General features: G+C 44.6%; 55 protein-coding genes, 1 tRNA gene, 1 rRNA gene and 1 riboswitch. Of the genes, 40 read left to right on the forward strand and 17 right to left on the reverse strand.

Annotated elements, in window-relative coordinates; all coding sequences use genetic code 11:
• Positions 1-179: 179 nt before the first annotated feature.
• Positions 180-295: ribosomal RNA gene (gene rrf, locus L4C44_RS21695) — 5S ribosomal RNA — on the forward strand.
• A gap of 43 nt (positions 296-338) precedes the next feature.
• A tRNA-Asp gene (locus L4C44_RS21700) sits at positions 339-415 on the forward strand.
• A 763-nt stretch (positions 416-1,178) separates the two neighbouring features.
• On the opposite strand, the gene L4C44_RS21705 is transcribed toward L4C44_RS21700, so the two are convergent.
• Genes L4C44_RS21705 through hemC form a run of 4 tightly spaced genes read right to left on the reverse strand, consistent with a single transcriptional unit; the run spans position 1,179 to position 5,275 of the window.
• Positions 1,179-2,360 (reverse strand): heme biosynthesis protein HemY, encoded by a 1,182-nt coding sequence (locus L4C44_RS21705; RefSeq protein WP_428805693.1) that lies wholly within the window; start codon positions 2,358-2,360, stop codon positions 1,179-1,181.
• Positions 2,360-3,586 carry a uroporphyrinogen-III C-methyltransferase gene (locus L4C44_RS21710; RefSeq protein WP_428805694.1) on the reverse strand — a complete coding sequence of 409 codons (1,227 nt, stop codon included), beginning with the start codon at positions 3,584-3,586 and terminating at the stop codon, positions 2,360-2,362. Before L4C44_RS21710 ends, L4C44_RS21705 begins: the two co-directional genes overlap by 1 nt.
• 19 nt (positions 3,587-3,605) lie before the next feature.
• Positions 3,606-4,334 (reverse strand): uroporphyrinogen-III synthase, encoded by a 729-nt coding sequence (locus L4C44_RS21715; protein WP_132982608.1) that lies wholly within the window; start codon positions 4,332-4,334, stop codon positions 3,606-3,608.
• A 2-nt stretch (positions 4,335-4,336) separates the two neighbouring features.
• Positions 4,337-5,275, reverse strand: coding sequence for a hydroxymethylbilane synthase (hemC, locus tag L4C44_RS21720; RefSeq protein ID WP_019825210.1), 939 nt, complete (start codon positions 5,273-5,275; stop codon positions 4,337-4,339).
• A gap of 344 nt (positions 5,276-5,619) precedes the next feature.
• Between hemC and L4C44_RS21725 the strand changes: the two genes are divergently transcribed.
• Positions 5,620-8,148 (forward strand): class I adenylate cyclase, encoded by a 2,529-nt coding sequence (locus L4C44_RS21725; RefSeq protein WP_210447737.1) that lies wholly within the window; start codon positions 5,620-5,622, stop codon positions 8,146-8,148.
• Positions 8,149-8,217: 69 nt separating this feature from the next.
• Here L4C44_RS21725 and cyaY read toward each other — a convergent pair whose 3' ends face one another.
• Positions 8,218-8,532: an iron donor protein CyaY gene (gene cyaY, locus L4C44_RS21730; protein ID WP_132982606.1), complete on the reverse strand. Its 315-nt coding sequence runs from the start codon at positions 8,530-8,532 to the stop codon at positions 8,218-8,220.
• Positions 8,533-8,607: 75 nt separating this feature from the next.
• Between cyaY and lptM the strand changes: the two genes are divergently transcribed.
• The 8 genes from lptM to L4C44_RS21770 all read left to right on the forward strand — a co-directional run bounded on the left by lptM (position 8,608) and on the right by L4C44_RS21770 (position 18,579).
• Positions 8,608-8,724 carry an LPS translocon maturation chaperone LptM gene (gene lptM / locus L4C44_RS21735; protein ID WP_407829960.1) on the forward strand — a complete coding sequence of 39 codons (117 nt, stop codon included), beginning with the start codon at positions 8,608-8,610 and terminating at the stop codon, positions 8,722-8,724.
• Positions 8,725-8,765: 41 nt separating this feature from the next.
• The gene (gene lysA, locus L4C44_RS21740; protein WP_061019782.1) at positions 8,766-10,019 is read left to right on the forward strand and encodes a diaminopimelate decarboxylase; all 1,254 of its coding nucleotides are present in this window, start codon (positions 8,766-8,768) and stop codon (positions 10,017-10,019) included.
• 11 nt (positions 10,020-10,030) lie between these two features.
• Complete coding sequence (dapF, locus tag L4C44_RS21745; RefSeq protein ID WP_060983632.1) at positions 10,031-10,861, forward strand: diaminopimelate epimerase; 831 nt, start codon at positions 10,031-10,033, stop codon at positions 10,859-10,861.
• A gap of 45 nt (positions 10,862-10,906) precedes the next feature.
• Positions 10,907-11,605 carry a DUF484 family protein gene (locus L4C44_RS21750; RefSeq protein WP_132982604.1) on the forward strand — a complete coding sequence of 233 codons (699 nt, stop codon included), beginning with the start codon at positions 10,907-10,909 and terminating at the stop codon, positions 11,603-11,605.
• Entirely contained in the window at positions 11,574-12,506 is a 933-nt protein-coding gene (gene xerC, locus L4C44_RS21755; RefSeq protein ID WP_017061015.1) for a tyrosine recombinase XerC, read from the forward strand. Before L4C44_RS21750 ends, xerC begins: the two co-directional genes overlap by 32 nt.
• Before the next feature lie 15 nt (positions 12,507-12,521).
• Positions 12,522-13,238, forward strand: a complete 717-nt coding sequence (gene yigB, locus L4C44_RS21760) for a 5-amino-6-(5-phospho-D-ribitylamino)uracil phosphatase YigB (protein ID WP_017071800.1) — start codon at positions 12,522-12,524, stop codon at positions 13,236-13,238.
• 169 nt (positions 13,239-13,407) lie between these two features.
• Complete coding sequence (locus L4C44_RS21765) at positions 13,408-15,906, forward strand: bifunctional diguanylate cyclase/phosphodiesterase (RefSeq protein WP_428805695.1); 2,499 nt, start codon at positions 13,408-13,410, stop codon at positions 15,904-15,906.
• A gap of 192 nt (positions 15,907-16,098) precedes the next feature.
• Complete coding sequence (locus L4C44_RS21770; protein ID WP_146489795.1) at positions 16,099-18,579, forward strand: bifunctional diguanylate cyclase/phosphodiesterase; 2,481 nt, start codon at positions 16,099-16,101, stop codon at positions 18,577-18,579.
• A gap of 180 nt (positions 18,580-18,759) precedes the next feature.
• Here L4C44_RS21770 and L4C44_RS21775 read toward each other — a convergent pair whose 3' ends face one another.
• Positions 18,760-19,356 (reverse strand): tRNA-uridine aminocarboxypropyltransferase, encoded by a 597-nt coding sequence (locus L4C44_RS21775; protein ID WP_146489794.1) that lies wholly within the window; start codon positions 19,354-19,356, stop codon positions 18,760-18,762.
• Between the two features lie 2 nt (positions 19,357-19,358).
• On the reverse strand, positions 19,359-20,903 hold the full coding sequence (locus L4C44_RS21780; RefSeq protein ID WP_428805696.1) for a COG3650 family protein: 1,545 nt from the start codon (positions 20,901-20,903) through the stop codon (positions 19,359-19,361).
• Positions 20,904-20,942: 39 nt separating this feature from the next.
• On the opposite strand from L4C44_RS21780, the gene L4C44_RS21785 reads away from it, so the two are divergent.
• Complete coding sequence (locus L4C44_RS21785) at positions 20,943-21,410, forward strand: EVE domain-containing protein (protein ID WP_076651395.1); 468 nt, start codon at positions 20,943-20,945, stop codon at positions 21,408-21,410.
• Positions 21,411-21,484: 74 nt separating this feature from the next.
• Here the strand turns inward: L4C44_RS21785 and L4C44_RS21790 are convergent, their stop codons facing one another.
• The gene (locus L4C44_RS21790; protein WP_146489792.1) at positions 21,485-22,312 is read right to left on the reverse strand and encodes a Cof-type HAD-IIB family hydrolase; all 828 of its coding nucleotides are present in this window, start codon (positions 22,310-22,312) and stop codon (positions 21,485-21,487) included.
• 176 nt (positions 22,313-22,488) lie between these two features.
• Positions 22,489-23,475, reverse strand: coding sequence for an alpha/beta fold hydrolase (locus L4C44_RS21795; protein WP_146489791.1), 987 nt, complete (start codon positions 23,473-23,475; stop codon positions 22,489-22,491).
• An 81-nt stretch (positions 23,476-23,556) separates the two neighbouring features.
• Between L4C44_RS21795 and rhtB the strand changes: the two genes are divergently transcribed.
• The 7 genes from rhtB (at position 23,557) to L4C44_RS21830 (ending at position 30,093) form a co-directional block, all read left to right on the forward strand.
• Positions 23,557-24,174 (forward strand): homoserine/homoserine lactone efflux protein, encoded by a 618-nt coding sequence (gene rhtB / locus L4C44_RS21800; protein ID WP_210447744.1) that lies wholly within the window; start codon positions 23,557-23,559, stop codon positions 24,172-24,174.
• A 45-nt stretch (positions 24,175-24,219) separates the two neighbouring features.
• Positions 24,220-25,440 (forward strand): EAL and HDOD domain-containing protein, encoded by a 1,221-nt coding sequence (locus L4C44_RS21805; RefSeq protein ID WP_285954868.1) that lies wholly within the window; start codon positions 24,220-24,222, stop codon positions 25,438-25,440.
• A gap of 99 nt (positions 25,441-25,539) precedes the next feature.
• Complete coding sequence (locus L4C44_RS21810) at positions 25,540-25,881, forward strand: ArsR/SmtB family transcription factor (RefSeq protein ID WP_146489789.1); 342 nt, start codon at positions 25,540-25,542, stop codon at positions 25,879-25,881.
• Positions 25,882-25,922: 41 nt separating this feature from the next.
• Complete coding sequence (locus L4C44_RS21815) at positions 25,923-26,924, forward strand: ArsJ-associated glyceraldehyde-3-phosphate dehydrogenase (protein ID WP_428805697.1); 1,002 nt, start codon at positions 25,923-25,925, stop codon at positions 26,922-26,924.
• Positions 26,925-27,110: 186 nt separating this feature from the next.
• Entirely contained in the window at positions 27,111-27,602 is a 492-nt protein-coding gene (locus tag L4C44_RS21820; RefSeq protein WP_210447747.1) for a cyclin-dependent kinase inhibitor 3 family protein, read from the forward strand.
• Between the two features lie 96 nt (positions 27,603-27,698).
• Positions 27,699-28,919 carry an organoarsenical effux MFS transporter ArsJ gene (gene arsJ, locus L4C44_RS21825; RefSeq protein WP_428805698.1) on the forward strand — a complete coding sequence of 407 codons (1,221 nt, stop codon included), beginning with the start codon at positions 27,699-27,701 and terminating at the stop codon, positions 28,917-28,919.
• A 160-nt stretch (positions 28,920-29,079) separates the two neighbouring features.
• Complete coding sequence (locus L4C44_RS21830) at positions 29,080-30,093, forward strand: acyltransferase (RefSeq protein WP_428805699.1); 1,014 nt, start codon at positions 29,080-29,082, stop codon at positions 30,091-30,093.
• Positions 30,094-30,153: 60 nt separating this feature from the next.
• Here the strand turns inward: L4C44_RS21830 and L4C44_RS21835 are convergent, their stop codons facing one another.
• On the reverse strand, positions 30,154-30,483 hold the full coding sequence (locus L4C44_RS21835) for a DUF2500 domain-containing protein (RefSeq protein WP_017061032.1): 330 nt from the start codon (positions 30,481-30,483) through the stop codon (positions 30,154-30,156).
• 244 nt (positions 30,484-30,727) lie between these two features.
• Here L4C44_RS21835 and L4C44_RS21840 point away from each other — a divergent pair, with 244 nt between their 5' ends.
• The 4 genes from L4C44_RS21840 (at position 30,728) to L4C44_RS21855 (ending at position 33,771) form a co-directional block, all read left to right on the forward strand.
• Positions 30,728-31,102: a hypothetical protein gene (locus L4C44_RS21840; protein ID WP_004736595.1), complete on the forward strand. Its 375-nt coding sequence runs from the start codon at positions 30,728-30,730 to the stop codon at positions 31,100-31,102.
• A gap of 926 nt (positions 31,103-32,028) precedes the next feature.
• Positions 32,029-32,649 carry a lysoplasmalogenase gene (locus L4C44_RS21845; protein ID WP_146489784.1) on the forward strand — a complete coding sequence of 207 codons (621 nt, stop codon included), beginning with the start codon at positions 32,029-32,031 and terminating at the stop codon, positions 32,647-32,649.
• Between the two features lie 90 nt (positions 32,650-32,739).
• Positions 32,740-32,976, forward strand: a complete 237-nt coding sequence (locus L4C44_RS21850) for a YecH family metal-binding protein (protein WP_017061034.1) — start codon at positions 32,740-32,742, stop codon at positions 32,974-32,976.
• A 210-nt stretch (positions 32,977-33,186) separates the two neighbouring features.
• On the forward strand, positions 33,187-33,771 hold the full coding sequence (locus tag L4C44_RS21855; RefSeq protein WP_146489783.1) for a YhgN family NAAT transporter: 585 nt from the start codon (positions 33,187-33,189) through the stop codon (positions 33,769-33,771).
• A gap of 115 nt (positions 33,772-33,886) precedes the next feature.
• Here the strand turns inward: L4C44_RS21855 and L4C44_RS21860 are convergent, their stop codons facing one another.
• Together L4C44_RS21860 and rsmD are read right to left on the reverse strand one after the other, a co-directional pair.
• Entirely contained in the window at positions 33,887-34,153 is a 267-nt protein-coding gene (locus tag L4C44_RS21860; RefSeq protein WP_016784000.1) for a DUF1145 domain-containing protein, read from the reverse strand.
• A 10-nt stretch (positions 34,154-34,163) separates the two neighbouring features.
• A complete protein-coding gene (rsmD, locus tag L4C44_RS21865; protein ID WP_017061036.1) occupies positions 34,164-34,766 on the reverse strand; it encodes a 16S rRNA (guanine(966)-N(2))-methyltransferase RsmD in 603 nt (200 codons plus the stop codon).
• A gap of 230 nt (positions 34,767-34,996) precedes the next feature.
• Between rsmD and ftsY the strand changes: the two genes are divergently transcribed.
• The 6 genes from ftsY to glpG all read left to right on the forward strand — a co-directional run bounded on the left by ftsY (position 34,997) and on the right by glpG (position 40,655).
• A complete protein-coding gene (gene ftsY, locus L4C44_RS21870; RefSeq protein WP_428805700.1) occupies positions 34,997-36,253 on the forward strand; it encodes a signal recognition particle-docking protein FtsY in 1,257 nt (418 codons plus the stop codon).
• 78 nt (positions 36,254-36,331) lie between these two features.
• On the forward strand, positions 36,332-37,009 hold the full coding sequence (ftsE, locus tag L4C44_RS21875; protein ID WP_004736585.1) for a cell division ATP-binding protein FtsE: 678 nt from the start codon (positions 36,332-36,334) through the stop codon (positions 37,007-37,009).
• Entirely contained in the window at positions 36,996-37,964 is a 969-nt protein-coding gene (ftsX, locus tag L4C44_RS21880; protein WP_017061038.1) for a permease-like cell division protein FtsX, read from the forward strand. The genes ftsE and ftsX overlap by 14 nt, the downstream gene beginning before the upstream one ends.
• A 177-nt stretch (positions 37,965-38,141) precedes the next feature.
• Positions 38,142-38,999, forward strand: a complete 858-nt coding sequence (gene rpoH / locus L4C44_RS21885; protein WP_017055518.1) for an RNA polymerase sigma factor RpoH — start codon at positions 38,142-38,144, stop codon at positions 38,997-38,999.
• 443 nt (positions 39,000-39,442) lie between these two features.
• The gene (glpE, locus tag L4C44_RS21890; protein WP_048658877.1) at positions 39,443-39,763 is read left to right on the forward strand and encodes a thiosulfate sulfurtransferase GlpE; all 321 of its coding nucleotides are present in this window, start codon (positions 39,443-39,445) and stop codon (positions 39,761-39,763) included.
• 49 nt (positions 39,764-39,812) lie between these two features.
• Positions 39,813-40,655, forward strand: a complete 843-nt coding sequence (gene glpG / locus L4C44_RS21895; protein WP_428805701.1) for a rhomboid family intramembrane serine protease GlpG — start codon at positions 39,813-39,815, stop codon at positions 40,653-40,655.
• Between the two features lie 86 nt (positions 40,656-40,741).
• Here glpG and L4C44_RS21900 read toward each other — a convergent pair whose 3' ends face one another.
• The gene (locus tag L4C44_RS21900) at positions 40,742-41,149 is read right to left on the reverse strand and encodes a flagellar basal body-associated protein FliL (RefSeq protein WP_048610748.1); all 408 of its coding nucleotides are present in this window, start codon (positions 41,147-41,149) and stop codon (positions 40,742-40,744) included.
• A gap of 162 nt (positions 41,150-41,311) precedes the next feature.
• Between L4C44_RS21900 and L4C44_RS21905 the strand changes: the two genes are divergently transcribed.
• On the forward strand, positions 41,312-41,854 hold the full coding sequence (locus L4C44_RS21905) for a chorismate lyase (RefSeq protein ID WP_186727999.1): 543 nt from the start codon (positions 41,312-41,314) through the stop codon (positions 41,852-41,854).
• Positions 41,855-42,709 (forward strand): 4-hydroxybenzoate octaprenyltransferase, encoded by an 855-nt coding sequence (gene ubiA / locus L4C44_RS21910; protein ID WP_146489778.1) that lies wholly within the window; start codon positions 41,855-41,857, stop codon positions 42,707-42,709. It begins immediately after the preceding gene.
• Between the two features lie 103 nt (positions 42,710-42,812).
• Here the strand turns inward: ubiA and plsB are convergent, their stop codons facing one another.
• Positions 42,813-45,236: a glycerol-3-phosphate 1-O-acyltransferase PlsB gene (gene plsB, locus L4C44_RS21915; RefSeq protein ID WP_210447751.1), complete on the reverse strand. Its 2,424-nt coding sequence runs from the start codon at positions 45,234-45,236 to the stop codon at positions 42,813-42,815.
• Positions 45,237-45,456: 220 nt separating this feature from the next.
• On the opposite strand from plsB, the gene L4C44_RS21920 reads away from it, so the two are divergent.
• The 4 genes from L4C44_RS21920 (at position 45,457) to dinF (ending at position 48,965) form a co-directional block, all read left to right on the forward strand.
• Positions 45,457-45,819 (forward strand): diacylglycerol kinase, encoded by a 363-nt coding sequence (locus tag L4C44_RS21920; protein WP_210447752.1) that lies wholly within the window; start codon positions 45,457-45,459, stop codon positions 45,817-45,819.
• A 94-nt stretch (positions 45,820-45,913) separates the two neighbouring features.
• The gene (gene lexA / locus L4C44_RS21925; protein WP_019820514.1) at positions 45,914-46,534 is read left to right on the forward strand and encodes a transcriptional repressor LexA; all 621 of its coding nucleotides are present in this window, start codon (positions 45,914-45,916) and stop codon (positions 46,532-46,534) included.
• A gap of 97 nt (positions 46,535-46,631) precedes the next feature.
• Complete coding sequence (locus L4C44_RS21930) at positions 46,632-47,492, forward strand: class I SAM-dependent methyltransferase (RefSeq protein WP_428805702.1); 861 nt, start codon at positions 46,632-46,634, stop codon at positions 47,490-47,492.
• A gap of 117 nt (positions 47,493-47,609) precedes the next feature.
• Positions 47,610-48,965, forward strand: coding sequence for an MATE family efflux transporter DinF (gene dinF, locus L4C44_RS21935; RefSeq protein WP_327785149.1), 1,356 nt, complete (start codon positions 47,610-47,612; stop codon positions 48,963-48,965).
• A 184-nt stretch (positions 48,966-49,149) separates the two neighbouring features.
• Here dinF and sthA read toward each other — a convergent pair whose 3' ends face one another.
• Positions 49,150-50,550 (reverse strand): Si-specific NAD(P)(+) transhydrogenase, encoded by a 1,401-nt coding sequence (sthA, locus tag L4C44_RS21940; RefSeq protein WP_061019802.1) that lies wholly within the window; start codon positions 50,548-50,550, stop codon positions 49,150-49,152.
• Positions 50,551-50,877: 327 nt separating this feature from the next.
• On the opposite strand from sthA, the gene fabR reads away from it, so the two are divergent.
• Both fabR and L4C44_RS21950 read left to right on the forward strand, forming a co-directional pair.
• Positions 50,878-51,519: an HTH-type transcriptional repressor FabR gene (fabR, locus tag L4C44_RS21945; protein ID WP_010438693.1), complete on the forward strand. Its 642-nt coding sequence runs from the start codon at positions 50,878-50,880 to the stop codon at positions 51,517-51,519.
• Entirely contained in the window at positions 51,519-51,890 is a 372-nt protein-coding gene (locus L4C44_RS21950; RefSeq protein ID WP_004736696.1) for a YijD family membrane protein, read from the forward strand. Before fabR ends, L4C44_RS21950 begins: the two co-directional genes overlap by 1 nt.
• 81 nt (positions 51,891-51,971) lie before the next feature.
• Here L4C44_RS21950 and trmA read toward each other — a convergent pair whose 3' ends face one another.
• Positions 51,972-53,081, reverse strand: coding sequence for a tRNA (uridine(54)-C5)-methyltransferase TrmA (trmA, locus tag L4C44_RS21955; RefSeq protein WP_019820518.1), 1,110 nt, complete (start codon positions 53,079-53,081; stop codon positions 51,972-51,974).
• A 154-nt stretch (positions 53,082-53,235) separates the two neighbouring features.
• Positions 53,236-53,440, forward strand: a riboswitch (cobalamin riboswitch).
• 40 nt (positions 53,441-53,480) lie between these two features.
• Here trmA and btuB point away from each other — a divergent pair.
• From btuB to murI, 3 genes are all read left to right on the forward strand, one after another.
• Positions 53,481-55,316 (forward strand): TonB-dependent vitamin B12 receptor, encoded by a 1,836-nt coding sequence (gene btuB / locus L4C44_RS21960; protein ID WP_428805703.1) that lies wholly within the window; start codon positions 53,481-53,483, stop codon positions 55,314-55,316.
• Between the two features lie 48 nt (positions 55,317-55,364).
• A complete protein-coding gene (locus L4C44_RS21965) occupies positions 55,365-56,030 on the forward strand; it encodes a Dph6-related ATP pyrophosphatase (RefSeq protein WP_210447755.1) in 666 nt (221 codons plus the stop codon).
• 66 nt (positions 56,031-56,096) lie between these two features.
• On the forward strand, positions 56,097-56,897 hold the full coding sequence (gene murI / locus L4C44_RS21970) for a glutamate racemase (RefSeq protein WP_146492135.1): 801 nt from the start codon (positions 56,097-56,099) through the stop codon (positions 56,895-56,897).
• Here the strand turns inward: murI and L4C44_RS21975 are convergent.
• Entirely contained in the window at positions 56,860-57,312 is a 453-nt protein-coding gene (locus tag L4C44_RS21975) for an RNA recognition motif domain-containing protein (protein ID WP_017061054.1), read from the reverse strand. The genes murI and L4C44_RS21975 overlap by 38 nt on opposite strands.
• Between the last annotated feature and the right edge of the window lie 359 nt (positions 57,313-57,671).

Genomic DNA, 57,671 nt, shown 5'->3' on the forward strand with positions numbered 1-57,671 from the left:
TAGGCAGGGTGTGTAAGTGCTGCGAGGCATTGAGCTAACCTGTACTAATTGCCCGTGAGGCTTAACCATACAACACCCAAGGGGTTTTGTGGACTCAAAGACAGACCTTGAATGAGTTTGAAGAGAAACTTTTATAGCTCTATTAAATAGAGAAGCAGCTTTCCGAATTTTAAAATTTGCTTGGCGACCATAGCATTGTGGACCCACCTGATTCCATGCCGAACTCAGAAGTGAAACACAATAGCGCCGATGGTAGTGTGGGGCTTCCCCATGTGAGAGTAGGACATCGCCAGGCTTTATATTTGAACACTTGTCAGCGACGACAAGTCTTCCACTGCGGAGTGGTAGTTCAGTTGGTTAGAATACCGGCCTGTCACGCCGGGGGTCGCGGGTTCGAGTCCCGTCCACTCCGCCACTTATTAGAAAAGCCCTGCTAGCAATAGCAGGGCTTTTTTACATTTGAAGAAAAGTGTTTTTCTCTAGCAGAATCAGTCCCACAAAGGTTTAGTCCTCAATTGGCGACCCTGCGTTTAGCGTTCTCGCTACTCCCTTCATTACGTATTAGAAACCCTAGTTTGACGACTAGGCTTTCGTCGTTTCCGATATCTGAGTTTTATTATCTGTCTCCGAGATCTTTACTTCCTATTAATTTGAACTGGCTGATAAAGATGCTTCGTTTTTAATAACAAGGTTTTGTTGGTCTGTAACTCTTGTTTTATCCCTTTTACTTCATGAATGAATCTACAGGGTTGTTACGTGAAGCCTCGGTTATAACGGTTTATAGTTGGACTATTGATGGCTATTTTGTTAATTCACCGTGACTTTAAGTGGGCATCTGTCTGCGGGTAAATATCTTTAAACGCCTTTTCTCAAGGTGATCTCCATTTACTCTTGGGCTTAAAGGTGTCACTTTTCTCTATGATTCCTCTTGAATCTCTTCTAAGAGCTTGTTTATAAAAATCGTAAACTACATACAGACACAATTAAAGTAGTTCTATGTGTGTTTGGGAGGCCCTAACGCACAATTTCATAGTTACTTTAATACACTTGGTTTGGTGGGGAAGGCGAGTAAGGGCTCGATAGATTATGGTTTATAAGTATCGTTGAGGTTATCTGGGGATAAACAACAGATATAAAAAAGCCGATGCTGGGCATCGGCTTCGTTGAGTTGCTTCGAGTTAAGCGGGTTGAACTAGAGCGAGCGCTTTACGAGAAACCTCGTGAGCTGCTTTCGTTAAGTTTTGCTTCTCTAGTGCGTCAGATAGATATCCGTAATCTGAAACATTTGAACGAAGTGCTAGCGCTTTCTCAAAGTGGCTTTGTGCTTCTGCCCACTTCTGCTCTCTTAGGTAGAACTGAGCCAACGCGCTGTGTGCTTCAGCATTATCACTGTCTTTACTGATTGCACGTTCTAGCATAACCACGACTGGGTGGTGATCGGCTAGGTTCAGCTCTGGAAGCAACATGTAGAGCTCATTTGAACCACTCTTTGCAATGTTCTCTTTAATCACTGTGAACGCTTCTGTGTCAGCTTTACGAGCAATCAGTTGTTTCACAAAGCATGATACAAGGTGCGAACTTTGTTTCTGCTTTCTTGAAAGCTTGTTCCAATGGCTAATTAAACCTTCGCTACCTTGCTGTTGCGCGACATCATGAAGTAAACCACATTGTGCTTTCTGCTCCAACTCAACTTGCTCATCAGCTGTTAGAAGTTTGTTCTTTACTAACTTCGGCGTTAATTCTAGCAATGGCTGCCATAACTTAAGTTGCATATAGGTGGCTTTTAACAGGCTAAGTACAGCAGTGTTATTAGGGTATGTGCCTTTTAGGGTAGAAAGTGTATCGAATGCGGCTTCGTAGTTTGACTCACTGATCTGTTGTTTTGCTTTAGTTAGCTCTACCGCCAGTAGTGAGTCGTCCTGTTGGCTAGCAAGCTTGATGTACTTATCACGCTCACGTGTATTACCTTGTTCGTGCGCCGCTTGAGAAGCGACTAAATAACAAAGTAGAGGCATGTCGTGATGGTTAGCCCAACGAGTTACCTTCTTCTCAGCGTTTTTCCAGTCACCTTCAAGCAGCTTGATGATGCCTTCGTTGGTATAACGACGAGAACGTTTCAGTTTACGAACACTGAACCAGTTCCAAGTTGTCGAGCTTGCGTACATAAGCTTTTTAAACAAGTACTCTAAGCCGAACAGAGCAGCTAGAAGAGCAATAACAAAGATAACCAGTGTTGTCACGCTCATCTCAATGGTCTTATTCGCAATTGAGATCAGAACGTAGCCTTGTTGACCAGAGAACTGAGTACCAACAATTAACCCAGCACCGAGAACGAGAAAAAGAAAAATCCAACGAATCATTATTTTTCCTCCGTGGTCATAACGGTGACTTCACGTCGTAGGCGCTCACGTATCACATCTGATAACTCATTCTGAGACTCAAGCTTTACAGGGTATTTCACAGAGATGTTCTGTTCACTTAACTGTTTAATCGCTTTCTCAAATTCAATCACTGAGTTGTTATCTTGGTTTAGGTACGCTTTCGACCACTCGCTAGCGGTATTAAGAGCTACACTATAGAGTTCACCTTGCTCTTTGTAGACGGCGCGAATCGCGGTCTCTAATTTACCTTTGATGTTTTCACGCAGGTAGAAGTGTTGCTCAGGAGATAGTAGAGGGATAACTTCGCCATCACGACTGCGGAATGTGATGAAGTTTTCTGAGAAGTCTTTCATCGACGTCATCAGGTTATTTTGCCAATCATTAATATCTTGCGATACTGCTTTTTTCTCAACAACTGCGGCTTCTGGAAGAATAGCATTGGCAAGCGGCAGCGAATCGACTTGCTGCTGAAGACTTGTGATGCGTAGAACTAAGCCATCACGGTCGATCAGAGGAATAGTGCGAAGCTTGGTAATGTCATTGGTCATTGATTGACGCAGTGACACTAAGCTAGGGTCGTTCAGTGCTGCGATACGTTGATCGGCACTTTCCATTAACTTAGTTGCGCTAACGGCATCATGCTCTAGAAACAGTTTACGTCCTGCTAGTTTCACAAGGTAATCGGCTTCGGCAAGTAACCAGTCATTCGGGCGGCGACCTTTAACGTCAGCCACTGCTAACTGTAGGCTTTGAATGCTCTTTTGCTGTTGAGACTGTACTACCTGAGTTTTCTCCACCGCGTGCGACGCTTCTTGGATAGTCTCTTGCTTGATGGTTTGCAGGTCTTTATTTACTGCAGATTGGGTATTCTGAAGTTGCGCTTGAAGAGTGGCGATTTGAGCTGAGTACTCAGCACTCTTTTGCTGCATTTGAAATGCGATACCGCCACTGAAAATAATAGAAATAGCGATCGCAATAGCACCTAGCTTGACACCGCGCTTACCTTGCTTTTCTGCTTTCTCTATTTGCTCTTTATGCTCAGCTTGAGGCTGTTCATTATTAGCGGTATTTGAGATAGAGGCATCGAGCTTCTGTTCAGATTGTTTTGTCTCTGTAGAGTCAGCTTTTTCGTTTTCAACAACTACTGGCTGAGTGTCTTGTTTCTTTTCAGGTTCAATATGCTCATTATTTTTTTTGCTTGTCATGCTTATTTCCTGTTTCTAGCTAGGGCCGGAGAGCAGCCAGTAATATTTGGTTCGTAGCACTGTGAGTATTGGTCACGTTCGAGAAACCGAGTTGTTGTGCTCGTTCTACAATGCGCTGGCTTGGGACAAATAGATGTCTTGTTGACAGCCAAGCCAAATACTCATCAGGGGTAATTGAGCAGAGATACTCCAATTGTTCCTGACTAGTGATGACAACTTTGGACGCTTTTTTGTTTATCCATGTTTGATAGGTATTGTGGTCGCTAATGGGAATATATTCTCTACGGTAGGTCTCACAATAAGAGACTTGTGCACCTCGATTGAGTAGGGAATCTCTAATGAGCTCACGCCCACCATTACCACGTAGTATCAAAACGGACTTATTTTCTACGCCATTAAGTTCAGTAAGTTTAAGAAGATGTTCACTATCACTAACTTGAGGGTAGTTTACTTTTTGTTTACAGACTTTGCTTAAAACGTGCGCAGTTTTTTGACCAACGCCAAGATAAAGCGGCGAAGTGGGCCAAATGGATGAGGTTTTCGAAAGGATGTTTTGAGCAGCGGTCACGGCGTGGTGACTGACTGCAATAATGATATCGCTGTTATTAAGCTGGGTGCTTAAATCCGAAGAGTTTGGATTATCAACGATACGAATCAGCGGATGATGGATTGCTTGAATTCCTTCATCCGCTAGTTGTTGGCAAAGCGATTGCCCCTCTGAACCGGGGCGAGTCACCAACACAGTCATGGTTATTCTTGGTCAGCGTAGAGTTTGGTTAGGATTTCTCTTGCACCATCATCCAGCAATTGATTTGCTAGAGTCACGCCAAGCGCTTCTGCGTCTTTACGAGGACCAGAGATCTCACCACGAACCATCTTCGAACCGTCCGGTTCACCAACTAATGCACGTAGCCAGATGTTGTTGCCATCTAATAGTGAATAGCTACCGATAGGCACCTGGCAACCACCTTCTAGAGTAAGGTTCATTGCTCGCTCGCAAAGTACACGATCAGCCGTGTCTTTATGATTCAGCGGCTCAAGAAGCTTGATTAGACGTTCATCATCTAGACGGCACTCAATACCAACAGCGCCTTGGCCTACAGCTGGTAGAGACTGTTCTGGTTCGATGAAGCTGCGAATACGCTCTTCTAGCTCTAAACGCTTAAGGCCAGCAGCAGCCAGTACGATCGCATCGTATTGACCATCATCGAGTTTACCTAGACGAGTACCAACGTTGCCGCGCAGCTCTTTGATGATTAAGTCAGGGCGAGACTCAAGTAATTGACACTGACGACGCAGGCTGCATGTACCCACGACGGCACCTTGTGGTAGCTCGTCGATATTGTTGTAGGTATTTGAAACGAAAGCATCACGAGGATCTTCACGTTCACAAATCGTCACCAGACCTAGACCTTCTGGGAAGTCTACTGGGACATCTTTCATTGAGTGAACTGCTAGGTCAGCACGACCTTCTAGCATTGCTACTTCAAGTTCTTTAACGAACAGGCCCTTACCGCCAACTTTAGCAAGCGGAGTATCGAGGATGATGTCACCTTTGGTCACCATAGTTACCAACTCAACCTCTAAACCAGGGTGAGCAGCTTGCAGTGCATCCCTTACAAAGTATGCCTGCCAAAGGGCAAGAGGGCTTTTTCTGGTCGCGATACGGATTGGTGCTGAATTTGTCATGGTGGTTCCGATATAGGTTCTGTAATAGCCTAATCCTACCATTATGAGGCGAGAATTCTTACTGTTTGATCATTCGATACTTTGATAGCTGAGAGATTTTCATTAGTTCACCAAAATAGTGTGATTGGTATCTCATTTGAAACATGGGCTATTATTAGAAATAGTCAATAAAGAGGACACTACGGCGCCGTGAGTTTAACTTTCTGTCATCAAGGAATTGACCAGTATGACGGATTCCTTTGCTTTACCACTAAGGGTAAAAGTGTTAAATTGATCACGTTTTGTTGCTGCTTTCGTTCAGTAACTAAACAGAACTGCACTTAACCTCAAACCAAGGACTTACCTTGCAGGCTTACACTCAAACTTTGATTCAACGATTAGACAATCTAAATCAGCAGCGCATTGATCGTGCGTTGGCGTTGATGAATGTGCAAGGCCAGCGAGTTTTCAACCTTATTCCCGCACTGCTTCACTTCAATCACCCGATGATGCCGGGTTATTATGACCAACAAGTTCCTTTTGGAATTCGTAGCTTCACGCTTAATGAATTCCAAAAGCAATTTGTCTCTGATACCGAATTAACGCTGGGTGGCAAACTTACCGAGGCTGCTGAACCTGCAATCCTTGGCTTGTACACCATGGGTAGTACTTCTTCTATTGGGCAAAGTACCTCAAGTGATCTTGATATCTGGGTGTGTGTGTCTCCAGATATGGATGGCGCATCTCGTGATAGCCTTACCAACAAATGTTTGCTAATTACCGATTGGGCTGAGACCTTAGGTGTGGAAGCTAACTTCTTCTTGATGGATGAAGAGCGTTTCCGTTCGAATCATTCGGAAGAGATGACCGGTGATAACTGTGGTTCTTCACAGCACTTGTTACTGCTTGATGAGTTCTATCGCTCAGCGGTTCGTTTAGCCGGTCAACGTTTGTTGTGGCAAATCATTCCGCCTGAAATGGAAGAGTGCTACGACGAGTATGTTCAAGGTTTATGTCAGGACGGCTATCTTGATTGCTCGCAGTGGATCGATTTCGGTAAGCTAAATCGTATTCCCGCTGAAGAGTACTTTGGTTCAAATCTATGGCAGCTCTATAAGAGTATCGACTCTCCGTATAAATCGGTGTTAAAGGCGATCCTGTTAGAAGCCTATTCATGGGAATACCCAAACACTCAACTGCTGAGTATTGATACCAAGCGTCGCTTCTTCGCGGATGAACCGGATCTGTATGGCATGGATAGCTACTATCTGATGCTTGAGAAGGTAACGCGCTATCTAGAACGCATTAACGACCACACTCGATTGGACTTGGTGAGACGTTGTTTCTACCTTAAGACCCACGAGAAGTTGTCACGAGATGCGGGCATTGGTTCTGTTGCGTGGCGTCGTGAAGCCTTAACTGAGATGACTAAGTCTTGGAATTGGGGACATGAAACCATTGCTGAGCTCGATAACCGCCGTAACTGGAAGGTTGAGCAGGTTAAAGTGGTACACCATGCACTGCTTGATGCCTTGATGCTGAGCTATCGTAATCTGATTCAATTTGCGCGTCGCAACGACATCACTTCTGCAATTAGCCCACAAGATATTAGTATTTTGGCGCGTAAGCTTTACGCTGCGTTTGAGGTATTGCCAGGTAAAGTGACGTTACTGAATCCGCAAATCTCTCCTGATCTGCATGAACCAGACTTGAGCTTTATCGAAGTTCGTCAGGGTCAGTCGAATAAAGCCGGCTGGTACCTGTATAAGCAGCCATTGGTAGCGCATCGTATTCTTGGTCAGCCTTCACTTGAGCACCATGAGTACTTGAGTAAACTGGTTGCTTGGTCATTCTTTAATGGCTTGATTACGGAGTCGACGCGTTTGCACTCTGTGGTGCGTGATGCTCACATTGATATCGATAAGTTCTATCAAATGGTGAGCGATCTGCGTAATACGTTTTCTTTGCGTAAGCGTCGCCCGAGTATGCAAGCACTGGCGAGTCCGTGTGAGATAAGCCAGCTCGCGATGTTCATCAACTTTGAAAATGACCCAACTTCTGAGTTAAGTGGTCGTGCATTAAAAGTGGACCTCAAGAATGCTGATATCTTCAGCTTTGGTGAAGAAGGTAAGAGCTTAGTCGGCAGTGTCGATCTGGTTTATCGTAACTCTTGGCATGAAGTACGTACGCTTCATTTCCAAGGTGATACAGCAATGCTGGATGCACTTAAAACGGTTCTTGGCAAAATGCACCAAGATGCGTTGCCGCCAGAGTCGGTGGATGTGTTCTGTTACAGCAAAAACCTGCGTGGTGTGATGCGTAATATGGTGTATCAACTGCTTGCTGAGTGTATCGACTTACGATTGAAACCGATTGAACCAGAGAAGCGTCGCCGCTTTAAGGCTATTCGTTTAGCTAATAAGATGTTTGGTCTGTTCTTCGAGCGTCGTGGTGTATCGGTACAGATGTTGGAAAATTCGGTTGATTTCTACCGTAGTATCTCAACCAATAAGTTGAAGGGTTCACCTTTGCTGATGCTCGATAAAGAGCAGGAGTATCAACTGCCAGAGGTGGTGGATGGTTTTGCGAGTGAGGGTTTAATTCAGTTCTTCTTTGAAGATACCGATAAAGGTTTTAATATCTATGTATTGGACGAGTCGAATCAAGTAGAGGTGTATCACCAGTACAATGGTGAAAAAGATGAGATGATCGCGAACGTGAATTCTTTCTACACATCGGTAAAAGATGAGTCGAAGATGTCGTCTAAGTTGATTAACTTTAATCTACCTCAGTACTACCAAATCGTTCACCCAGAAGAGGGCAACTCCTACGTTGTGCCTTATCGTAACGATGCAACTTTAGCTTCTCGGAGCTCAAAGATAGTCAACATTTAGGTTATTTAGACTGATTGATACTAAAAAGGAGTGATTGATTCACTCCTTTTTAGTTTTGCTTACAAATGATTAGACCCAATCAATCTCTTCACCTGCGTGCTTCACGCATTCTTCTTTAACCATCTCAAACAGCTCCATGCCCGTCTTAGAACATGTCCATTTGTTATTGATCAGCTTGAAGTGAAAGCCACCAGATTTAGACGCTAACCAGATTTCTTTCATTGGTTCTTGGCGGTTGATAATGATTTGGCTGCGGTTCTCAAACTCGAGCGTCATTACGTTACCAGTCACTTCGTAATCAATATCTGCCTCTGATTCATCGATAGCTTCTTCGATGTTTTGCATCTGTATATCGACCAGCTGATGAAATTCAGTCTCGTTCATCCTTTCTATCCTATTGCTTTTCTTGAGTGTGGTGCGATTATAGGGGGCATTGAGTTAATAATCACGATATGCAAAATGAAAAAATTAATTACCGCTCTGTTTATGGTGTCCGTTATTGGACTTTCTGGTTGTGGTCAAACGGGTCCGTTATACGATCCTGATGAAGTTCAGCAGACTGAACAATCACAATAAGTGAAACACGCAGAAATCGTTATTTATAAGGGATAAGAACTTTGGATTACTTCAACTATCAGGAAGATGGCCAGCTTTGGGCTGAGGACGTCGCACTTTCACAACTCGCAGAGCAATATGGTACGCCGCTGTATGTATACTCTCGTGCAACATTAGAGCGTCATTGGAACGCGTTTGACTCATCGGTTGGTGAGCATCCGCACTTGGTGTGTTATGCCGTTAAAGCTAACTCGAACCTTGGAGTGTTGAATACTTTGGCTCGTTTGGGTTCAGGTTTTGACATTGTTTCTGGCGGTGAGTTAGAGCGTGTAGTAGCTGCTGGTGGCGATCCGGCAAAAGTTGTGTTCTCTGGTGTCGGTAAAACAGCTGCTGAAATGAAGCGCGCACTTGAGTTGAACATTAAGTGTTTCAACGTAGAGTCTGAGCCAGAACTTGAGCGACTGAATAAAGTTGCTGGTGAGCTTGGTGTTAAAGCGCCAATTTCATTACGTATCAACCCAGATGTTGATGCCAACACTCACCCTTATATTTCTACTGGTCTGCGTGATAACAAGTTTGGTATTGCTTTCGACCGTGCTCCAGCCGTTTATGCGTTTGCACAAACACTCGATAACTTGTCTATTCATGGTATTGATTGCCACATTGGTTCTCAGCTAACGGATATCGAACCTTTCATTGATGCTACCGATCGCCTGCTTGCACTGATCGACCAACTACGAGCTGATGGTATCAACATCAAACACCTTGATGTCGGTGGCGGATTGGGTGTGGTTTACCGTGATGAATTACCACCACAGCCTTCAGATTACGCGAAAGCCTTATTGGCTCGCCTAGAGAATCATTCTGATCTAGAGCTGATTTTCGAGCCTGGAAGAGCGATTGCTGCTAACGCTGGTGTATTATTAACAAAAGTCGAGTTCCTCAAGCCAACCGAACACAAGAACTTTGCCATCATCGATGCAGCAATGAACGACCTGATGCGTCCAGCGCTTTACCAAGCTTGGCAAGATATTGTTCCAGTTAGCCCGAGACAGGGTGAAGCCGTGACTTACGATTTGGTTGGCCCAATTTGTGAGACGGGTGATTTCCTAGGTAAAGATCGTGACCTTGTTCTTGAAGAAGGTGATCTGCTAGCAGTTCGTTCTGCGGGCGCTTATGGCTTCGCGATGTCATCTAACTACAACACTCGTTCGCGTGCGGCTGAAGTGATGGTTGATGGCGATAAAACTCATTTGGTTCGTCAGCGTGAAGAGCTTGCGAGTCTATGGGAACTTGAAAACATTCTTCCGGAGTAATTTTAAGCGTTATGCACTTCCACTTTTCTAAAATGCATGGTTTGGGCAATGATTTCATGGTCGTGGACTGCATTACTCAAAATATTTTCTTTTCTCCAGATTTGATCCGCCGTTTGGCGGATCGTCACACTGGTGTGGGTTTCGATCAGCTACTTGTGGTTGAGGCTCCTTATGATCCTGAAACTGATTTCCATTACCGCATATTCAATGCGGATGGCAGTGAAGTGGAGCAGTGTGGTAATGGGGCTCGTTGTTTTGCACGATTCGTTCGCATGAAAGGCTTAACGAATAAGTACAGTATCAACGTCAGCACCAAGAAAGGTAAAATGGTTCTCAAAATTGAAGAGAATGACCTGATCACTGTGAACATGGGTATTCCTGAGTTCGAACCAGGTAAGATTCCATTCAAGGCAAAACAGCCAGAGAAGACGTATATCCTGAGAACGGATGTACATACTTTGTTCTGTGGTGCGGTAAGCATGGGTAACCCACATGTGGTTACCGTCGTTGATGATGTCGATACTGCTGATGTGGACACCCTAGGTCCGCTTCTCGAATCACACGAACGTTTCCCTGAGCGTGTTAATGCTGGTTTTATGCAAGTGGTTAGCCGTGAAGAAGTTCGTTTGCGTGTTTACGAACGTGGCGCGGGTGAAACTCAGGCATGTGGCAGCGGAGCGTGTGGCGCAGTTGCCGTTGGTATCACTCAAGGCTTACTGGCTGAGAATGTGAAGGTTCGTCTACCAGGCGGTGACTTACACATTAGCTGGCAAGGCCCGGGTAAACCTCTGTTTATGACCGGCCCGGCAACGCATGTGTTTGATGGTCAACTTTCTTGCTAATAACGATTTATAACCAATAGATTCATAAAACATAAAGGATAGGTTTTGTCTTACGTTGAAGCCGACGCACTCACCGCAGAAGTGGTCGCGGAATATTTACGTGATAACCCAGATTTTTTCCAAGACAGAAAAGATTTGGTTGATCGCCTTGCTATCAATAACGTTGAGCAGGGCGCTGTTTCTCTGGTTGAGATTCAGCTTAAACGCCAGCGTCATCGAATCGAAGAGCTTGAAGAAGAGATCACTGGCTTGATGTCGTTGGCGGCAAATAACGATAAAACCTTCTATGAGTTTATGGATCTGCAAGCGCAAGTGCTGAAATGCAGTGACTTCATGCAGGTGATAAAGGCCGTTGAACAAAAAGCGTTAGACCTTGGGCTTAAGGCTCATGTTCGAATTCTTTCACAATCGGGTTTTTATCATTTAAGTGCTGAGGGCTACTCTAAGTTTTCGCTGAACCATTTCAATGGCAAAGATGCTTATCTTGGGCGCTTGAGAAAAGCCGACAGACACGATTTGTTTGGTGATTATCCAGTTCCAGAGCTAGGCTCTTATGTAGTACTACCGCTTGCTAAGCAGTCTCCATTGGGGTTGCTCGCCTTTTCTAGTGAAGAAGGCGGACATTTCCAACCCCATATGGATACGCTCTTTTTACGTCATTTAGCACTTGTTGTCGCTCATTTGGCGGACACCTTACCTTGGCAGATAAATAATGAGCCTAGAGCCCAAAATACCTCTTCCTAACAGCCTTCAAAAGCCACTTTCTCGCTTCTATGAGTATCTCAGAAGCGAGAAGGGACTCAGCCTACACACTCAACGTAATTACAAACAACAACTTGAAACTATGGCCGGTCATTTAGTCACGCTAGGGCTAAAGGATTGGGGCCAGGTCGATGCAGCGTGGGTAAGACAACTTGCCAGTAAAGGCATGCGTGAGGGAATGAAAGCAAGCAGCATTGCAACACGCTTATCTTCACTGCGCAGTTTCTTTGATTTTCTTGTGTTGCGTGGAGAAATGACGGCCAATCCAGCCAAAGGTGTTTCTGCTCCACGTAAACAGCGTCCTCTGCCTAAAAACCTCGATGTTGATGAGGTTGGACAGTTGCTTGATGTTAACGAGGACGACCCACTGTCGATTCGTGACCGCGCGATGATGGAAGTGATGTATGGCGCTGGGTTACGACTGGCAGAACTGGTCGGTATTAACCTCAAAGATGTGTTGGGTCGCCAGGGTGAAATCCGAGTCATCGGTAAAGGCGATAAAGAACGCAAAGCGCCTTTTTCTGGTTTAGCTAAAGAGTGGGTCGATAAATGGCTTAAAGTTCGTGGTGAGTTGGCTTCACCGGGTGAAACCGCACTGTTTGTCTCGAAGTTAGGGACTCGTATTTCTCATCGAAGCGTGCAAAAACGTATGGAAGAGTGGGGAAAGAAGCAATCTGTCGCGAGCCACATCAGCCCGCATAAACTGCGTCACTCCTTTGCAACGCATGTGCTAGAGTCGAGCCAAAACCTTCGTGCTGTTCAAGAATTGCTTGGCCATGAAAACATCTCGACGACCCAAGTGTATACCCACTTAGATTTCCAACACTTAGCACAAGCTTATGATCAGGCTCACCCGAGAGCGCGTAAGAAGAACAAAGATTAGATTTAAGGGTTTACTATGCGAATTTATCGAGGGTTAAAGCCCATCAAAGCCATGACCTTTGACTTAGATGACACCCTGTATGACAACTGGCCTGTGATCATGAAGGTTGAGAAGGAGATGGCACAGTGGCTTTATCAAAAGCACCCAGTGTCGGCTTCTTTATCGCTCGAAGAGTGGCAGGGCATTAAGCAGCAAATCGCCTCTGAAAACCCAGCTTTGAAACATGATGTCACAGTATGGCGTGAAACTCAGATTAAAAGTGGTTTGCTGCAATTGGGTTATTCTCAGCAGCAAGCAGAACAAGCGGCTCGAGAAGGTATTGAGCATGCATTATGGCTACGTAATCAAGTCAATGTTCCTGACGAAACGCATCGTGTGATGACTGAGCTTAGTCAAGGCATTCCTCTAGTTGCGATTACTAATGGTAATGTCGACCCACACAAAATTGGCTTAGGGCAGTACTTTCAATTAATCCTTAAAGCTGGCCCTGATGGAAGAGCTAAACCCTGCCCAGATATGTTTGAAAAAGCTCAGCAACACCTAGATTGTGACGCTGAGAATATTCTTCATGTTGGTGATCACCTCAAAACGGATGTCTATGGAGCCAAGCAAAATGGCTTCCAAGCGTGCTGGTTTAATGACACTGGTTCCAATTTATACCTCTCTTCGAAGGCGAGCGTGCTCCCTGATGTTGAAATAGACCAACTTAGCGATCTTATGCGACTAATTTAATGGCTTGGTAAGCTTATTGTGTCGCATTTATGATAGTGAATTGTTACATTAGTCGCCTATAAAAGCCTGATTAGGCTAGGATAATTGGCGGCTACTTTTTATCGATTCATTTCAGTCATAGCAGTGGTTGCGGGTTCTCTACTCCATTAGAATTTGAACAAGGGTTGGCATGCAAACATTTACATTTCTCGCAAATACTGAGGCGTTGTTTAGAGCTCAACTTGATCAGCGAGAATGGTGTGACAGCAAACAGTACCTTATCCAAATTTTCTCAGCTCAATCTTCAGATCTAGCTCGTCAAATCGCGAGTGTCGCTCTCAATCGTTTAAACAATGCGACGCTAATTGGTCAGAGTGCTCGTCATGTTATCTGTGATAATTGCCTTGAAAGTGCATGCACCTTAGTCATCATCAGTGAGTTCAACGAAACCCATCTAACCTCGGCAGTCCAGCCTTTTACGGGTAATCCAAATCAAGATAGCCAAGACTTAGCTTTGCAACTGCACCTTACCGAAGGCACCAAAACGGTCATCAGTTTGTGCGATCAGGTCGAAGGGCGTGATTACCCTATCTATAGCGCTTTTGAAAACCTGCCTTACGCATTGCCGATTGCTGGTGGACTGTGCCATGAGAATGAATTTGGCCGTTGGGTTATGTATAACGAGCAAACCTACCAGCATGCCTGTGTTGCTGTGGCTCTGACTAACCCAAGATTGAAGGTTTGGTCGGATGCGTACTCTGAGTGGAACCCGATTGGGATGAAACTGCGAGTCACACATGCGGTCGGAAATCGCTTATACGCGTTGAATGACAAGCCGGCGATTGAAGTATTCAAACATTACCTTGCGGATGGCAAAGACCTTCCTTTTAGCCAACTGATGAGCTTTCCACTTTATCGAGAACTTGGCAGAAAGAAGGGTATTTCAACACCTCTACGCATTAATGATGATGGCAGTATCGAGTTTGATAGCCCTTGGCATGTCGGTGAAGAGGCGCAGTTTTGTTATAACCACCCCTCTTTGACCGCGGAAAAGGTGCGTCACGGTGCCGAGATGCTAGCCATGCATCAGCCTGAGTCGGTGATCATCTATAACTGTGTATCTCGACTTGAGTTTATCGACAGTAAACTTGAGCTTAAGCCATTTGAAGGGATAGTGAATACATGTGGTGCCTACTGCATGGGTGAGCTATACCGCAATGAAGACCGCCAAGAGATACTGCACCACAGCCTGACTTATATCGCTATGCGCGAGTCTGACGAGGTTAAAGAGTTTCGTTGTGAAGATTTTCAGTGTGGCTCAACAGTGTCGCCATTGCTTAACTTGGTCAGAAATGCAGTCGCTGATCTCGACAGTATGAATACCCAGATGGAGAAAAAACTCCATCAACAAGCGCGTCGCTTAACCGAGAGCTATCGCATTGACTCACGCACTGGCTTACCGAACCGTATTGTACTGAAGGAGCGCCTCAATACGATTCTATTTAGTGAACACTTACTCACGTTAAAGCTCACGAATTTCCATCAAGTTAACGAAAAATACGGCTATCAGGTGGGTGACCAGTTACTGCTTGACCTGTCTAATCACTTTATTGAGCGATTGCAGCTTCGTGTCGTGAAGGAGCCTCGCGTGAAGGTTGAGCTGTTCAGTATTGGGGTCGGAGAGTGGGCGATTATCTTTAACGCCAGTGTTGGTAGTACAAAAATAAAAGAAGGTTTCGTTGAGTTCGCCGATGAAATCGAACACATAAATTTTGAGCCATATGGTTTGGCTGATATTGATTACCTGTCTGTTTCTCTGTGTGGCGGCTTTGCTAGTCGTTGTGATTTCTTAACCGACAGCGGTGACGAGATCTTATTGAAAGCGATCGAAGCTCGACGTTATGGGGTGCGGAACAATACCCACATCACCAATGCCAAAGACATTCAGGTGAGCGAAGAGGACCGCAAAGAGCAGCTCGGTTGGTTGAGCTGTGTGAGCCGTGCGATTTTAGATCAGAACATCATTACCTACTCTCAGCCGATTGTGGAATCGGGCACTCACGAAATGATTGGCCAAGAGTGTTTAGTCAGAATCATGGAGTCGGACGGTACTATTGTGGCACCAGGAAAGTTCTTACCTATCATTGCCGACACGCACCTCTACACACGCCTTAGTCGACATATGATTAAGAGCACTATCGGTTATATGGCGGATAAACAGAGTTCGTTCTCTATCAATCTATCCCCACAAGATTTGTTGAGTGACAAGACGCTTGAGGTACTCGAGGCTGCGATCAGTGGTATGAACGATCCCACTCGACTTGGCTTAGAGGTTTTGGAATCTGAGCAAATCAAGGATTATGGCCGCATGATAGAGGTGTGTGATCACTTCCGTGCACTCGGGGCGAGAATCATTGTTGATGATTTTGGCTCTGGTTACTCCAATATTGATGAGATCATTAAGCTTGAGCCACAGATTATTAAGCTCGACGGTAGCTTGATTCGTAATATCGACAAAGACCAAAAACAAAGAAATATCGCTTCTCAGTTGGTTCGCTTATGCCAAGTGTTCAATGCTAAGACGGTTGCTGAATTTGTCCATAACCAACAGGTTTGTGAGATAGCAGAACAAATGGGTGTCGATTATCTGCAGGGTTATTACTTTGGTGAGCCTAAGCGATTGTTTTAGTTGTTAAAACTAATGGGTTCTCATGCCGGCTGGCTTCGAAAATGCTCAATCACCATTGATGTCTGCTTTGTGGTGGAATAAGTGATGTCTAACTAACGTCACATTATTTATAAGACGATTGTAAGTATTCCGTGCAAGCCTTATCTATAATAAGCACAATAACAAATCATTAACCTAGCGATTAATGTGAATATGCAGTCGACTTCTCTCCTGATACAAGACATTGAGCAAACCCAACGTGAATTGGAAAAGATAGATTTTCATCAACACGAAAGCCTACTAATTCAGGTGTTTTCGTCTTTCGAGAAGGGTTCTGTTGCGGCTGCCTGCCAAGTGATTCAATCGACTTTCCCCAATGCCAAACTGATTGGTTGCAGTGCTAACCACTACATCAGCCAAGGCGTCATCCTGCACCAAGGTCTTTATCTGATTGTTACCCGTTTTGACGCGACGTCTTACTCTTGTGGTGTTGTCGAATATAGCGAGCAACCATTGGTCGATAGCCACGCTATGTGGCAACAGCTTGAGTGCAATGATAATACTCAAAGCATCATCTGTTTCGCAGACCGCTTGCAGATAAATAACCGAGTTCTATTTTCAGCGTTTGAGCAGTCGAGATATTTATTACCTATCTGTGGTGGTGCATCGACCATCACAGATAATGGACGATGGGTGATGCTAAACGGTATTTGCTATGAAAATGCCTATGTGATGTTGGCGCTGCACAGTGCAGAGCTATCCATCACTAAAGGTTATTTCACTGAATGGAACCCTATTGGCCGGACTTTCCGAGTGACAGGAGCCCAAGATAACTGGTTGGTTGAATTGGATGGTATACCTGTTCGTGAGCTCTACAATCGTTACCTCGCTGATGGCCTTGAATTGCCTTTTGAGCAACTGCATAATTTTCCGTTGATGGTTGGTGATCCGAAAGAGCAAAGGATTCACTTACCGCTCAAGGTGACGGAATATGGAGAGATAGAGTTCAGTGGCCAATTCCAAGTGGGTGATGAGGTCCGGTTTTGTTATGACCATCCCTCATTGACCCTGGAGCAGGTCCGACTGGGGGTGCAACAGCTTGCCTCTCATAAGCCGGAACAGTTTTTTATCTATAACTGTATCTCTCGCATCGACTTTATTGATGGCAACCAAGAGGTTGAGGTTTTCCAGAAGCTGGCCGACAGCTATGGCGTGTACTGCATGGGAGAACTCTATCAAGAGAATGATCAACAGCGAATCTTGCACCATAGCCTCACTTACCTCGCATTAAGAGAAGGCGAGGGTAAGGTAGTATTGCCATTAGATACACAACCCGCGACCAATATATCCCCTCTGTTTTCATTGATCCGAAATGCACTGCTTGATGTCGATGACATGAACAACAGCATGGCGAGTAAGATTCAGCAACAAGCCACCGCATTAACGGCGAGCTACCGAATTGATCACCGTACTGGCTTGCCTAATCGAAGTGTATTGCGTGAGAAGCTGTCGAAGATGAGCAGTGATAGCCACTTGTTAGCTTTGAAGGTCACGACCTTTGGTCAGATCAATGAAAAGTACGGCTATCGAGTGGGTGACAAGCTTCTGCATGACTTGAGTGAGTATTTTCAAAAGGCGCTGTGGCAGTTCTTTGATGAGGGATGTCAGCTCTACAGTATCGGTATTGGTGAGTGGGCAGTGGTGTTCGATAGCTGGGCGAGCCAAGAACATATTCATCAGCGATTCTCGGAGTTTGCCGATCAAACCGAGCATGTAAATTTCGAACCTACAGGTTTACCCGATATTGATTACTTGTCGGTGTCTATCTGTGCGGGTATTGCTAGCCGTCGAGATTTCCCAACGACCTCTATTGATGACTTATTATTGAAGGCGATTGATGCGAGGCGCAGTGCCGTCAGCCAGAATAAACACTTAGTGAGTGCTAAGACGTTAATTCAACTGGAGAAGCATCGCCAAGAACAACTGGGTTGGTTGTCGTGCGTGAGTCGTGCTGTGCTTAATCAGAATATTGTGGCGTGTTCTCAACCGATTGTTTCGGCGCATAGCCATCAGGTAGAGAGCTACGAGTGCTTGGTTCGAATTGAAGAAGACGGTCAGTTGATTGCACCGGGTAAGTTTTTGCCAATCATAGAAGGAACGCACCTCTATACACGCCTCAGTCGTCAGATGATAACGCGTACCTTTGATTTTATGAGTCAGCGAACCGATTCGTTCTCAATTAATTTAGCGCCACAAGATTTCAGCAATGAGAAAACCATTCTTCATCTTGAACAAGCCATCAAGAAAATCAGTCACCCACAGCGTATTGGTTTAGAAGTGCTGGAAACGGAACAAATTCAGGATTACGGTCGCTTGATTGAGGTGTGTAACCACTTCCGTGATCTTGGTGTGAATATTATTGTCGATGACTTTGGTTCAGGCTATTCGAACATTGATGAGATATTGAAGCTAGAACCACAAGTCATAAAGCTTGATGGTAGTCTAATTCGCAATATCGATACGGATAAAAAGCAACGTAAGATAGCGCAACAGCTGGTGAGCTTATGTCAGATTCTGAATGCTAAGACGGTGGCGGAGTTCGTACATAATGAACAGGTGTGTCGAATCGCAGAGGATATGGGTGTCGATTACCTGCAAGGTTACTACTTTGGTCAGCCTCAACGCTTATTCTGATAGGGAGAGTAAAATCTCTTTTCAACGAACAGCCAGAGTGTGCGTTTCACGTGAAACACTAAATGGTTCAATAGATTAAAGTCCGATGTAAAAAGGGTGAGCTTATGGCTCACCCTTTTTGTTTTTAGTATCTGTCCCGTCCTGAAATTTGTTTATTGCCTTCCCGCGCGCCTATTTGGTCTATTTGAGGGCATGGCCACACTTGTCGGCATGGAATACCTTTAGATACTGTTGGTAGTAGTCATCAATGAGTTTGGCAGGTTCACCCTCACCTAAAGACTTGAGTAACTCAACGCCCACCTCGCAAGTACACAAGTGGCCACTGTCTTGATTACGGCGCAAGGTGTATGAAGATACGCTAATGATGTCGAGGTGAACTTGTGGAACGGCTTGTAACCATGAGCTCTTGTTAAGCATCTTCTTCGCTTCTTGCCATGTGCCATCTAAGATGATGAATAGCGGTTTACGACTCAGGGCTTGGGTCATCACAGCTTGCTGGCACTCGATACTTTTATCACTTGGGAATAACAGAAACGGTTGCCGTGTTTCATCGTCAAGCAGCGCCATTAGCTCCGCTGGTGGTGTTTTCCTTTGCCATACAAGGGACCGACACTGATCAAGGGATTGCTGAAGCAGCTTTCCGGTATTGGTATCGCGCGACAGTTCATTCTCATGAGTGAGCAGTACAAGATCGATTTGGCTTTCGACACTCGGTATCAGGTGACAAATACATTGGTGAGTGAAGCCACAACCAGGGCAAGCTTGTAGGTTACTCATGTTTACAGCTTAACCCCACTTTGTGCAGGTGAGACACCATCAGCAAACAAAACCACATCGCTGATGTCAGCATCATCTGCAATTGGAGCAACACTTGGGTTGAGTGGGTAGCTCACACCAGAGTATGACAATGTGTGTTTCGCTGGTGTTGCACCGCCGCCGCTGACATTGAAGATCAGATCTTGCCAGCCGTGGTTTTGTGATTTACCTAAGCGTATGTCGCCCTTAACTAGTGTCACTCGGCTATTGAAGCGCCAATTATCTTGATGGTTTTCGAAAATCAGCAGTGTACAGCCACCAGAACCACACCAATCGAGTTGGGCGAACAGCTCTTCTTTACCGTCGCCATTGAGGTCGTAGGTTAACCAGCGGTATTTGGTGTCGTCAGGTGAGCTGCTGTTGATCTTAAAATACTCGCGGATCGCTTGGTCAACTTTTTGATCAAGTTGATCACTGGAGTTGACCTGCTTTGCGGTTAGATCAACGTTAGCGGTGGTGTTGACTTGCGCTTGTGCACTCTTAGCTTCGAATAGCACCAGACCGCCATTGGCAATCGGGTAGACAACGTTGCCCACTTTTTCTTTTTCAGCGACCAGTTTGCCGTTATCGAGCGTGAAGATGCGCTCAGAGATCAAATACTGTTGCTGGTGGTGAGTCATAACCACTTGTACCTGATTTTGGTTGAGTTGCTGCCAGAAGCCTTGTTCAACAATAGAAGGGTCTCCATTGCTGTACGAGTATGTCGTAATGGCGCTATGGTCATCGTTGAGCTCAAGGTTGATAGAGAATCCAGTGTTCTGCGTTGAGCTAGCGAAGTAGAGTCCGCTCCAGTCCAGTGTTGGATCTTGGTTAGAGACCGTTGCACAGCCATTATAGTTGCTGTCATTGAGGTTAAGCTTGGCATGCCATCCATAGATAGAATCGCTCATGCCGTCGCTGCAACTCTCTTTTGTAAGGTAGAGTTTGCCTTGCGCTGTTTTACCTTCTAATTGGTAATCACGACTGCTTGGTGTGGTGCGGCTTGATTCAATATCGAGGATCTGTGGCTGTTCGCCCATCTTAGTGTATTTGAGCTGGTCTTTATCGAAGCTTGCTGACCAGAAAGGTTCATTGCCGAATACACGTGTTGAACGCAGGGGTTGGTTACAACGATCAGGGTTTTCTGCGGTTAGGATATTCACTTGATCAACCACGAAACGTGCCGTGAAATCTGCGTTATACCCTGTTTGGCTCGGTACGGTTAGATGACCAATCAGCTCGCCGTACAAGGCTTGGTAAGGTCTCGCTGAGAGCCCTTGCGCTTCTAATGCGAGTTCTGGTGTTAAATCTAACCAGTATTGTTGTTGGCTACCGCAAGGGGTGAAGGTTCGGCTCTCATGGCCAACCACAACTTGACCACGCATGATGAAGGTTTGCGGTTGAATGCTCAGTGGCGCATCCAAGGTTGCTGGTGGAACTTCAGATTGTTGCGGTGTATCTGGCGCCGTTACACAACCTTGTAGCGCGAATGCGACTAGCCATGTCACTGGGTTTTTCATTACCTTCATGTTATATCTTCCTCGGAGCAACCGTTAATTGGATTTATTATGGCATATTGGTTATTTAAAACAGAACCCGACACCTTTTCTATTCAGACTCTTAGAGTACAAAAAACCTCTTGTTGGGAGGGTGTACGCAACTATCAGGCTCGAAACATGATGCGTGATGATGTCAAGCTTGGAGACTTGGTGATGATATACCACTCATCATGTAAAAAAGTTGGCGTAGCAGGGATCGCAAAAGTAACCAGAGAAGCCTACCCAGATCATTTTCAATTCGATCCCGAGAGTGATTACTACGATCCTAAATCTTCTCTTGATAATCCTCGCTGGATTATGGTGGATGTCGAGTTTGTACGAGTGACTGAGCGTTTGATTCCCTTAGCAACATTGAAAGCTATGCCAGAGCTATCAGAAATGCCATTGGTGAAGCGCGGTAATCGCTTGTCCATCATGCCTGTTACTGAACAGGAGTGGCAGGCCATCTTAAGCAAAGAAGTACTCGGTTCTCGCTAACCTTAGAGGAAGCTTTTAGCGTAAGGTTCAAAAAAGGCAGCCATTGGCTGCCTTTATGTTTTTATTGGGACTGCTTAGAGTAGGTGTTTTTCTAAGTAGTGAGCAACGGCGTCGTCTGCGTTGCTGCCAATCACTTCATTGTCTGGCAGAGCTTTCATCACTTTCTCGTGTGATGTGCCCATGATCAGGCCTTTACCCGCCATAGCTAGCATCTCAGCATCATTCATACCATCACCAAAGGCGATGCAGTTATCAAGAGTCAGGTTCAGTGATTTCGCAACCGCGTCTAACGCATGGCCTTTCGATACTTCTGCTGCCATCACTTCTAGACACCAAGGTGTTGAGAAAGCGATGTTCAATTTGTCGCCAAACATGTCTCTTAGCTTTTGTTCAAACGTCACTAGGTATTCATGGTCTTGTTCTGGGTGTGTGAAGAAAACTTTCGCAATGCCATCACTCGGCGCGTTGTCAGCTTCAAATCGCTTGTAGCTAAAGCCAGACTCACTGTGGAACTTAGCCAGCATTTCATCTTCACGATCCAGCAACCAATCTTCATTTTGGTACATGTGAATGAAGATGTTTGGATCTTGGCGAACCACATCAATAACAGGCTGAACTAAATCCTGAGGCACGTTCTGGCTATACATTAGCTGATCATTTTGGTCGTGTACGCGCGCACCGTTTGAAGTGATCATGTAGGCCGGAATACCAGCAATCTCTCGAATACCCGCAACATCGACATGGTGGCGACCCGTCGCGAAGATAAAGGTGTAACCTTGGTCGTGTAACTTCTTGAGTGTCAGCTTGGTAAAATCGCTTAACTGATGGTTGGGAGCCAGAAGCGTACCATCTAAATCAGAGGCAACGATTTTCACGGAATCTTTAAGTGCAGGAATAGTCATTTAACCCTCATTGCAAAATGCTTAACCAATATCGACACCAGCCAATGCTAGCGCCCTTTGAAATACAATATCTCTATCTAGAAATTGTATGCCAAATTCACGCAAGAAAAGAGGGCAAAGCTCACTTACTTCTCTTCCTCTTTAGCACATATCTTCTTGGTAGGTTGCTTAGCGTGTTAGCTCTGGGAAAAAAACTGATTGATCGCATCCAGTGTTTGATTGCGGTATTCATCTTGCTCAAACAACACTTCATGCCTAGAACCTTCAATCAACTTAAACTGGCAATTAGAGTTCGTTTTCTTCAGTTTAGAGATGAACTTTACTTGGGCACTGTTGCTGACAATCTTCTCTTCCCCTGCTTGAATCAAAAGCAGTGGGATTTTGATTTGGCGAGTTTGTTGGATGGCCTGCTTGGCTGCCATTAACCCTTGCCACACCCAGCGTGTGCTCGGTCCGCCTACCTGCAAAGAGGGTGACTCGTCATACAAACGGCGGAACCACTGATAGCGAACCTTGCTGTGGCTCAGTAAGTTGTTTTCGAAAGGTTTTGAGTAATACGCTTGTTGGCCTGGCGCATAAGTTGGTTTAGCGTGATACGCGGTAAGCACTTGTCCAACAACCATCGCGATAGGTTTTAGGTACCATTCAGTGTTGATGCCAAACATCGGCGCACACAGGGTTACCTTATCAAACGGGTGATCCGGATGAGTCTGTAGATAGCGAGTCGCGATGGTACTGCCCATTGAATGCGCAAGAAGATAACGCTCGGTATATTTACTTAAGTCAAAACTGGCAATGATGTCAGACATGTCTGATGCATAATCATCGAACTCATGAATGTGACCAATGTCAGAGTCTGTTACCATACGTTCCGACTGACCTTGACCTTGGTGGTCAAATGAATAAACGTCATAGCCTTGTTGATAGAAATCATAAAAGAGTTCTTGGTATTTTAGGCAGCACTCGATACGGCCATTTGAAATAACGATGGCTTTGGTATGAGTCGGTGAGGTTAGGCTACACCAGTACAGCTTCTTTTTACCGGATGATGTTACATACCCATCTTTTCGTTGTTGCCAAAGAGTGGGGATCGGGTGTTTAATCGCTTGCTCGAACTGAGGTTCTTGCGTGTAAGAAAACGGGGCGACGCTGTGGTTTTCCATGGGAAATTACCTGAACTGGTGCATGTGAGAGCTTTATCGCTACTAATGTTGTTAGATTAAAGAACTAGTAAGGAAATGCAAATGGATACTCATGTTTGGCTTGCTTATGTCGTCACGGCGATATTGTTTAGTTTGGCTCCGGGTTCAGGTACCGTTAACTCAATCAGCAATGGACTAAGTTATGGTACCAAGAAGTCGCTCGCGTCGATCGCAGGCTTACAGCTCGGTCTTGCATTCCACATAATGCTGGTGGGCGCGGGTATTGGCGCATTAGTCGCTCAATCTGCGTTGGCATTCACTATCATCAAATGGGTGGGCGTGATTTACCTTCTTTGGTTGGGTATTCAAAAGTGGCGTGACAACTCTAGCTTAGTGGCCTCACAAGAAAACTCGACGCTATCGAGTGGCAAGCTGCTTAGAAATGCGGTGCTGATTAACCTTACCAACCCAAAATCTATCGTATTTTTGGTGGCTTTGTTTCCTCAATTTATCGATCCCACACAACCACAAGCACCGCAGTTATTAGTGCTAGGTGTGACGACGGTATTCATTGATAGCGTTGTTATGTTGGGCTACACCTCATTAGCTTCACAAATGGGACGTTTTATTCGTTCAGATCGCATAATGGGTAAGATAAATAAAATCTTTGGTGGTATGTTCATGGGCTGCGGCGCATTGCTGGCTGCCGCTAAAGCCTAGTGAAAGCAATAGAGTTATAGTTAAATCAATTAGAGTTATCAAGAAATGACCGCTACGTACGTTGCTCGACAACCTATCTTAAACCGTAACAAGAACACACTTGGTTATGAGCTGCTGTTTCGTGACGGAGAAAGGAATGCCTATCCAGCGCATATAGAGTCTAACAGAGCAACGTATCGTCTGATTGTTGAGAATTTCTTGTCGGTTGGTCTTAACCCGTCGATCCCATCTTCACGTTGCTTTATTAACTTCCCGTATCAAAGCTTGATTCGTCGGTTGCCTTTGAGCTTGCCGAAAGACAAGGTTGTGGTTGAGATCCTTGAAACCTGCCAACCGACCGACGAATTATTAGAAGCCGTTAAAGAGCTATACCAAGCGGGGTACATGATTGCTCTAGATGACTTTACTTCGACGCCAGAATGGGAGCGTTTCCTTAAATACACACATATTGTTAAGCTCGATATCATGCAGATGGGCTTGGATGAGGCGTGTGATTTGGTAAAAGCTCATCAAGGGAAAAAGTTTAGCTTTCTTGCTGAACGAGTCGAAACCGAACAAGAATTCCAGCAAGCCAAAGAGGCGGGCTTTAAGTTCTTCCAAGGCTATTTCTTTAGTAAACCGGAAATCATCAAGACCAAGTACATCAGCCCTGAACAAGTGATTGCCATGGAGCTGTTCCAAGAAGTGTGTAAGCCGGATGTCGACTTCCAACGTGTCGAGAGCATCGTCGCGAAGGATGTCGCTTTGTCTTATAAGCTACTGCGCTTTGTGAACACAATGTCGCCTCGTCTTGAGGTAACTATTTCGTCATTCCGTCAGGCCTTGGTTTACTTGGGGCAAGAGAAGCTGAAAATGTTTGTTTCGCTGGCGGTGGCGTCTTATGTCTCTGATAAAAAGCCGAAAGAGTTGTATGGCTTGTCTTTACAGCGAGCGCAATTTTGTCAGCGTATGTCTCGTTATCAGGTATTTGAAGGGCACACTGAGCAAGCCTTTATGATTGGTTTGTTCTCATTGTTGGATGCATTGCTCGATCTATCGTTAGAGAATTTAGTTGAGCAACTGCCTTTGTGTAAAAGTATCAAGGTGGCTCTGCTACGTAGAGAAGGGCCATATGGTACCTTGCTCGCGCTTGAAGAGAGCTTTGAACATGCCGATTGGCAACAGCTTGATGAGCACTGCGCTGATTTAGGATTAAGCGTGGATCAGGTAAAAACGGAGCTTACCGAAGCTCGCCGTTGGAGTCATACCGTGACCAACAAGCTCTGATGTTTCTTCGTTAAACTTTTATGACAATTGAAACGCACGCCTTGACGTGCGTTTTTTTATAATTAATATATGCGCATATCCATATATGAGTATGTAGTTATGCTTCCTCACCAATTTTTTAAATTACTGTCTGATGAAACGCGAGTGCGTTGCTTAATGATGATTGTGCGCCAAGAGTGCCTCTCTGTTGGTGAGTTGACTCAGGCATTACAAGAAAGTCAGCCAAAGGTTTCACGCCACCTTGCGCAGTTGCGCTCAAACGGCATTTTGACTGACGTTCGCCAAGGACAATGGGTTTTCTACCGCTTGTCCAAAGATTTACCGGGTTGGATGCTAAAGTTAATTGATGACCTTATCGCATCGAACTGTTTGAAAACTGAATATCAACAAGACATTGAACGCCTAGAAGCTATGACTTCACGCCCTCAATGTTGCGTTTAATTGAATATTTTTAGATTCCCCACTAGCTGAGAGAGCATACGATGACAGTTAAAGTAGGTATTAATGGTTTTGGCCGCATCGGCCGTCTAGCACTTCGCGCAGCATTCGATTGGGCAGAGCTAGAGTTTGTGCAAATTAATGATGTAGCGGGCGATACCGCAACGTTAGCACATCTTCTAGAGTTCGATTCAGTTCAAGGTCGATTTCACCACGAAGTAACTGCAGAAGGCGATGAGATGATCATAAATGGCCAGCGCATCAAGACCACACAAGAGCGCGACATCGATGCGATCGATTGGTCTGGCTGCGATGTGGTTATCGAAGCGACCGGTGTTCACCGTAAGACTTCTTTCCTAAACAAATACCTAGAGCAAGGCGTGAAGCGTGTTGTGGTATCAGCGCCAGTGAAAGAAGAAGGCATCGCAAACATCGTTGTTGGTGTGAACGACAACATTTTTGAACCAGCAGTACACAAAATTGTGACGGCTGCGTCTTGTACCACTAACTGCATCGCTCCAGTAGTGAAAGTGATCAACGAGAAGCTTGGTATAAAGAATGCGTCATTTACAACGATTCACGATCTAACTAACACGCAAACCATTCTAGATGCGCCGCACAAAGATCTACGTCGTGCACGTGCATGTGGCATGAGCTTAATCCCAACAACAACTGGCTCTGCGAAGGCGATTGTTGAGATCTTCCCTGAGCTAGAAAACCGCATCAACGGCCACGCGGTTCGTGTACCACTAGCGAACGCGTCTCTGACTGACATCATCTTCGAAGTGAAGCAAGACACGACGGCAGAAGAAGTGAACGCGATGTTGAAAGAAGCATCTGAGAACGAGCTAAAAGGCATCCTTGGCTTTGAAGAGCGCCCACTTGTGTCTATCGACTACAAAGGCGACCAACGTTCAACAATCGTAGATGCACTATCAACTATGTTGGTAGGTAAGCGCATGGTTAAGATCTACGCTTGGTACGACAACGAAATGGGTTACGCGACTCGTACGGCTGAGTTAGTGCGTACCGTTGGTTTAGCTTAATACTCTTCATACTTGAAGCTGCAGCGTTGTTAACTGCGTAAGTTCACCGGAGCGCCGGCCGCCCTAATCACATAGAGCCCCTATGCTCATAGGGCTGAACTTCATTCCTTTGTAGGGAAAAGGTTACCTAGCTGCAACTCCAATTATTTTGAGTATTGGTTCTATAAGAATTTAAGAGATAACACTATGACACACCCAACATGGCAATTAGACCTTGAACAAGGCGCGCTGATTCTGACTCCATGCCCAGGTACTAAAGACGCTGATCTTGATGCATCTCTGGCACAACTGAAAGAGCAAGGCGTTGAAGCTATTGTGACTGCGCTCGATGATGCAGAGCTAGCAAGCAAAGACGTGGCAGCACTTGGCGAGAAAACTCGTGCGCTAGGCATGCAGTGGTTCCAAATCGAAATCGAAGACGATTGTGCTCCGGGTGCTGAGTTTGCGGCGAAATGGTCTGCAGCAAGCCCAGAGCTACACAAAATTGTTGATAGTGGCGCTAAGGTAGCAATGCACTGCATGGGCGGCTCAGGTCGTACCGGTTTGTTCGCGGCTCATCTGCTTTTAGAAAAAGGCTGGGATCTCGACAAGATCGTTCAAGAAGTTCAAGCACTGCGTCCAGGTGCTTTCACTAAACCTATCCAGGTTGAGTACATCAATGGCGTAGCGAATAGCTAATAGTCATCGGTGTTAGACAAGGAGCTTTTGGTATCTGGAGTGTTAAGCTTATCGTGATCCAAAAGCTCTTTTTGTTTTGATTGCAGAGATAGCATTATGTTTTCAAATCTAAGTAAGAGCGTTCGCCAATACATGTTGGTGACTTTCAACTACTGGAACTTCACCATTACCGATGGTGCACTTCGTATGCTGGTGGTCCTGTATTTCTACGACCTTGGTTACAGTTCGTTAGAGATCGCCTCACTGTTCCTTTTCTATGAATTCTTTGGTGTGGTGACGAACCTAATCGGTGGCTGGCTGGGGGCGCGTCTTGGCCTCAATAAGACCATGAACATTGGTCTCGGGATGCAAGTCTTTGCCTTGGGTATGTTGGCATTGCCATCGGCTATGTTGACTATTCCTTGGGTAATGGCAGCGCAGGCCTTGTCAGGTATCGCTAAAGATCTCAATAAGATGAGTGCCAAGAGCTCAATCAAAACCTTGGTACCGGATGAGCAGCAAGGTGCTTTGTATAAGTGGATTGCGATTCTGACTGGGTCTAAGAATGCGCTGAAGGGTGCAGGCTTCTTTATTGGTGGTTTGCTGCTTTCAACGATTGGCTTCCAATACGCTGTGCTTGCGATGGCAGTCGTGTTGGCCTTAGTCTTCGTTGGCAGTGTGTTGAGCTTAGAAGCGGACATGGGTAAAGCGAAAACCAAGCCTAAATTCAAACAGATCTTCTCTAAGTCAGAATCCATCAACATCCTATCTGCAGCGCGTATGTTCCTATTTGGTGCCCGTGATGTGTGGTTTGTGATTGCTTTGCCGGTTTACCTAGGCAGTGTGTTTGGTTGGGATCATTCATGGGTTGGTGGTTTCTTAGCTGCTTGGACTATCGCTTATGGCTTTGTACAGGGCATTGCGCCGAAGATTACTGGTAAAGCTCAAGGCAAGGTGCCAGATGGCCATGCTGCGCTGTTATGGGCAGGTGCGCTGGCTATCGTGACTGCTGCTATCGCTTATGCAGTACAGATTGGTTGGCAACCAGAGCTCGTTATCGTGGGTGGTTTGATGGTATTTGGTGCCATCTTTGCGGTGAACTCATCACTTCACTCATATTTGATTGTGAGTTATGCGAAAGGCGATGGCGTTTCTCTTGATGTCGGTTTCTATTACATGGCAAACGCGATGGGCCGTTTGATTGGCACGATATTGTCGGGCTTGGTATTCCAAATGGCAGGTTTGTCTGCGTGTCTGTGGGTTTCCTTCGCATTCTTAGCGATAACGACGGTGATCTCTCTGCGTTTACCTAAAGTACCGCAAATCTCAGCGGCATAAGCTTCAGCCGCATGAGTAAGAGCTCAAGTCGCATAAGCTAGCGTCGTATGAGCTAAATTCGCGATAAGCATCTCCTTTAACACTAAGCTGACTTGGTATTTATTCCGGTCAGCTTTTTTATTGCTATAGTAGAATGATTGAATATTAATCAGGCATTTACATGAAGCAGCGAATTCTCTTTTTTGATTTAGCACGATGTGTCGCGGCCGTAGCGGTTATCGCGATTCATGTTTTGGCGCCTTATCGCAATGAATTGGGCACTATTCCTTTCGGTGAATGGTTTACTGCCATTACGGTAAACGGTTTCAGCCGCTGGGCAGTACCTGTGTTCATTTTGATTACTGGCGCACTGATGCTCAGTGATCAGCGCCCGTTTGACGCCAAATACTACCTCAAGCGTCGTCTGGGTAAGGTACTGATACCTTTCATTGTCTGGTCGCTTTTCTATACCTATCTTTCGGGTTGGTCGGCAATGGGCTTTGATGCCGACGTCAGCTGGGACGTGTTGCTTAATAGCTACCATCATTACACCTATTACCACCTTGGTTTCTTCTATTACTTCATTCCGCTCTACTTTGTGATTCCGTTCTTGCAGATCATGGTCAGAAAGTACGGTGATAGATCTGTCTATGCCTTTACGGCGGTATGGTTGTTCACAACATTGCTGTTCTTACTGAAAATCGATGGCCCTTGGAGTCACGAGTTGTGGTTGTACACCGGTTACTTACCATTGGGTTACTTGCTGTATAAGATTGTGCCACTTAACAAGATGACAGTTGGCGTGAGTGTATTACTGGGTGGATTTGCGTTACTAACCACGGTTTACATGGTGGTTGATGCAAGCTTGGTGGCAGAAGAGTACACGGTAGGGCGCTGGTTATCTTACAAGACGTTGAATACCGTATTAGCAGCGAGCATGGTGTTCATGGTATGCCGTTACTATGGTGAAGGCTTGTCTGAGAAGAGTAACCAAGCAGTTGGCTTTATCAGTAAGCACAGCTTAGGTATTTACCTGCTGCACCCTATTGTCTTGTGGCCAATGAAAGAGTTCGGTTGGTACCAAGGACATCCAGCTTGGGTTATTCCATTATGGATTGTGATCAGCGGAGCTGGCGCGTTATGGATGAGCTGGTTGGTCTCTAAGTCAGAGAAAACACGTTGGTTATTGCCTTAGCGGTGAGTGCTAAGGCTTTCTGATGGATTGCTTAGGGGAGACAGTTGAAGCGGCTGACGTTTAGCGCTTCAACGCAAAGTGTAAGAACTTATCGCCTTGGTAGGTTAAGGTTCCTTTGTCGCCCGGGTTAAGGGCGTGGAAGTAGTGGATGCCGACTTGGAATTCTCGCTTCGGACCAACCACACCACGTTGAACGTAAATCCAGTACTCTTGATCTTCTTGGCCAGGTTCTGCGTCAGGAAGGTCGATGGATTGTTTGTCTAACACCGTGACATTCACTTTCTTCTCTGGCGCATTTTCACCTTGCGAGTGTTTTCTATAGAAACCAATAAATACCCAAGCCGCTAGAGCAGCGAGTGCAAAGATGGCAAAAAAGAGTGAATTAGGCATATAACCTCCATGTAGTCGTGATGGTTATTCTAGTCTTTCAGGCAATAGGGATATGTGTTTTAAGCCGTTATTCGTGAACTGTTGTAAGCCAAGCTGATTATTTTTCGGCAGACATCACATTTAATGGCCAGTTTGGGATAAAGCATTGTTATTTATTGTCTCTTTCTCTCGTAAATAACAGTGATTTTGTATAAGAATAGGGAAATGCTCGACTAGAATTATAGTGTGGAGTGGGAGGGCCAAGATGACCGATATTGAAAAAGTGGTGACAAGAACTCGCAATATAGAGAAATTATTGAGGCTTCAATATCATGCCGAAGGCGAAGGATTGCATGAGCTTGTAACAAGCTGTGAAGAAAGGTTACCGCACGATATGGTGAGTAAGCTGCGTTATATCGCAACGTGTCGTAACAAGGTAGTCAATGAACATGAGGCTAAGTTGGAAGACCAACATAAATTCATCATGATGTGTAACGACTGTGAGAAGGAGCTGACTCCACGTAGTGGTCGTTTTATCTGGCGAGTTGCGATTTTACTGATGATGGCAATGACTTTAGCTGCCGCAGGTTTCTATTATGCGAACTGGGATGTGCTAACACTGCATCTGTTTTCGAAGTGAAAAAATTGAACAAAAAAAGGGACGCTCATGGCGTCCCTTTTTTTATCTGTAACTTGCTTAGTACATCATCGGTAGTGTCATTAGACCTACAACTACCGCGATCATTACAAGTCCTTGTCTTTGCGAAGATGAAATCATAACACTACTCCTAAATTTGGTTGTCTCTCGCTATGTTTTAAAGAATAGCCCACTTATAGGTTTAGATCAAGAATTACTTTCGAAAGCTCCAAAAGTAGTAGAAAACTATTAGTTTTTGGCTTGTTTGGCTCTGTTTAACTGTGTGTTTTGGTGTGTTCTTATTTTATTCGTTGTGATTCATATTTGTTCTTATTTATTTTAAGTTGCTGTTTTATAATGGTTGTTATGTGTAATTTATATTGTTAAAGGTTGTTAAACTGTATTAATGGGGGTTGGTGGTGGTGAGGTTTGTTTTGGTTGGTTTTTTGAATTTTCGGCTTGGTTTTTGTGGCGGTTTTTACCGGGGGCTTGAAATAACCTGACAAAACTGGGCTTTAAAAAAGAAAACTGGCTACTTTACAAGTCTAGGGTTGGTTGGTGTTTTTATTTTCCTATTAAACTTGAGTTTATCTCTTTAAGTTATTGTTATTGTTTGCTTTAAATGTGTTTATTTTAATTTTTCAAGTGTGGTTTTTGGCGGAATATGGTCGGTTTTGGTGGGTCTTATAGGTTAGAATTGACCAAAATTCAAGTATGGTGACTCTAATGCCAGTTTGAATGGGTTTTATGATGATTCGCGCTAGTTTTAAACGAATGGCCATTGTCACGGTAGTAATTGTTACGACTTCAATCTAAAGAGACTCTTTTTAGTGGAAGCGTAATCAAGATCCAACTTTGAGGCGCTGAGGCTTTACATCAACACTCGTGTGCCTAGACTGGCGACGATTTAAAGCAATAGGGCAAATGGTATGTGGAGTTGGTTGGCGGTTTCCTTGTCTGGTATCGGAGCAATAGCAGGAACGAAACATGGACATATCGGTCAGGCCTTATCGTATAAGGTTTTTACCTTTGTATTATTAGCGACCATTGCTTTAACTCAATCTGTCGTTGCTGATTTTACCTATTGGGTCGTTGCTGGGTTGGCGGTTTCTGCGATCGCAGATGTCTTGCATACTGTTACTCAAAAACGTTCTCTGCATTTTGTTTGCTTCTTGTTGGCTCAGCTCTGTTACAGCAAAGCATTTTGGTTACAGCTATCAGGAGAAATGGTCTGGTGGTTATTCGCGCTGCTGTTGGCGGCTTGTGTCGTTGCTTTCTTCTTATTACTGCCTCGCTTAGACAAACTCGTCTTTCCTGTGGTTATCATGGGTATTGTGCTTATTCAGCTTGCATGGGCTTCTGGTGAACTCTGGTTGCTTGATCCTCAACTGTCGCATGCGGTGGGCTTTGCTGGTTGTGCCGTGTTGCTGCTTTCGGCATTAGCATACGCGCTAAATTTCTATCGTAGCCCAATTAAGGGTGCCTACTTTTGGGTGACGGGCAGTTACTTTCTGGCTCACGCTCTCATTGTTGCTTCCCTTACCATTTAGGGTAGAGCTAGCTTAACTCTGAGCTACATCAAGGCAGCTCAGATGAAAGTAGGTACTCTACATCTACTTCATTAAACATGAGATAGAGTTATGACTACCGAAATTCATGCACACAACGTTTTAAACCTACTGAGTGAAAAGCCACTGACTCGCGAAGAGTTGACGCAGGAGCTTGCTCAAACTTATGGCGCAGAAGCGCGCTTTCATACCTGTAAGCTGAACGGCCTGGATTTAGATGGATTGCTGAAGTTTTTCTTGAAGATGGAAAAGGTCGTAGTTATTGATGATAAGCTTTGCACTAATCGCGAACGTGTGTGTAACCACTAATTCCCAGTGACTTGGTTTTTAGAGCCTTTTGGCTTTTATAGATTAAGAGGAGTGGGTGCGATGTTTTCGGTTCCACTCTTTAAATTACCTTTCTATTTGCTCTCGAAAAATTCCCTTCTAATTACATAAGTTAATCCTTTTATTACTGCGTTCGAAAATCAATGTTGAGGCTGCTATACTCCGCGCACTTACGCTTTTCGAGACAAACTTATGGAAATTTTATCTGCAGCGACCATGCTGTTTCTTATTATGGATCCGCTTGGTAATCTACCAATCGTGCTCTCTATCCTTAAGCATATTGATCCGAAGCGTCGCCGTATTGTTCTTGTTCGTGAACTGATGTTTGCGCTGATTATTCTGCTGTTGTTCTTGTTTGCTGGTCAAAGCATCATGAACTTCCTGCACGTGCAGCCTGAAACCTTGAGTATCTCTGGCGGTATTATTCTGTTCATCATCGCGATTAAGATGATCTTCCCAAGTGCGGGCAGTATTACCGGCCTTGCGGCGGGTGAAGAACCGTTTATTGTGCCGATGGCGATCCCAATGATTGCTGGCCCTTCAGTTATTGCGGCATTGATTCTGTTGTCGACTCAGCACCCTGACAATATGTTAGAGCTTTCAGGCGCGGTGATGCTGGCTTGGGGGGCTACCTTCTTTATTCTGATGTTTAATGGTTTCTTCCTGCGAGTGCTGGGTGAGAGGGGCCTTAAAGCCATCGAACGCTTGATGGGCTTGTTGCTGGTTATGTTGTCGACGCAAATGTTCCTAGATGGTGTGAAAGGCTACATGGCTTAATGTCGTTACCACAGTAAATAAAAAAACGCCGCTCAAATGAGCGGCGTTTTTGTTTCACTGTTTCTGTCATGATGTTTTCTTTAGCTAAGCGTTTTATATCTGAGCTTAAGCTTGATTACATCATGTGTTTGCGTCGGATATCGAGTAAGGCAAAGACGCCGAAAATCAATATTGACCACTTCTCCCAACGTGACATCTCGATCTTATCGCCGAATGCACCGATGAAAATCAGCATCTGCAGGCCGTGCATGAAGAACAAGAATGCTGTCATGATATAAAGCGCAATCGCAGCATTACCCGGGAACGGGTAGAAAATATTTACGATTAAGATAAACCAAACAAAGGCGATGGCTGCTTTTGCTAGTGGAAGCAAGAACTTCATTCAATAACTCCTATTCTTCAGTGATTCGATTGAACAGTCGGTAGCTTGACTGTCCGGTGGTCTTGTCGCGATGCAATTCCCAGTTCTCTGGCATAGCTTCGAGTTTCAGTTCTTTTTCTGTCTCGACGTAAATGATGGCATTGTCTGCAAGCCAACCGTTACTCTCAAGCAGTTGTACTGTTTCTGCCAGTAAGCCTTTACGAAATGGTGGATCAAGGAAAACCATATCGTAAGGAGTGCCCGGTTTCTTAAGGAAAGAGATAGCATCAGTATTCACGACATTGATGTTGTCTGCTTTGAGCTCTTTCGCGTTATCAGAAAGCTGTTTGGCTGCCTTTTGATTCATTTCGAGCAGTGTCACCATTTTTGCTTGGCGAGAAGCTGCTTCAAAACCTAGACCGCCAGAACCGGCAAATACATCCAAGCAAGTTGAATGTGGGATATCTTGAGCCACCCAGTTAAAGAGTGTCTCTTTTACTCGGTCAATGGTTGGGCGTAATCCTTCTAAATCATGAACTGGTAGCTTTCTACCTCTCCATGAGCCACTAATAATTCGAACAAAGCCTCCGGATGGCTTTTTTTGTGATGTGTTTTGCTGGCGACGTCTTACCATAGATTTTTTGACCGCTAATAAAGTGATACTATACCGAGCCCAATTTAAGTGGGTTTGTGTATTAAATAAATTTGCAATGACAAAGTGTATCAAGCTAAAAGCAAACTTATCACTGCTTTGTCATTTTTCTTTACTATTCGTTTGTACAAGCTTGTATTGTATAACAATAGCAAAGAGTCGACGTGTATTAAGTCAATACAGCTAATTAGTAGATCTAGGAAACTCCTCTGATGACGGAAAAAAAGAAGCGCGGATTATTATCGTGGCTTGGTTTTGGTGAAGAAGAACAAAGCCTAAAAACTCAGAATGAAGCGAACGTAGAAAGCGTTGAAGATCAAACTGAAGTTGAATCACAAGTTGAGGCTGAACAGGTCGCGCCTGAAGCTGAAGTCGCTAAGCCAACTGAATCTGAACAAGCGCTTGAAGAAACTCAACAAGAACAGCAACCTGTCGCAGCAGAAGCAGAAGCAGAAGCAGAAGCAGAAGCAGAAGCAGAAGCAGAAGCAGAACAGGAAGAAGTGGCTGTTCCTCTAGCTAAGGTTGAAGAAGTACAAGAGAAGCCGACAGAAAGCTTCTTTGCTCGCCTTAAGCGCAGCCTAAGTCGTACTAAAGCAAACATCGGTGCGGGTTTCTTTGGTCTATTCAAAGGTAAGCAAATCGATGAAGATCTGTTTGAAGAGCTAGAAGAGCAACTTCTGATTGCTGACGTGGGTATGAATACTACCGTTAAGATCATTGAAAACCTGACAGAAAAAGCATCTCGCAATGACCTAAAAGACGGTGAAGCGCTTTATGGTTTGCTCAAAGAAGAGATGGCAGACATCTTAAGTCAAGTGGAACAGCCACTGGTTGTTGATACCACTAAAACACCTTACGTTATCTTAATGGTTGGTGTGAACGGTGTGGGTAAGACAACTACGATCGGTAAGTTGGCGAAACAATTCCAAAATGAAGGCAAGAAAGTGATGCTAGCTGCGGGTGATACCTTCCGTGCAGCAGCGGTTGAACAGCTTCAGGTTTGGGGTCAGCGTAACGATGTGCCAGTTATCGCTCAGCACACTGGTGCGGACAGTGCGTCTGTTATCTACGATGCGATTGAAGCAGCGAAAGCGCGTGGCGTTGATGTTGTGATTGCCGATACAGCGGGTCGTTTGCAGAATAAGAGCAACCTGATGGAAGAGCTACGCAAGATCGTTCGTGTAATGAAGAAGATTGATGACTCTGCACCACACGAAATCATGCTAACGCTAGATGCAGGTACGGGTCAGAATGCTATCAGCCAAGCGAAACTATTCAGTGAAGTGGCTCCGGTCACGGGTATTACATTGACTAAGCTAGATGGTACGGCGAAAGGTGGTGTGATTTTCTCAATTGCTGACCAGTTCCAGATTCCAATCCGCTACATTGGTGTGGGTGAAGGTATTGATGACCTGCGTCCATTTGAATCTAAAGACTTCATTGAAGCACTATTTAGCCGCGAAGAGTAACGCGAGTAGCAAAGTGGTTTATCCTTAATTTGCTACCGTTTTTAAATTTGATATTAGTGATCGTAAGAGGAATTTTCGGTGATCAAATTTCAGCAAGTGAGTAAAGCTTACCGAGGTGGAAGACAAGCGCTCCAAAAAGTAGACTTTCACCTGAAACGTGGAGAGATGGCTTTTTTGGGTGGGCACTCTGGGGCTGGTAAAAGTACCTTGCTGAAGTTGATCTGCGCGATAGAGCGTCCAACCGATGGACGAGTCTGGTTCAACGATCACGATATCACTCGTATCCCAGCCAAAGACATTCCTTTCTTACGCCGTAATATTGGGATTGTTTTTCAAGACCATCGCCTGCTGATGGACCGTTCGATTTTCGATAACGTCGCTCTGCCTATGCGTATTGAATCTATTTCTGAAAACGAAATAAAACGCCGAGTCAGTGCTGCGTTGGACAAAACTGGTTTATTAGATAAAGCCCGTTGTTTGCCAAGTCAACTTTCTGGTGGTGAACAACAACGTGTGGGTATTGCTCGCGCCGTGGTTAACCGTCCAACTCTGCTTTTAGCTGATGAGCCGACAGGTAACCTAGACCCTGAATTATCTAACCGTGTGTTGCGATTGTTTGAAGAGTTCAACCGCGCAGGTGTGACGATCATCCTAGCGACGCACGATATCGGGTTAGTGAACACTCGCCCTCAGTACCGCCATCTTGAATTAAACCAAGGATTTTTGAGTGAGGTTGAAGACTATGGCCGCGAATAAGCGCATCAAAAAACCTCAATCTAATCGAGCAGCAAACCGCGCTTCAAGTGACGGCTTCTTTGTTGTTCACTGGAAACAAGCCAAGTCATCGTTCTCGCAAATGTGGCAGCGCCCGTTAGGCAACTTGCTGACCCTTGCGGTGATCTCTATGGCGTTGGCGATGCCAGCTTGTTTGTACCTATTGGGTAAAAATGTGGGTGAAGTGGCGCAAGATGTCACTAGCCCGTCACAAATAAGTGCTTATGTAGAGGATGGTATTCCTGAGCCACGAGTAATGGTGCTTAAGGATGAAATCGAAAGTTGGGATCAAGTCGAGCTGGTGGAGTACATCTCTCCGCAGCAAGGACTTGCAGACCTCAGCCAGTATTCTGGTTTTGAAGACGCCCTAACTATCCTAGATGATTATTCACTGCCAGGTGTGTTGGTGATTACGCCAAGCGTACACAGCGATACCTTAATTAAAGAACTGGCAGGCACAGTTAAACAACAAGAATTAGTCACCGATGTTCGCCTAGACGAAGATTGGCTAGCTCGATTAGATGCGATCAAAGCATTAGCGGCTGTCATCGTGATTACCTTAACGGTATTGATGTTGGGCGCGGTATTTCTGATTATCGGCAATACACTACGATTTAATGTGTTGGCGCATAAAGAAGAGATTCAAACCATGAAGCTGATTGGTGCGACCGACAGCTACATTCTTCGACCATACCTTTATGCCGGGATGTGGTTTGGCGTATTAGGTTCGATTAGCGCTTGGGTAATGACTGCATTAATTACCGTATTACTGAACAGCGCAGTGGATGACTTGGCTCAGCTATACGACAGCCACTTCCGTTTAATTGGCCTGAGTTGGGATGAATCTTTACTGCTTTTGATCGTCGGAACTCTGCTGGGTAGTGTGGCTGCGAAGCTTTCTGCACAGCGTCACCTAAAAGAAATTGAACCAGTTTAGGTGAATAGAGTCATATTTAGACAAAAAATAGGCACTTCTTAACCAGTTTTTGCCTTGTATAGACGAATTGATTATGCATAATTACTTCCCCCTCCTTGAAACCTGTTCATTTTAGGTTCAAGATTGTCGGGTTTTAATAGATGTATTACTCCAGATCAGAGATTGATGAGGAACCGAATGGCAAACCAAGCGTATCAAATGGCTTTAGTCACACAAGATAGTTTAGATAGCTATATCCGCTCAGCGAACAGCTACCCAATGCTGACACCTGAAGAGGAACGTGGACTTGCAGAGCGATTACATTACAAAGGTGAGATCGATGCTGCGAAAGGCTTGATCCTTTCCCACCTACGATTCGTGGTGCACGTTGCAAGAGGCTACTCTGGCTACGGGCTGCCAATGGCTGATCTCGTCCAAGAAGGTAACATCGGCTTGATGAAGGCTGTTAAGCGCTTCAATCCAGAAGTTGGTGTTCGATTGGTTTCTTTCGCAGTTCACTGGATCAAAGCTGAAATCCATGAATACGTTCTGCGTAACTGGCGCATCGTTAAAATTGCGACAACTAAAGCACAGCGTAAACTGTTCTTTAACCTTCGTAAGTCTAAAAAGCGTTTAGGTTGGTTTAATAACGGTGAAGTTGAGACAGTTGCTCGTGAGCTAGGTGTTGAGCCTTCTGAAGTTCGTGAAATGGAATCTCGCTTAGCGGCACAAGACGCGACGTTTGAAGCGCCTATGGACGATGACGATGGCGGTTCTGCTTATACTGCTCCAGTTTACTACCTAGAAGACAAAGCATCAGACGTTGCTGAAACGGTTGAAGCGGCTAACTGGGAGTCACATACTAATAATCGCCTAGGGTTAGCACTAGCAAGCTTAGACGAGCGTAGCCAACACATTGTTCGCTCACGTTGGTTAGACGACAACAAGGCAACCCTGCAAGACTTAGCAGATACCTACAGTATCTCTGCAGAACGTGTTCGCCAGTTAGAAAAGAATGCGATGAAGAAATTGAAACAAGCCGTTGGTGATTTCTAATAGCATCTAGTTTCTATTAGCTTCTACCTTCTAATAGTAGAGCTAACAAATAGCTAAATTTTGAAAAGGCCGAGATCGAGAGATCTCGGCCTTTTTGTTTTGGATCGATTTCTCAACTTTTGCGATCGAAATTTGCAAAATGATTTTGTGGATAACTCTGTGAGAAGTTTATTCGCCAGCTGTCTAAAAGCAGGGTGTAGTAAGGCTTTGAACGGGTTTTTTGAGTGGGGATATGTTTTAGTTAACCCACAGTTAGATCAGGATCATTACTACATGTTGTGGATCTATTTTTGAAAAGGCACTTTATTCACGCAATTCACAGATTTATCCACAAATGGTGTAAAAGTGATCGCTGGTGGATAACCTTATTAAGTGGATGTGAATGTTGGCCTTGGGATAGGTTACAATGGCAGCAAAGTAAATCAGTATAAAAAGAGAAAGTCATGGACCAGTTTAAACATATCGATGTTAAAGGCGCTCAAGCCCTCATTGAACAAGGCAACGCTCGACTTGTCGATATACGTGACCCGCAGTCTTTTGCGGTTGCTCACTCACAAACAGCCTACCACCTGACTAACGATACAATGGTGTCGTTCATGGATGAGGTTGAGTTCGAACAACCTATCTTGGTGATGTGCTACCACGGTATTAGTAGCCAAGGTGCAGCACAATATTTAGTGAACCAAGGCTTTGAAGAGGTATATAGTGTAGACGGCGGTTTCGAAGCTTGGCACCGTGCTGAACTTCCTGTGATTGCTGGTTAATTACCTTTATCGCTTCAAGCATCTCTCATAGTATGAATAGGAAGTAACAATGATTAGATTGATGGTGTTAGACAACCCACGTCTTGCTCAAGCATTTATTGATTATATGGCGTCTCGTCAGATCCCTATTCAGATGTCTCCTGAGGGGGAAGGGCGTTTTGCTCTTTGGCTTATTGATGGTCAATTTCAGGTGGAAACTGAAGCTGAGCTCAACCGCTTTTTGTCGGAACCCAATCATAAGCGTTATCAAGCGGCGTCTTGGGATATGGCAGAGACTAGAAAGAGCAACTTTCATTATCACACGCCAAGCTTCATGGGCATGATAAAAGCCAAAGCTGGCCCAGTGACACTGAGTATCATGTTGGTGTGTGTGGTGATTTTTGCTTTGCAGCAGATAGGGTTCGGGCAAGCGATTTTTAACGCATTGCATTTCCCTGCGGTTGATGGGCAGCAATGGCAATTGTGGCGCTGGCTCAGTCATGCTGTTTTGCATTTCTCAGCTATGCACATCGCATTTAATATCTTGTGGTGGTGGCAACTGGGTGGAGATATTGAGAAAAAGTTAGGCGGTCTTAAGTTACTGCAAATATTTGCTGTCTCTTCTGCGCTTTCAGGTGCTGGGCAGTATTGGGTTGAGGGGGCGAACTTCGGTGGTTTGTCTGGTGTTGTGTATGCCTTGGTTGGTTACTTATGGGTTGTCGGTGCGAAGGCGCCGCAACTTGGTTTAGGTATCCCGAGACAGATTGTCGGCTTTATGTTGGTGTGGTTGGTACTTGGGTACATGCAGCCATTTATGGCTATCGCCAATACTGCGCATTTAGCTGGCCTAGCCGCTGGTGTGATTATTGGCTTTATCGATGCGATGAAAGCACCAAGCTCGGCAAGAAGTTAACTCATCTCTTCTCGTGAGTAGGCAAACGATAGAGACAAAAAAGCGGCCAGATGAGCCGCTTTTTTATTGGGATTCGTTTTACATCATTACTGATAAAGGTATTTGGTAAACAGTAAGTCAGCAATCAGGGTTTTACCTGTCTCTGGAAGCAAAATCTTGTTGAGGTGCTCAACTAAGGATTTTCTTAAGTCTTCACGGCCGGATAGAGACTTAATGGTTTCTTCGTTTTGTTTGCCAAGCAATTCAATCACCGCATCGCGAATCAGTGGTTGGTGATGCTCAATAGCGGCCAAGTCGTTACTATTTGCCACCATGATGTCGAGGCGAACCTGAATGTAGCCCAGTTTTTTACCTTTAGTGTAAAAATTGGTGGTCAGGTCTGGCTCTAGTGTGAAGTAGGCGAGTTTAGCTGCCGACTCCTCTTCAGCGAAACTTGATGCTGAAAAGAGTAGGGTAATCGCAAGAAATATTTGGGCTACATAACGTTTGTGCATATTTGTGACTTTTCTTTAGTTTATTCGCGATATTCGAAACGCATTAGTCTTGTTACAATGAGCGGTCTAAATCTAAATACGTTTACAATTCGAAGAACGCTTTAATTTTGTTCGAAAGTTGAAGCTTTATTGTACGTGTAAAGTCACCTATTGAATACTAGTATGAATCAGCCAATATCGCTGTATCTTAATTCGTTAATGAATGTAGATTGGCAAAGTACAGAAACATTTGATTTTCCTAATAAAACCACCAAAGAGTGGCTGATGGAGCAAGGTTCTCTTTCCCGCAAGTTGGGTAAGTGCTGTCAGCACCTGTCTGTTGAGTTGCTTCATAATCAAGTTGTAGAACGCTCAATGCTACAACAGGACGAGGAACATCTTTTATCATCGTTTGATTGCTTACTGCGTAAAGTGATTTTAAAGGGTGATGACGAACCGTGGGTGTTAGGTCGAACCTTGATCCCCCGAGTCACATTAGAAGACCATCAACACTCTGACCTTTCTCAACAAGGTAATGTCCCGCTTGGATTGACCGTTTTCAGTGCTGAGAACGTGGAGCGAGATGCGCTGCAAGTCGGTTGGGTTATCGCAGGCGATGAGCGATTACTCGCGCGTCGTTCTCGATTATGGATGAACCATAAACCGATGCTTGTGGCAGAACTGTTTTTACCAACATCACCCATTTACTCTAAGGAGAGTGTGTAAATGCTTGCCACCAAAGCGAAGGCGTATTGGCAATTAACGCGAATGAATCGCCCGATTGGTACCCTGTTACTCCTTTGGCCGACCTTGTGGTCACTGATTATCGCCGCACAAGGTATGCCTGATTTTGATGTCTTGGTTGTTTTCGTACTCGGCGTGGTGTTGATGCGTTCAGCTGGCTGTGTGATCAATGACTTTGCTGACCGTAAAGTAGATGGTCATGTTAAACGTACCAAGCAGCGTCCATTACCTTCAGGTTTGGTTTCCAGTAAGGAAGCGATTCTGCTCTTTTTAGTGCTAGCCGTGGTTTCATTTTTGTTGGTACTCACCATGAATCCACTGACCATAAAGCTCTCTTTTATCGGTGTTGGTTTAGCTTTTATTTATCCTTTTATGAAGCGGTTTACACACCTTCCTCAGATATTTCTGGGGTTGGCGTTCAGCTGGGCAATACCAATGGCTTGGGCTGCGCAAACCAATGAGCTACCAAGCGTTGTCTGGTTCATCTTCGTGATTAATGCATTGTGGACTATTGCCTACGACACGCAATATGCGATGGTTGACCGAGATGACGATCTGAAGATTGGCATTAAATCGACGGCTATTTTATTTGGTCGCTTCGATAAACTGATTATTGGTTCTTTGCAACTCGTCACCCTAGCGATGCTGATTGCGTTAGGCATGTATTACCAATTAGGTGACACCTTCTATTGGGCACTGTTGGTAGCTGGGAGCTTATTTGTGTATCAACAACATCTGATGCGCCACCGAGACCGCGACCTATGCTTTCAAGCTTTTCTCAACAACAACTATGTTGGAATGGCAGTGACCGTGGGTTTGTTCATTACCTTCTGGTAAGCATCAGCTTTTCGAGCTAACGAATGCTAAAGAAAAAGGCACCCATTGGGTGCCTTTTTTGATCGTGTTCCGTTTTGCTATTAAAGCGACACCAAACGGGTTGTTACTCTGCTTGGTGGATACTCTCTTGAATCGTCAAACGTACTTCTGGGTAAAGCATTGAGTAGAGAAGCTTAGCGAATTGCTGAGTCTTTTCTAGATCACAGTTACCATCGTTATCCAGATATTGCTGCTGTTTCAGAGTTGCGAACATTGAAGCGAACACACCTTTATCGAAAAACTCTGGTGCATTGATGCCTTGCAGGCGGCCAAGTCGCTGTGCAATGTCTTGGCTCTTCTGCTCAAGGTCTGATTTATCCAAATCAGGATTCTCAGCCAATAGGTTCAGAGCAATTGAATAACGTTGTAGTGTCTCTGAAATCGTACGACCTAGTAGCATCAGTGCTTGGCTGTTTGACTGGTTGATGGTGACTTCGTTATCAGAAACTACAAGCATGCCTTGGCCGACTAGTTCTTCAATGATCTTTGAAACCACATCTTCAAGCTGATCTTCGTCGTAGCTTAGGAACAGCTCTTTCTTCAAGAACGGGTAGATTGCTGCAACATTCTTTTGAATCGTATCAATCGTTAGGCCGTGCTGACGAATGGTCATTTGAGCAATTAACGATGGTAATGCAAACAAGTGGATGATGTTATTACGGTAGTAGGTCATCAGAATTGACTGATGACGGTCTAGCGAAATGATGTCGCCCATTGAGTCTGATTCAATTAAGAACTTGTTCAGTGATTCAGCATGTTTTACCAGATCTTCAGCGCTGTCTTTTGGCACAGTGAAAGTTGCGGAATATGGAACGTTCTTAAGCAGAGACAGGTAGCAATTGATCTGAGAAACCAAAGAGTCACGAGACAATGCACGCTGTCTTGAAGCCAATAGCGCCGTTGCACAAAGTGTTAGTGCGTTGGTCGCTGCCGCATCATTAATGTGCGTCATCATTTTGGTTGCCAAGTCATTAACCACTGGATTCATCCATTGTGGTTTACTGGTTCCCATTGGATCGATATCTTTAGTCCACTCTGGTGAGTGCTCGTTCAGATATTGGTTCAGCTGAATCGGCTCACCGAAGTTAACGTAGCCTTTACCAAAGTTACGCAACTTACGAATGGTACGAATCACTAGGCTCGCGTTTTCTTTTTCTTTTCGTTTGCCACGAAGTTCTTTTGCGTAGGTCGCTACTTCCATCACGTGCTCGTAGCCGATGTACACAGGAACCAACGTCACTGGACGGTTCATGCCACGCAGCATTGCTTGAATTGTCATCGCCAGCATGCCCGTTTTCGCTTGCAGTAAACGACCAGTACGAGAACGACCACCTTCACTGAAGTACTCTACTGAGTAACCTTTAGCGAACAATTCCGCTAGGTATTCACGGAAAATGGTCGAGTAAAGCTTATTGCCTTTGAAACTACGGCGAATAAAGAACGCACCACCATGACGGAAAATCGGACCTGCAGGGAAGAAGTTCAGGTTGATACCCGCAGCGATATGTGGAGGCACCATGCCTTCGTGGTAAAGCACATAAGAAAGCAACAAGTAATCCATGTGGCTACGGTGACAAGGCACATAAACGATCTCGTGGCCATCTTGAGCCAGTTTACGAACCGTTGAAGCGTTGCTGATATGCAGGCCTTGGTATAGCTTATTCCACAGCCAGCCAAGAATCTTCTCACCACGCTTGATCAGCGAGTAAGAGAAGTTCGCCGCAATCTCGTCCATGATATCTTGAGCTTCTTTGCTCGCTTTCTCGATCGAGATGTTCTTTGCTTGCGCTTCGTCTTCAATCGCTTTCTTGATCGCTTCTGATTTTAGTAGGCGATCAAACAGAGCTTGGCGGCTTGGCAGGTTAGGACCTGAGGCAGCAAGTTTCTGGCGAGAAAAGTGAATTCGTGCCACGCGCGCCAGTTTGTGAGCGATGGTGCTGTCGGTGCCGTGTGAATTGGCCATATAGCGTAGAGAAACCACTGGGCTAAAACGAACCAGACAGTCGCGGCCTGCTAGCAATACTGCTTTTGATTTCTCTAAGCCGTTCATTGCCTGTAGGTAAGGCTTCTGATTATTCTCTTTACCAGGTTTGCGTCCCCACAGCACAGTGGCAGGGATGACTTGAACATCGAGTTCAGAGTCGTCAGCGTGCAGTGAAAGCAATTCAGAGAAAACTTCAATTGAAGAGCTTGGTACATAATCATCGTCTTGCAGTAGAGTTTTGCGAGAAGAGATAAAAACGTAGCGTTGCAGTGATTTGCCGTTGATTTCAAGCATGCTCAACGGATCAGGTAGACCTAATTCAAGTGCATGTTTTTGCAATGTAAGAATGTCTACACTTGAGCGAAACGGTAAGGCGTATACAATCGGTTTGCTCAAATCAATGTTCAAATCCTCGACAGGGTTTGAAGGAATTGATGTGCCCTTTACCAATACGGATAAAGGTAGCTTCATTAATGAACGTGAAAAAGATTGTCCAGAAGACATATAGGTTCACTGCCTCAATAGTTATTTCAATGTGCTGAAGCGTATCTCTATTTCTATGATAAAAAGGATAAATCCTATGAGTGAAATAGGGATAAGCCTAGGCGTAAATTTAATCGATGCAAGAATACCAGAAACTGGTCTAACCTTTTAATGGAAATAGTCATATTGCCGTTAAGTTTGTGGAAAATCATTCATCGACTGATTGAGTATAGGGTTAAAAATGATGAAAAAATCAAACACCGGATTCAAACGCATCATCAAAGCAGCAGGCTTTTCATGGCAAGGCATTACCAGTTCGTTTAAAAACGAGGCTGCATTTCGGCAAGAAGTGTTCATGGCGGCCGTGCTTATTCCGTTGGCATTTTACTTAGATGTAAGCCAAGTAGAGCGAATCCTGATGATCTCAGTAGTCGTGTTGGTGATGGTTGTTGAGCTAATCAATACCGCGATTGAGGCGGTTGTCGACCGAATCGGCAGTGAACACCATGAGCTTTCCGGGATGGCGAAAGATGTCGGTTCGGCTGCGGTTTTCATCTGTTTGGCACTAGCCGGTTATGTGTGGCTAGATATTTTATTTTTGTAATTTGCTAAAAATGAACTAAAAACAACCAATTGCTTTGCTTTTGTTCAGTTACTGGATATACTCACAGTCAACTGTATAAAAAGACAGGTGAATCATGAAGCCGTTAACGCCCCGCCAGCAACAAGTCTTTGACCTTATCAAAGGTAAGATCGAAGATTCCGGTATGCCACCGACACGTGCAGAAATCGCGCGTGAACTAGGCTTCCGTTCTGCTAATGCTGCAGAAGAACATTTGAAAGCTCTTGCTCGAAAAGAAGCGATTGAGATTATCCCGGGTGCGTCTCGCGGTATTCGTATTTTGCTTGAAGATGCAGCAAACGAAGAGCAAGGTCTGCCTTTGATCGGTCAGGTTGCCGCTGGTGAGCCTATTCTGGCTCAAGAGCATGTAGAAATGCATTACCAAGTTGACCCAGGCATGTTTAAACCACAAGCTGACTTCTTACTTCGTGTAAATGGCGAAAGTATGAAAGACATCGGTATTATGGATGGTGATCTACTGGCTGTTCATAAAACACAAGATGTACGCGATGGTCAGGTTGTCGTAGCTCGTGTCGATGATGATGTAACGGTAAAACGCCTAGAACGTAAAGGTTCAACAGTTCTGTTACATGCTGAAAATGAAGAGTTTTCTCCAATCCATGTCGATCTAGAATCTCAACACTTGTCTATCGAAGGACTTGCGGTTGGTATTATTCGCAACACCGACTGGATGTAGTCAGTACAAACAGCTTATTGATATTTATTCTCAATAACTTGTTATTGTAATTGATATTCATTATCATCTTCTTTGTCGAGATACAAGGAAGATGATGATGCCAAATCCAACCAAACCTCAAATTAAGCCGCTTACTCGTAAGCCGCACGCCTCTAAACAACATTCCGCACATCAAGAATTCCAAGTTCCGACGAACCTCGTTCAACATCTTTGGTTTCGTAGTCGTGAAAGTCTAGCCGATGATGGTCTCGTTTATGACCCTATAGCAGCACAAGCCTGTAAGCGTTGCCAACTCGCACCAGAATGTCTTACTGGCGAACTCGACCAGCAACAGCTTCTCTACGCAACATTGACTCAACTTTGTGACTCTCAAGTTCAACAATTTCTATCTCACAACCCAGATGCTTGGGTCATTAATGTTGGAGCCGGGCTCGATACCCGTTTCTACCGTTTAGATAATGGCCGCTGTCATTGGGTTGAATTAGATGTCACAGAAAACCTAGTTTGGCGCCAGCGTTTGTTCCACAAAAATGAACGCTATCGTTTGGAATGTGGCTCGGTTGACGATCTAACGTGGCTCGATGAACTGAACATCCCAGAGCAAGCCTCGGTAATGGTGGTGTGTGAACATGCGTTGCTTGATTGCAATGAACAGCAGACGGCACATTTTATTCAGTCTCTCAGTCGTTATTTTACTCACGCCCACGCCTGCTTAGTCTTGGCCGGAGATAAGAGCTCAAGTACGTTGGGGCAGAAGCTAGGATCTGGTGAATATGCTCACGGGTTGTCTTCTCCGGTAGACAGCGTTCTTAATTGGTTGCCATGGGCGCAATGGGTAAAAGCGTTTTCTCCGCTTGATCAACAATGCAATCGTTGGAAATTGTGGCAACGACTTCTTTGTAAGATCTTTCAGGTCAAAAAGCGTTTAACGCCGCAATTAGTGCTTGTTAAGTGGTAATCCGAACGATTCTGCATTTCGAGTCACTGAGTACATAACCGGTATAAGTAAAATTCCACAACATAGTGAAAGCACACTCACTAGGTTAAACTATCGCCTCTAATCTAAGAGGTGATCGTGAAGCTATTTAATCCCCAAACTATTTTTCAAACGCTATCCAATCAGGCGATGCACAAAAAAGTGCTGTTGCTCGCGATCCCGATGGTTCTCTCCAATATTACCGTTCCGCTGTTGGGCTTAGTCGATGCTGCGGTTATCGGTCATCTGGAGCACTCTTGGTATTTAGGCGGTGTGGCGCTGGGCGGTACCATGATCAGCGTGACCTTTTGGTTGCTTGGTTTCCTGCGTATGTCGACAACAGGACTAGCCGCGCAATCTTATGGCGCAAATGATGGCAAGCAGCTTGGCTTAGTTTTTGTGCAAGGCGTGACCATGGCTTTAGGGTTTGCAGGTGCCTTTTTGCTTTTACACAGTCTAGTCGCCGATTTAGTTTTCTCATTGAGCAGCGCCAGTGATCAAGTTAAGCATTATGGTCAGCAATATTTCTCAATCCGCGCTTGGAGTGCACCTGCCGCGCTGACTAACTTTGTGATTTTGGGGTGGTTACTCGGGACTCAAAATGCCAAAGCACCAATGTGGATGGTGATAATCACCAATGTCACTAATATCGTTTTGGATATCGTTTTTGTTATCGGTTTAGGGTGGCAAGTGGAAGGTGCAGCATTGGCATCTGTAATGGCTGATTATGCTGGTCTAACATTTGGCCTGATTTGTGTTTACCGAATCTGGGCGAAGAAACAGTTGCCATCGCCATGGGATCTGCTTAAGAAAACCAGCCAAGGTTTGAGTCGTTTCGTGAAACTGAATCGCGATATCTTTCTTCGTTCATTGTGCCTACAAGCGACTTTCACTTTCATGACCTTCCAAGGTGCAAGCTTTGGCGATGATGTTGTTGCGGCCAATGCAGTGTTGATGAGTTTTTTGATGATCATCTCTTATGGGATGGATGGTTTTGCCTATGCAATGGAAGCCATGGTCGGTAAGGCGATAGGTGCGAAAGACCAAGATGAACTGAACCAGTCATTGATTGGTACTTTCTTCTGGAGCTTCAATATTTGTTTGGTACTGACCATAGTATTCGCAATTGCTGGCTCGAGCTTAATTAATATGATCACTACAATCCCAGACGTGAAGAGCCAAGCCGAGGTGTATTTACCGTGGTTAATCGCAATGCCATTGGTGTCTATGTGGTGCTTCTTGTTGGATGGTATTTTTGTTGGGGCCACTAAAGGCAAGGATATGCGCAATAGTATGTTTGTTGCGACCTGCAGTTTCTTCGCGATTTTCTACTTAGCATCAGGTTTAGAGAACCATGCACTGTGGCTAGCGATGCTGAGCTTTATGGCAATGCGCGGGGTTGGCTTGGGTGTGTTGTTTGTTTCTCAGTGGAAGAAGGGTGAGTTTCTCGCTTAGCTCTTGGGACTCTGTTTATGGAAGGGTAAATGAGGTTGTACAGGTAAAGAGGTATTTAGAACATCATGATCTAATTGCTACTAATGCCCTATTATTCAATGTCTTAAATAAAAACAGCAAGCGCGCGGCTTGCTGTTTATGTATTTGGCCTATGGGTGGTCAAATACTCCTATCGGTTCTTTATCTAGAACAAACGGTTAAGACCGTTGAGTGCTGCAACACGATAAGCTTCTGCCATGGTTGGGTAGTTAAAGGTCGTATTCACAAAGTACTCGATGGTATTTGCTTCACCTTTTTGTTCCATAATCGCTTGTCCGATATGAATGATTTCAGCTGCACGCTCACCAAACACGTGGATACCTAAAATCTCTTTGGTTTCGCGATGGAACAGAATCTTCAAGCTACCAATATCTTTCCCCGCAATTTGAGCGCGAGCTAGGTGCTTGAATGAAGAACGTCCTACTTCATACGGTACTTTTGCAGCGGTAAGTTCTTGTTCTGTTTTACCTACAGAGCTGATCTCAGGGATGGTGTAGATACCTGTTGGAATGTCTTCAATTAGGTGACCTTCTGCTTCGCCTTTGACAATTGCTTGGGCAACAAATCGACCTTGGTCATAAGCCGCGCTTGCTAGGCTAGGGTAGCCTATGACATCACCTACCGCGTAAACGTGATCAACGCTAGTTTGGTAGTTGGTATTCACTGATACCTGACCTCGAGAGTCCGCTTCTAAGCCAACAGCACCAAGGTTAAGTTTGTCGGTATTACCCGTTCGGCCATTGGCATAGAGCAGGCAGTCAGCACGCATCTTTTTACCTGACTCTAGGTGGATGATCACGCCATCATCAGTCCCTTCAATTTTCTCAAAGGTTTCATCGTTGCGAATCACGACACCGCTGTTCCAGAAGTGATAAGAAAGTGCATCTGAGGTTTCATTGTCTAGGAATGACAACAAGCGGTCACGAGTATTGATAAGATCGGTTTTTACACCCAAACCGCGGAAAATCGACGCATATTCACAACCAATAACGCCAGCACCATAGATGATGATGTGTTGCGGGTCGTGTTTAAGAGAAAGAATCGAGTCGCTGTCGTAGATACGTTCATGCAGGAAGTCGACGTTATCTGGTTGGTAAGGGCGAGAGCCTGTCGCGATAACAAATTTGTCTGCACTGTAATGTTCTTCAGTGCCATCGCTTTGCATTACCGAGACAGTGTTGGTGTCGATAAAACGTGCAGTACCAAATACCAGCGTGCACTGGTTGCGGTCGTAGAAGCCTTGGCGTAATCGAGTCTGTTTATCGATAACTGATTTAGCATGACCCAAAATGTTGGAAAACGTAGAGTGAATGCTTTTGTTGTTCTGACAAAACAGCGGATTACTGTTGAATTCGATAATACGACTTACGGCATGGCGCAGTGCTTTTGAAGGTATTGTTCCCCAGTGAGTACAACCACCACCAACGCTGCTCTCTTTCTCAATGATTGCAACGTTCAACCCGGCTTTGGTTAATCCCATCGCTGCCCCTTCTCCTCCGGGGCCACTACCAATTACGATTACATCAAAGTGGTTGGAGTGCGGCATAGATATCTTCCTTGTTATATTTGATTAACATTGCTTTAGCGAGATTTTAACTGATTCTGTTCTTGGGTACATGAAAAGGGCATCAGAGAGTCGGTGGGATCACGCAGTGTTATCGAAAAAATAATATTTGGTCTGTCGTATGTCTCCAAATGACAGTGTGGATATTGAAATTTTTTCTGCGAACGTATTTACTTCGGTACGTGAACAAAGAGGTATGTTTAGTGTCTTATATAACCAGAGTGCCTTATATAAATAAGTGATTCGCGTTATATTAAACAGAGTATTAGACATGCCTGTTTAGGCTGTAAAAGAAGAAATTGATAAAGTATGAAACCAATGGGCATTCGCGCACAGCAAAAAGAAAAAACTCGTCGCAGCTTAATCGATGCAGCATTTAGCCAGCTCAGTGCCGATCGTAGTTTTTCCAATCTAAGCTTGAGAGAAGTCGCTCGTGAGGCTGGAATAGCACCGACTTCCTTTTATCGTCACTTCAAAGACATGGATGAGCTTGGCTTAACCATGGTTGATGAAGGTGGCTTACTGTTGCGCCAGTTAATGCGTCAAGCTAGGCAACGCATAGTAAAAGAAGGCAGTGTGATTCGCACATCGGTTGAAACCTTTATGGAATTCATTGAAAGCAGCCCTAACGTATTCAGACTGTTATTGCGAGAGCGCTCAGGAACTTCATTTGAGTTTCGTGCAGCGGTAGCTCGTGAGATACAGCACTTCTCTGCTGAGTTAACCGAATATTTGATAACGACTGGTATGACAAGGGACGAAGCTTTCACTCAAGCTGAAGCCTCGGTCATCTTAGTCTTCAACTCAGGGGCAGAAGCATTAGATTTAGATCGACGTCAGCGAGATGAATTGGCTGAACGCTTGATCATGCAATTGCGAATGATGGCCAAAGGAGCTTTTTGGTATCGTAAAGAACGTGAACGTAACCGATTAAAAGGCGGGATTGAATAATGTCGAATGAAAATAATACTGTAAACCGTGGTTCTGAAAGAAAGACACTCGTACTTGCTGTTGTAGCTGGTGTGTGTGGTGATGCATTGTTATCTTGGGTAACAATGAGCGAAGTGGGCTTCTCTATTTTCCCGCTTATCGCTTTAGTTTTGGCAGTACAAGCGCTTTACCAAGAATACCTAACTAATCCAGTATCTGAAGATATCCCACTAGTAGGTCTAGCTTGTTTCTTCGTGGGTGCATTTGGCCACTCGGCTTTTGTGAAAGCACAACACCCTGATGCAGGTTCAAACTTCTTTGCGATTATTGTCGCGATGCTGCTTTTAGCCTGGGTAGGTAAGAAGCTAGGCTTTATCGGTAAAACCGCTTAAACCAATCTATAAATAAAAAAAACGAGCCAATTGGCTCGTTTTTTTGTATTTGCTGTTTGTCTTAGGCCGAGAAAGCGAGACTTATGCTTTGCGCTCTAAGAATACACCCGCTTCCATGTGGTGGGTGTAAGGGAACTGGTCAAACAGAGCAAAACGAGTGATATTGTGTGTTTCGCTTAGGATCTCTAGGTTCTCTTTCAACGTTTCAGGGTTACAAGAGATGTACATGATACGCTCGTAGCCTTGAACCATCTTACAAGTATCTACATCCATACCTGAACGCGGTGGATCAACAAAGATAGTGTTACAGTTGTAGCTCTTAAGATCGATGTTCGCTTGCTGTAGACGACGGAATTCACGCTTGCCTTCCATTGCTACGGTAAAATCTTCTGCAGACATACGGATGATCTGAACATTTTCAATGTTGTTCGCCGCGATGTTGTATTGCGCAGATTCCACTGACGGCTTCGCCAGTTCTGTTGCCAGTACACGCTCGAAGTTTTGTGCCAGCGCTAATGAGAAGTTACCGTTACCACAGTAAAGCTCAAGCAAGTCACCTTTACTGTCTTGAGTACAGTCGACAGCCCATTCCAACATTTTCTCTGCTACTTTTCCGTTTGGTTGAGTAAAGCTGTTCTCTACTTGTTGGTAGATGTAGCTATCACCATTCACGTCTAGCTTTTCAATAACGTAGTCACGGTCCAGTACGATTTTCATCTTACGCGCACGACCAATCAGGTTTAGGTTAAAACCTTCATCGTTTAATTGCTGCTTAAGTACTTTAGCATCTTGAATCCACTGTTCACCTAATTGACGGTGGTAAAGTAGTGACACCAAAATCTCGCCGCTTAATGTAGAAAGGAAATCTACTTGGAATAGTTTGTGGCGTAGAGAGTGGTTGTCCTTCATTGCATCCGTTAATAGAGGCATCAAGTCATTGATTAGACGGCTAGCAGCAGGGAACTGGTCTACGCGATATTTTTCTTTAGTCTCTTGGTTGAACATGACGTAATACATATCGTCACCTTCATGCCACACGCGGAACTCAGCACGCATGCGGTAGTGTTGTTCTGGAGATTCATACACTTCCAGCTCAGGCACATTATATTCTGAGAACATTTCAGTAAGACGCTCTGTCTTTTCTGCCAGTTGTTCTTGGTAGCGTTGCGGGTTTACATCTAAATTCGCCATTGTTATGCCTTTTGCTGTCGTGCTTTTAAATCAAGAGCGCAGATTTTATTCAATCACAGGCGCTTGTCCAGTGTTGAGAGTCATTCAGTGTAAATAGGCCATGAAAACTATAGCTTATAACTATCTTAGACTAGACAAATGATTCAGAGGTCAATACTATCTTCGGCAAGCTGGTGTCATTTAGATGTATAGATGGCTGAAGAGGGAATCTGGTGTAAATCCAGAACTGACGCGCAGCGGTAAAAGAGAACGAGTATTCATAAGACACTGCAAATAGCTTTTTGTGGGAAGTCGAGTATTAGGTAACCATAAAGGTTGTGCTCTTGAGTCCGAATACCTGCCAGCGGCCAAACCATAAGATGTGGTTTGGTAGGACTTTACGCGATTTAGGATCACAACATGAACAAATCCCTTTTAGCGGTTGCTGTAGCATCGCTGCTTTCACCTATCTCCAATTTACACGCCCAACAAGCATCTGCCGACGAAACCATGGTGGTTACGGCTAACCGTTTTGAGCAAAGCACTGAAAGTGTTGTCGCTCAAGTTGAGGTTGTGACACGTCAAGATATAGCTCGTATTCAAGCTAAGTCACTAACTGATGTATTCAAACGATTAACGGGTATTCAAGTTACACAGAATGGTGGTAGAGGCCAGCAAGCTTCGATCTTTGTTCGAGGTGCTAACTCTGATCAGGTTCTTGTGTTAATTGACGGCATTCGTTTTGCTCGCGCTGCAAAAGGTGGAGTCGACTTTAGCCAGTTACCAATTACATTCGTTGATCGTGTGGAATACGTTCGAGGTGCCCGTGCTGCTATGTATGGCTCAGAAGCTATCGGCGGTGTTATCAACATTATTACTGTTGCAAACTCTGACAATGAAAAAACGGCAGTTAGTGCAGGTTTAGGAAGCTTAGATTACCAGGAGCTGAGCTTTGTTAGTGGTACTAAGGTCGGTGAAAATGGTCACTTGAACGTGTCTGTTGGTTACGATTCCGATGAGGGATACAACGTTCATCCAATGCCTGGAATAAATGATGGTGACCGCCATGGTTTTGAATCGCGCAACGCACTAATTGGTTATGTTCATAACTTTGATCAGCAATGGAGTGGTTTTGCTAACTTCCGCATGTTTGAGACTATCTCTCAATATGATGGTTCGTATGTTGATTATATTACGGGAGCACCTGTCCACTCTTACAAAGAGGCAGAAGTTCAGAATTCTACCTTTGCTGCTGGGGTTAAATATAGTGGCAGTGAACTTAAGTCTGATTTCCTAGTTAACTATCAGAATCAAGATAACTGGAACTACGAACAGTCTTTAGGCAAGAACTCAGCGTCAGCAACATCTGATGAGCTTGAACAGCTAAATGTTCAATGGGTGAATTCATACAAATTGACTTCGGCACTGACTCTAAGCGGCGGTGTAGATTGGCGTGATGAGGCTTATATTGTGAAGCCTTCGAATACTGAATATGACAGAACGAATGTTGCATACTTTGCAGCATTAAATGCAGACGCGGATAAAGTGTTTGGCGAGCTGAGCCTTCGCGTTGATGATAATGAGCAGTTTGGTACTGAAACCACTTACAACACCGGGTTAGGCTATCGTTATGCTGAGTGGCTTGTTGTGAAAGCAGCTTATGGCACATCCTTCAAGGCACCTAACTTATATCAACTATATAGCTACTACGGTAATGCACAGTTAGAAGCTGAAAAGGCAGATTCATTCGAGTTGACTTTTGGTGGCTTAATCAAGGACGTTGATTGGTCGATTACTGGCTATGACACGAACGTTGAAGACTTAATTGATTACAACTACGCGACAAGCAAGTACTACAATACCGATGGCGAAAGCCAACTACGTGGTGTTGAAATGGTCGTTGGATTTGATACTAGCTTTATTAATCACCAAGTGAGCGCTAACTTCCAAGACCCAGAAGATCAATCTGGTGAGCAACTGATACGCCGAGCTAAGAAGATTTACAAGTATAATGCAGTGGCTAGTTTCGATGATGTTGATGTTTCATTAGGTTACCAATATGTAGGTGAGAGACCGGACTTCTCTGAAGATCTCGCAGCGTATAGCTTGTTTGATGTTTCAGTGAACTACTATGCGAATGAAAACCTTACTTTAAATGGTCGAGTGGATAACTTAACTGACGAAGAGTACGAGACTGCTGGTGGATACCCATCACCAGAGCGTACATATTACGTGAATGCTACTTACCAATTCTAATTAACACCTAAACCGCCTTCGGGCGGTTTTTTCTTATTGGGTATATCAATGAAAAAGAAAGTCGTCATAAGTTGGTCATCAGGTAAAGACTCCACCTTAACCCTAGAGCGTTTGCTTGAGAGTACCGAGTATGAAGCTGTTGCTCTCTATACTACGTATGTTGGAGATGAAGTCCCTTTCCAAGTGACTCCGATTGATGTAGTTGCTATGCAGGCACAATTAATCGGGTTGCCACTCATCACCATAGAGCTTCCCGAAGTGTTCCCAAGTAATGAGATTTACCAAAGTACGATTGTCTCAGCATTGAAAGGGTCTGGCTTATCAATTGATGCGGTCGCATTTGGCGATATGTTTTGTAACGGAATAGCCGACTACCGAAAAAGCTATATAGAACCGGCGGGTTGGGAGTGTGTATTTCCTCTAATGGGAGAGAGCAGTCAAGCTCTTGCTAGTGAGATAATAAACAGAGGAATCGAAACCTTTCTCGTCACGGTTGATAGCTATACATTGGATAAGAGCTACTGTGGGCAGAAATACACGTCAGAACTAATAGGCAGTTTACCGAGTCATGTCGATTCATGTGGCGAAGACGGTGAGTTCCATACTCTAGTGACGTCAGCACCGTGTTTTAAAGGAAGGCTTAAGGTAGAGCTACAAAATGTAGAGGAAGGTGAGCGTTTTGTTCATCAACGCTATAAAGCTTGCATTATATAGAGTGAGGATTGGCGAAAACTAAGCGAAGGAGTATCATTGCAGCGAAACTTATTATAGGTAATCGCTGTGTCGGATAGTCTACAAAAAAATATATTGGTCTTTGATTCTGGAGTGGGTGGTCTATCTGTATATAAAGAGATAAGTCAGTTACTACCGAATCATAACTATATCTATGTATTCGACAACGAGGCTTATCCTTATGGTGAACTCGACCAGCAAGTGCTCATTCGCAGAGTTCAAAGCATCGTGGCCAGTTTTGTGGCTAGTCACGCGATTGATATTGTAGTGATAGCTTGTAATACGGCGAGCACGATTGTCTTACCGACACTCAGAGCTAATAATCTTATCCCTATTGTCGGTGTTGTTCCGGCAATTAAGCCTGCATCCCTGCTTGCTAATAAAGCGGTCGGTCTTATTGCTACTCCCGCAACGATCACTCGTCAATATACGCATGACTTAATCAAAAACTTCTCGAGTAACAAAAGAGTCGAGCTTTTAGGTTCTACTCGGCTGGTGGATATGGCAGAAGAGAAACTCAGAGGTGAGGTGATTAATCTTCAAGAGTTGCAGCAAATCCTTCAACCGATGCTCAACACTATAGATGTGGCCGTTTTAGGATGTACACATTTCCCATTGATAAAGTCAGAGATTCAACAGGTCTTAGGTAGCAATGTTTTATTGGTTGATTCTGGTAAAGCGATCGCTAAGCGAGTGCAAGATTTATTGGATTTGGAAAGTGATAATAAAGAGGGGGGAGTGCGTGAGGTTTTTTGTAGTGCACTTCCTAAAAAAGAAAGTGCACTAAATAGCATGTTAAAGCAGTTAGGGTTTAGCTCAATTCAGATTCGTCCGCTTCAGGATGTTTAGGATCATTTGCAACACGTACTTTTAAAGTTCGTTGCATGTAATCTTTATCGTTAAGTGCAGATATTGCATGATTCACATCATTACTTGCCATAACAACAAATCCAAAGCCTCTTCTTTTACCAGTACGTTTGTCTTTCATTAAACGTACTGCAAATACTTCACCATGCTCTGAGAATAATTCACGTACATGTGATTCGTTCGCTTTGTATGGAAGGTTACCCACATAAAGTGTTTTTGTTGAAGCCTTAGGTTCTGAATCTGATTTTGAGTCGGTGCTTGAAAAGTTAACAACAAAAGCGGAAGCCAAGACACCAAGGATAAAGGTAATTGCAGGCGATATATCTACCTGAGAGAAAACAATGCCGCCTAATACAGCCAGTGCGACAATTAACAACATCGATTTTTTTGAGTTCATATCGGAATACTACATATTAATAAACGAAATAGACGCATCTACCATTAACAAAATAGACACATGAATCTTACGTTCATGGCTTCCATTTTTCCAATGTATTGCTGTGATACGTCTCAAATGTTTAGTTTTTATTCGAAAAATGCGGATCTGGTGGCTTTTTAGGCGAACAAAACTTTTATTTCAAAAAGCCCTTGTGCTCCCCTTCAATCTCTCTATAATGCCGCCTCACCGACACGGAGTGAGACGAAAGTCACACAGCGAAATCGGTAGAGAAAAAGAGTTTGAAAATAACCCTTGACTCTCAAAGTGGTGCAGGTATAGTGCGCACCCCTAGCGACTGAGATGTGAATCACAAAACG

The organism is Vibrio satsumensis, from assembly GCF_050337435.1.
In the GTDB taxonomy this organism is placed as follows: domain Bacteria; phylum Pseudomonadota; class Gammaproteobacteria; order Enterobacterales; family Vibrionaceae; genus Vibrio; species Vibrio satsumensis.

Excerpts from the sequence above, each read along its gene's own strand:
- L4C44_RS21705 (WP_428805693.1), bottom strand. The coding sequence starts at position 2,360 with ATGATTCGTTGGATTTTTCTTTTTCTCGTTCTCGGTGCTGGGTTAATT.
- L4C44_RS21710 (WP_428805694.1), bottom strand. The coding sequence starts at position 3,586 with ATGACAAGCAAAAAAAATAATGAGCATATTGAACCTGAAAAGAAACAA.
- L4C44_RS21715 (WP_132982608.1), bottom strand. The coding sequence starts at position 4,334 with ATGACTGTGTTGGTGACTCGCCCCGGTTCAGAGGGGCAATCGCTTTGC.
- hemC (WP_019825210.1), bottom strand. The coding sequence starts at position 5,275 with ATGACAAATTCAGCACCAATCCGTATCGCGACCAGAAAAAGCCCTCTT.
- cyaY (WP_132982606.1), bottom strand. The coding sequence starts at position 8,532 with ATGAACGAGACTGAATTTCATCAGCTGGTCGATATACAGATGCAAAAC.
- lptM (WP_407829960.1), top strand. The coding sequence starts at position 8,608 with ATGAAAAAATTAATTACCGCTCTGTTTATGGTGTCCGTTATTGGACTT.
- dapF (WP_060983632.1), top strand. The coding sequence starts at position 10,031 with ATGCACTTCCACTTTTCTAAAATGCATGGTTTGGGCAATGATTTCATG.
- xerC (WP_017061015.1), top strand. The coding sequence starts at position 11,574 with ATGAGCCTAGAGCCCAAAATACCTCTTCCTAACAGCCTTCAAAAGCCA.
- yigB (WP_017071800.1), top strand. The coding sequence starts at position 12,522 with ATGCGAATTTATCGAGGGTTAAAGCCCATCAAAGCCATGACCTTTGAC.
- L4C44_RS21765 (WP_428805695.1), top strand. The coding sequence starts at position 13,408 with ATGCAAACATTTACATTTCTCGCAAATACTGAGGCGTTGTTTAGAGCT.
- L4C44_RS21770 (WP_146489795.1), top strand. The coding sequence starts at position 16,099 with ATGCAGTCGACTTCTCTCCTGATACAAGACATTGAGCAAACCCAACGT.
- L4C44_RS21775 (WP_146489794.1), bottom strand. The coding sequence starts at position 19,356 with ATGAGTAACCTACAAGCTTGCCCTGGTTGTGGCTTCACTCACCAATGT.
- L4C44_RS21780 (WP_428805696.1), bottom strand. The coding sequence starts at position 20,903 with ATGAAGGTAATGAAAAACCCAGTGACATGGCTAGTCGCATTCGCGCTA.
- L4C44_RS21785 (WP_076651395.1), top strand. The coding sequence starts at position 20,943 with ATGGCATATTGGTTATTTAAAACAGAACCCGACACCTTTTCTATTCAG.
- L4C44_RS21790 (WP_146489792.1), bottom strand. The coding sequence starts at position 22,312 with ATGACTATTCCTGCACTTAAAGATTCCGTGAAAATCGTTGCCTCTGAT.
- L4C44_RS21795 (WP_146489791.1), bottom strand. The coding sequence starts at position 23,475 with ATGGAAAACCACAGCGTCGCCCCGTTTTCTTACACGCAAGAACCTCAG.
- rhtB (WP_210447744.1), top strand. The coding sequence starts at position 23,557 with ATGGATACTCATGTTTGGCTTGCTTATGTCGTCACGGCGATATTGTTT.
- L4C44_RS21805 (WP_285954868.1), top strand. The coding sequence starts at position 24,220 with ATGACCGCTACGTACGTTGCTCGACAACCTATCTTAAACCGTAACAAG.
- L4C44_RS21810 (WP_146489789.1), top strand. The coding sequence starts at position 25,540 with ATGCTTCCTCACCAATTTTTTAAATTACTGTCTGATGAAACGCGAGTG.
- L4C44_RS21815 (WP_428805697.1), top strand. The coding sequence starts at position 25,923 with ATGACAGTTAAAGTAGGTATTAATGGTTTTGGCCGCATCGGCCGTCTA.
- L4C44_RS21820 (WP_210447747.1), top strand. The coding sequence starts at position 27,111 with ATGACACACCCAACATGGCAATTAGACCTTGAACAAGGCGCGCTGATT.
- arsJ (WP_428805698.1), top strand. The coding sequence starts at position 27,699 with ATGTTTTCAAATCTAAGTAAGAGCGTTCGCCAATACATGTTGGTGACT.
- L4C44_RS21830 (WP_428805699.1), top strand. The coding sequence starts at position 29,080 with ATGAAGCAGCGAATTCTCTTTTTTGATTTAGCACGATGTGTCGCGGCC.
- L4C44_RS21835 (WP_017061032.1), bottom strand. The coding sequence starts at position 30,483 with ATGCCTAATTCACTCTTTTTTGCCATCTTTGCACTCGCTGCTCTAGCG.
- L4C44_RS21840 (WP_004736595.1), top strand. The coding sequence starts at position 30,728 with ATGACCGATATTGAAAAAGTGGTGACAAGAACTCGCAATATAGAGAAA.
- L4C44_RS21845 (WP_146489784.1), top strand. The coding sequence starts at position 32,029 with ATGTGGAGTTGGTTGGCGGTTTCCTTGTCTGGTATCGGAGCAATAGCA.
- L4C44_RS21850 (WP_017061034.1), top strand. The coding sequence starts at position 32,740 with ATGACTACCGAAATTCATGCACACAACGTTTTAAACCTACTGAGTGAA.
- L4C44_RS21855 (WP_146489783.1), top strand. The coding sequence starts at position 33,187 with ATGGAAATTTTATCTGCAGCGACCATGCTGTTTCTTATTATGGATCCG.
- L4C44_RS21860 (WP_016784000.1), bottom strand. The coding sequence starts at position 34,153 with ATGAAGTTCTTGCTTCCACTAGCAAAAGCAGCCATCGCCTTTGTTTGG.
- rsmD (WP_017061036.1), bottom strand. The coding sequence starts at position 34,766 with ATGGTAAGACGTCGCCAGCAAAACACATCACAAAAAAAGCCATCCGGA.
- ftsY (WP_428805700.1), top strand. The coding sequence starts at position 34,997 with ATGACGGAAAAAAAGAAGCGCGGATTATTATCGTGGCTTGGTTTTGGT.
- ftsX (WP_017061038.1), top strand. The coding sequence starts at position 36,996 with ATGGCCGCGAATAAGCGCATCAAAAAACCTCAATCTAATCGAGCAGCA.
- rpoH (WP_017055518.1), top strand. The coding sequence starts at position 38,142 with ATGGCAAACCAAGCGTATCAAATGGCTTTAGTCACACAAGATAGTTTA.
- glpE (WP_048658877.1), top strand. The coding sequence starts at position 39,443 with ATGGACCAGTTTAAACATATCGATGTTAAAGGCGCTCAAGCCCTCATT.
- glpG (WP_428805701.1), top strand. The coding sequence starts at position 39,813 with ATGATTAGATTGATGGTGTTAGACAACCCACGTCTTGCTCAAGCATTT.
- L4C44_RS21900 (WP_048610748.1), bottom strand. The coding sequence starts at position 41,149 with ATGCACAAACGTTATGTAGCCCAAATATTTCTTGCGATTACCCTACTC.
- L4C44_RS21905 (WP_186727999.1), top strand. The coding sequence starts at position 41,312 with ATGAATCAGCCAATATCGCTGTATCTTAATTCGTTAATGAATGTAGAT.
- ubiA (WP_146489778.1), top strand. The coding sequence starts at position 41,855 with ATGCTTGCCACCAAAGCGAAGGCGTATTGGCAATTAACGCGAATGAAT.
- plsB (WP_210447751.1), bottom strand. The coding sequence starts at position 45,236 with ATGTCTTCTGGACAATCTTTTTCACGTTCATTAATGAAGCTACCTTTA.
- L4C44_RS21920 (WP_210447752.1), top strand. The coding sequence starts at position 45,457 with ATGATGAAAAAATCAAACACCGGATTCAAACGCATCATCAAAGCAGCA.
- lexA (WP_019820514.1), top strand. The coding sequence starts at position 45,914 with ATGAAGCCGTTAACGCCCCGCCAGCAACAAGTCTTTGACCTTATCAAA.
- L4C44_RS21930 (WP_428805702.1), top strand. The coding sequence starts at position 46,632 with ATGCCAAATCCAACCAAACCTCAAATTAAGCCGCTTACTCGTAAGCCG.
- sthA (WP_061019802.1), bottom strand. The coding sequence starts at position 50,550 with ATGCCGCACTCCAACCACTTTGATGTAATCGTAATTGGTAGTGGCCCC.
- fabR (WP_010438693.1), top strand. The coding sequence starts at position 50,878 with ATGAAACCAATGGGCATTCGCGCACAGCAAAAAGAAAAAACTCGTCGC.
- L4C44_RS21950 (WP_004736696.1), top strand. The coding sequence starts at position 51,519 with ATGTCGAATGAAAATAATACTGTAAACCGTGGTTCTGAAAGAAAGACA.
- trmA (WP_019820518.1), bottom strand. The coding sequence starts at position 53,081 with ATGGCGAATTTAGATGTAAACCCGCAACGCTACCAAGAACAACTGGCA.
- btuB (WP_428805703.1), top strand. The coding sequence starts at position 53,481 with ATGAACAAATCCCTTTTAGCGGTTGCTGTAGCATCGCTGCTTTCACCT.
- L4C44_RS21965 (WP_210447755.1), top strand. The coding sequence starts at position 55,365 with ATGAAAAAGAAAGTCGTCATAAGTTGGTCATCAGGTAAAGACTCCACC.
- L4C44_RS21975 (WP_017061054.1), bottom strand. The coding sequence starts at position 57,312 with ATGAACTCAAAAAAATCGATGTTGTTAATTGTCGCACTGGCTGTATTA.